Raw genomic sequence first — 43203 nt, 5'->3', positions numbered from 1 at the left:
GTTAGATAACAGAAATAGCTAAAAATTACTATTATCGGAAGTCCCGCAATAATACCACCTTCAACCACCCATAGTAATATTTCATTGTGGGGGTGTGTAACTTTAACCCCATAATTTATACCACCCCTTTCCGCTGCTTTTGTAGCCGAGTAATCTATGATCTTCCTGTGAAAGCTGCCATAACCATGGCCTAAAAGTGGTTTTTGTAAAAATAGTTCAAAACTATCTTGGTAGATGTACATTCTAATTTTAGGTGAGCTAATAATCTCTTTTTTTGTAACATAATCATTACCAGCGCTATAGGGGATGGTTTTAGCAAGCATTAAGCTTGTACCTACGAGTGCTATTAATAGGGTTAGTTTTTTTAGCTTTCTTTTTTTTATGAGTAACAAAAGATAGTACAGAGCAATAATAGCACCAGCTAAAAGGCTTGTTCTTGACTGGGTTAAAAATAGTACCCAGGAATTAATTAATGTACAGGCAAGCAGTAGATTGATGATCAATTTATTTTTTACAGAACCTAATAAATATAAAGAAACTGCAATGCCAGTGGCTGTATAGCTTGCCAGAACATTGACTTGTTGAAAAATACCTGTAGGACGACCGTACTCAATTTTAATTGCGAAGTAACTGTCGCTAGTCATTAAGTAATTTTGATAAAGTGCAAAGCAAGAGCTTATGAAAGTTGATGCACAAACCAGCAGTAGTAACTGCTTCAATTGAGCTTTATTCGGATTTAGTTGGGTCAATGCAAAGTAAAGTAGTATACCGATAAGTATTGTAAAAAATCGTGGGAATGATTTGTAGAGCTGAGTCTCATTGCTACAAAGTAAAGGGCTAGATAGTATAATTAAAAGTATGCACGCTGCTTTAAGGAAGTTATCTGTACTAAACTCAGAATTTTTGCATGCTAACTGCGCTAACACAAAAATGATCAATCCTAGTGACAAAAGAGCGAGTGAATTAAACGGCAGCGAATAACCAAAACCACCAGAGTTAGGCAAGTAGAAAAGTACACTTAGAATAAAAAGAGGTGTAAAAAGAACTGTTAAATTATTATTTTTAGTCAATTTTAAAACCAGAAAAAAGAGCGCTGAATGCGCTCTAAATTGTTTTCTTAACAGCTTGTTGGTTTATGTTCATCATCAGCATCAGATGAACATGTCCAGGCGCCATCAACTGAGCGAGTAAGGGTAACTGTCCTGCCACTAACTGCTGGCCCTCCCGCAACAGTCCCTACAATAGTTCCAGAGCCATCATCCGGTTCAGATTCAATAACAGCACCAGAGCAGGCTTTTGTATTTATTCCCATCTGCTCTTCAGTCATAGTTTCTGAAGCAGTGCCTTCGTTCATTTTAATTTCAAAAGCGGTTTTTCCTGGTGCGATTTCAGCTAAACAAGCTGTTACTTGAGATTTTGCCGTATAGTTTTGATAAGCTGGCAACGCTACGGCTGCTAGAATACCGATGATTGCTACTACACTCATTAATTCAATTAGGGTGAAACCCTGTTGTTTCTGTTGTGTCATTTTTGTCATGTTCCTCTCCTAAAGGATAGTGTGTTGTAAATGAGTAATTAAAACACCGGCTTGTTGTTTAATTATTATATTTACGGTTTTACTTACTGTTTGAATCAAAAAACCATTCCAATAACCTATTTACTGCTAACAGTGAGTAGGTAGTTAGACTTACTCTAGCACTAAAACGTAAATTTTAAAGCATGTTTTGTTGTTTTAAAGTTAATTTTTAGAGTTCTGCGAGTATTATGGTTGCTTTGTAAACGCGTTACTAAAGTGCCTTTTTTAGATCTTCTAGGCTCTAGGCAAGCAACTTTAGTATAGCTTACTTTACTTGCTTATTATGTTGATCCATAAGTAGCCTGAATTTGCGCTGAATTTAAATTTAAAGCCAAAGTTCGTAACTTGTGCTTTATAAACGAACTTGTTTTAAAATATTGATAGTTCTGTGTTTTTATTTAAATAAAGCTAAATTAGTACCATTTTTTCAAATGGTACTTTTAGCGTGTTTAACGCTTTTTTAGTTTCAATGTCAATACTTTAGGGTTGGGTTGGTTAAGTTTGATTGCTGGATAATCATTGAAATCGCATGGATAGGTCAATGGAATGTAAGTTTTTTGTAAGTGCGCCGCTTGAAATAAAATCAACGCCGGCTTGTGAATAAGTGCGTAGTGTTTCAATGGTCATGTTGCCCGATACTTCTAGTTTAGCGCGTTTATCGGTAAGTGTGACTGCTTGTTTTATTTGTGCTGGGGTAAAGTTATCGAGCATGATGATGTCTGCGCCGGCATTAATGGCTTGCTCAAGCTCTGTTAGTGACTCTACTTCTACTTCAACCGCTTTTGTTGGATGGTTTTGCTTTGCTTTTGCAATGGCGTTATCAATTCCGCCGCAGGCTGAAATATGGTTTTCTTTAATTAAAAACGCGTCAAACAAACCGATACGATGGTTTTCGCCGCCGCCGCATTTTACAGCGTATTTTTGTAAGGCACGAAGCCCCGGAATAGTTTTACGTGTATCGAGTAATTGCGTAGTGGTGCCTGCAAGTTCTTTAACGTAGTGTGCTGTTGTGGTTGCGGTACCACTGAGCGTTTGTAAAAAGTTAAGTGCTGTACGTTCTGCGGTTAAAATGGCACGTGCACAGCCGGATGCAGTAAAGAGGGTGTCATTTGCGCTCATTTTATCACCGTCATTTACCAGCACATTTACGGTAACGGTTGGGTCTACTTGCTTAAACACTTCAATGATGACGTCTTTGCCACAAAATACACAATCTTCACGCGTGATCACTTTCGCATTAGCTTGCTGGCTTAGTGGAATAAGTTGCGCGGTGATATCGCCTTGCTCGGCTGTTTGGTAATTTAGATCTTCATCGAGGGCTAACTTAACTAGCTGGCTTAATAACGCAGGTGCAATAGACATACAAAGGCTCGTAATAATTAATCTGTTAGTAAAATTTTACTATGTTTAGTGATGTTGTGCACGCCTGCAAGCGCTATTTAATTTTTCCGTTAGTAATTTATTAGTTAAAACTAGTTCCACCACCGAGGAAACAGAGAACCACAGAGAAAAAATTACTTAAGCAGCTCTTATTGTCTACTCAGTGTAGCGCGAAGCGTCTTTGCGCCCTCGGTGGTAATTAAAATACTTAAGTCAGTTTCACCACCGAGGACACAGAGTTCCACAGAGAAAAATGACTTAAGCAGCTCTTATTGTCTACTCGGTGTAGCGCGAAGCGTCTCTGTGCCCTCGGTGGTAATAATGTTTAAGCAATTTCACCATCGAGGGCACAGAGTCCCACAGAGGAAAAATTAATTAAGCAGCCCTTATTGTCTACTCAGTGTAGCGCGAAGCGCCTCTGTGTCCTCGGTGGTAATTAATATTTAAGCAATTTCACTATCGAGGACACAGAGTTTCTCAGAATAGTCAAAAGTTATTAATCAGCCTCTATGTATAGCGCAGCATCTTTGCTCTTGGTGATAATTAGTGTCTTAAATCATCCTAACATCGAGATCTTATTTGTGGATACAAAAAAGCCACCTTGTTTATAAGGTGGCTCTTGGCTGTTGATTTAAGCTTAACTTATGCTTTGCTGGCTACCCAGTTATCAACAAATTGTTCAAGTACATTTAGGGGGACTGCGCCATTTTTTAGTACGATGTCGTGAAATTCGCGTATATCAAACTTGTCGCCAAGTTTTACTCTTGCGGCTTCGCGTAGTTCTAATATTTTCAACATACCGATTTTATAAGCGGTTGCTTGTGATGGCATAACAATATGACGCTCAACCATTTTAACGGCGTCAGACGTTGCATTTGGCGTGTTGTTTACATAGTAATCAATACCTTGTTGGCGAGTCCATTTCATTTCATGGATGCCGGTATCAACGACTAAGCGACATGCGCGCCATAATTCCATTGAAAGGCGACCAAAGTCAGAGTACGGGTCTTCGTATAAGCCCATTTCTTTTGGTAAAAATTCAGAGTATAAACCCCAACCTTCAATGTAGGCGGTGTAACCACCAAACTTACGGAACTTAGGCACGTCTTCAAGCTCTTGGGCAATGGCAATTTGCATGTGATGGCCCGGAATACCTTCGTGATAAGCCAGTGCTTCCATTTGGTAAGTTGGCATGGCTTCCATATCGTACAGGTTAGCGTAGTAAATTCCTGGGCGCGAGCCATCAGGTGCGGGCTGTTGATAAAATGCTTTACCTGCGGCTTTTTCACGAAATGCTTCTACAGCTTTCACGGTTAGGCCTGCTTTTGGCTTAACAATAAATAGCTCATCTAAACGGGTTTTCATGTTGTCGATAAGAGCTGTTGCTTCGCTAAGGTAGCGCTGTTTACCTTCTTTGGTATTTGGGTAATAAAATTGCTTATCCGTTTTCATGAACTGCATAAAGGCGTTTAAATCACCTTTAAAGCCTACTTCCTCTTTAATTTCGCGCATTTCGTCATGAATACGTGATACTTCAGTAAGGCCAATAGTATGAATTTCCTTAGCTGTTAAATCGGTCGTAGTCGTGCGTTTTAAAGCATTATTATAAAATGCTTCACCATCAGGCAGTTTCCACGCACCATCGCGGTTGTCTGCGCGTTTTTCTAGTTGGGCTAAGTAATTAATTAGTTTAGAGTAAGACGGTTTAACTGCGGATTTTAAGGCTTTTTCAGCATCATTTAAAAGCGCTTCTTTATCTGCTTGTGCGATATCTAAGTCAGTAACTTTACGCTTAAAGTCAGCAAGTAGGGTCGAGTCTTCACCTTGTTCAAACGGGGCACCATGAATAATGTTTTTGCTTGAATCAATCACGTGAGGAAATACAAACTTAGGGGCAATGATGCCTTTGTCGGCGCGGGTGTCTAAATCGGTGATCAATTGGTCAATAACGGTCGTGACGCCATTTAAACGTGAAATATAGGCTTTAGCATCGCTTACATCACTAATTTGATGCTGGTTAATTAAAAATGCCGGGATCATTGAATGAACACCAAACATTTGGTTTACCGGGTAGTTGTGAAAACGCCATTTAAAGTCAGCAATACTGTTTTCAAGAGCTTGTTTTTTGAGGTCGTAGCTTACTTTTGTTGCTTCATCTAGCTGGTTGCGATTGATTGCGTTTAAGGCTGCAAGGTCATCTTTTGCTTGTTGATGATCTTTTAAAGTGCGAGCTTCGCTGCCATCATCCCATTTTCCGTAATCTTTTTTGATGCCCATGTAGGTTTGATAAACAGGGCTGCTCATTACATCGCGATTAAAGGTGTCTTCAAAAAACGCATTAGCTTTGTCTATTTCGCTTTGTACGGGTGTGGCTTGTACGCTTGGTGCTGGTTTTGGTTGCTGTTGCATTTGCTGGCAACCGCCTAAAAGTGCCACGCTGACTGCTGCGGCGATAAAGGTAAGTTTACGCATGTTTTTCCCTTGTTGTTAGAAACTGTTAGTTTATTATTATCGGTGTTTAACGCTTAGCTAAACAAATAATTCTAGCAGGTCATTTAAAAAGCGGTGACCTTTTTGGCTTACCTGCCAATGTGTGTATTGATCTTTTATCAAGCCTTTATTAATGGCTTGATTTAAGGCACTTGTTTGGCTTTGCAAGCTAAGCCCGGTCAGTGCGGTTAAGTCGCTTTTTGGGCAATCTTCAAAAAGCCGCAAGCGATTCATAAAAAATTCAAACGGTAAGTCGTCTGCAAGTACTGGCCATGTTTTAAATAAGTATGGTTTGGTTAAGTCCATATAACCGCGCGGGTGCTTTACTTTTACAGTACGGTTTATAATACCGGTTTTAGCGTCTGTAACTTTACCATGCGCGCCACAGCCAATGCCTAAATAATCGCCAAAGCGCCAATAATTCAAGTTATGTTGGCATTGAAATCCTGGTTTTGCATAGCCTGATATTTCATACTGCTGATAACCGGCTTCACTCAATAGTACTTGGCCTTGTTCTTGAATATCCCACAGAACGTCGTCTTTTGGTAACGTTGGTGGTTTTGAAGCAAACTGGGTGTTGGGCTCAATGGTTAGTTGATACCAGGAAATATGTGCAGGATTAAGAGCAATAATTTGCCTTAAATCGCTTAATGCATCAGCAATTGATTGACCCGGTAAGCCATGCATTAAATCAAGGTTAAAGCTTTTTAGCCCCGCTTTATGCGCTTGTTCGGCGGCATGTTTCGCTTCATCAGCGCCATGAATACGGCCAAGGGCTTTAAGCTTGTCGTTTTGCATGCTTTGCACACCAATTGAAATACGATTAATACCCGCAGCTACATATTCTTTAAAGCGACCGGTTTCCACGGTGCCTGGGTTTGCCTCAAGGGTTATTTCGCAGCTTTCACTCAAGCCAATTAGTGAATCTACCGCGTTTAGTAATTTCACATAGGCGTTGCCTGATAATAAGCTTGGTGTGCCGCCACCTATAAAAATAGAATGTACTTTACGGCCTTGTACTAAGTGTAGGTCGGCTTTTAAGTCATTAATTAAATGTTCAACATATTCTACTTCGGGTATTTCACCTTTTTGGCCGTGGCTATTAAAGTCGCAGTAAGGGCATTTTTGCACGCACCAAGGTACGTGTATGTATAAGCTTAATAACGGTAAGTTCACAGGCCGCCTTTAAGCTTAAGCTCATTTAATAACGCTTTTAATGCTTGGCCGCGATGACTCATGGTATTTTTTTGATCTTTTGTAAGTTCACTGCTGGTACAAGCAAGTTCTGGCACGTAAAAAACAGGGTCATAACCAAAGCCACCTAAACCTGTTTGGCTTTGGGTTATTTCACCTTCCCAACTCGCACTACAAATCAGTGGAGTCGGATCGTCTGAGTGGCGCATTAGTACGAGCACACACCAAAAACGTGCTTTACGATTCGTGTTATTACCAAGCTCGATTAATAATTTATCTATATTATCTTGATCAGAGGCGTTAGCCCCTGCGTACCGTGCGGAGTAAACACCGGGTGCGCCGTTTAAGGCGTCTACTTCAAGGCCTGAGTCATCAGCAATGGCAGCAAGGCCGGTCGCTTTTGCAGCGTGACGAGCTTTAATAATGGCGTTTTCTACAAACGTGGTGCCGGTTTCGGCCACATCACTTACGTTAAAATCACTTTGAGGCATTACGTTGATATCAAGTGCGCTGAGCATTTCTGCAAGCTCTTTTACTTTGCCTTGATTACCGGTGGCTAATACTAACTTTTTGTTCATTGTTGCTTCTTAATCTACGTAGAATTTTTGCTGAAATTGCAGTTTTTGTACGGTGTTACCTTGTTGAATGCTGATATCAAAACGGTAAATTTCTTCGTTATTAAATTTAACTTGGGCTAAATAATAAATCGAGTCACCTTCTTTAACTTCTTTAAACTCAAGCTGTTGAGAGTTACCTAGTAAATTTTTAGCCGTTCCGCTTAGTACTGCGCTTTGCGCGGTTTTATCTGCATTGTTTTTTAAAATTGAAATGTTCACAATGCCTTTATAATTGCTGCGTTCAAGGTTGTAGGTTTTGGCTATTTTCGGCTGGATAAAAGTAGAAGGAAAAGCAATGTAATGTACTTGCCATGGGCCAAGTTCTTTGTATTGGCCGCCGTTTACATCTTCACTTTGGGCGCTAAAGGTAATACCAGCAAGGGCGAAAAATAATATACTCGCGAGGTTTTTCATAATTTTACTCATTAAAAGTAATAAATGAGAGAGCTAAAGTAACTCACTCATTTAATGTGATTGGTATAAAGAGGCCAACAGGCCTCTTTATAGGTAGATATTAACCAATAAAGTCTAAAAATAGCATTTGTAAAAATTGCAGGGCGATGATCAACACCACAATTGACAAATCTAGGCCACCTAATGGCGGTATAACTTTACGAATAGGGCGCAGCATTGGTTCAGTTAATTGATGGAAGACCGCTTCAATAGGGTTGTAACCTTGGCTTATCCAACTTAGCAATGCGCGGATAATTAACACCCAAAACATTAAGTTAAGGGCTTCTTTAATAACAGTTGCAAAGGCGCTAATAAAGGCTGTTGATGCAGCCCAGCCACCATAAAATAACAACATCAGTGTTGATACTTTTGCTATTGCAACAATGAACGCCAATAACAATGAAGCTAAATCAATCCCACCTAAACCGGGAATAATTTTACGTAGTGGATTAACAGCAAACGAAGTGGCTTTTACTACAAACTGGCTAAGTGGGTTGTAGAAATCGGCTCTAGCTGTTTGCAGCCAAAAGCGCAATAACACCACCATTAAAAACAGATCAAATACGATCCCAATTAAAAATTGCATGGCATTCATTATGTTACCTTAATAAACAAGACCTAGATAAGAATATCTAGGTAAATTAACACCTTAAAGCACTTTAAGCTTAAGCGAAAGGCCATTAATTAGGCCTTTACAAAAAACCTTACAATTCTTTTTCCATTGCCTCTGCGCGAGCAATACAGGCATCCATTGCATCAGCAACTGTCGCTGTGAGACCTTCTGATTTTAAATGCTCAACTGCTGCATGCGTAGTGCCCCCTTTTGAGGTTACGTTACTACGCAATTGTGAAATACTGATATCGGGTTGTGATAATGCCATTTCAGCAGCGCCAAGGGCTGTTTGTTGTACTAAGCGGCGGGCATCTTCATCATTAAAGCCAAGTGCTTTGGCTTTTTCTTCAATGGCTTCCATAAATAAGAAAAAGTAAGCAGGTGATGAGCCGGTTACTGCCGTTACGTTGTTGATTTCTGATTCTTTATCAACCCATATTGCAATACCTGTACATTCAAATACTTGCTGTACAAAATCATGCTCGTCTTGAGTTTCGCCAGCGCCAAATAAGCCCGATACACCACGGCCTAATAATGAAGGTGTGTTTGGCATACAGCGAACCATTTTAACGTCTTGACCTAGCATTTCGCGTAAGCGTTTTACAGTTAAACCTGCAGCCACTGAAATAAATAGCTTGTCGCTAAAGTCGACGCCTGAATCTTGAAACGATTGGCATAGGTCGCCCATCATTTGTGGCTTTACAGACAACACAATCACGTCAGCATCTTTTAGTGCTTGGTTGTTATCAGCGGTTGTTTGCACGCCAAAGTCGTCTGCTGCTTTTGCGAGCTTTTCTTGATTGCGGTTGGTTGCAATAATGTTTTTTGCTGCAAAGCCATTTTTTACCATGCCACCAATAATGGCATAGCTCATATTACCTGTGCCTATGAATGCAATTGTTTTATCTGTCATATCTTAGTTATCACCTTAGCTTCGTTGGCCAAAAATATCCGTGCCGATGCGAACCATGGTCGAGCCTGCTGCAATAGCGGCTTCTACATCGCCACTCATCCCCATCGACAAGGTGTCTATATGAGGATATTGGGACTTAAGTCTATCAAAGCAAGAGCGTAATTGCTCAAAATATTGTAACTGTTGTTTATCGTCATCGCTTTTTGCAGGAATAGCCATTACCCCGCGCAGTAGTAAATTAGGGCATTGGTTAATATATTCAGCTAGTGCTTCAACTTCATCAGGGTGGCAGCCTGACTTTGCTTCTTCTAAGCTGATGTTAATTTGAATTAATACATTTAATGCAGGTTTATCTGCTGGACGCTGTTGATTTAAGCGTTTGGCTATTTTTTCGCGCTCAACACTTTGCACCCAGGCAAAGTTTTCAGCAACAAGTGCGGTTTTATTTGATTGAATTGGACCAATAAAGTGCCAAACAATGTCGCTATAACAGGCTAATTGCGATACTTTATTAACCGCTTCTTGAACGTAAGATTCGCCAAAGGCGCGTTGCCCATGCTGATAGGCTGCTAGTATATTTTCAGTGGGTTTAGTTTTTGATACCGCTAATAGTGTTACTGCGTTTTCATCGCGGTGACATTTTTTAGCCGCAAGGGCAATTCTTGCATAGGCGGATTTAAGTCGTTCTGCTATTGTAACCATATAATTATCAGTTGGTTGTGGAGTCATAAATGGATATTACCGAATTATTAGCCTTTAGTGTGCAGCATAATGCATCAGATTTACATTTATCATCGGGGGTTTCTCCGATGATCCGTGTTGATGGCGATGTGCGTCGTATTAATATTCCAGCACTTGAAGACAAAGATGTAAATAGTCTGGTTTACGATATTATGAACGATAATCAGCGTAAGGACTATGAACAAAATCTTGAAGTAGATTTTTCGTTTGAGGTTCCGAACCTTGCGCGCTTTCGTGTTAACGCATTTAATTCAAATCGCGGCCCTGCAGCAGTGTTTCGTACTATTCCAAGTAAAGTACTGACTTTAGATGATTTAGGTGCTCCCGAGATATTTAAAACTATTTCAGATACGCCACGTGGCTTAGTGCTGGTAACTGGGCCTACCGGCTCAGGTAAATCAACGACGCTTGCGGCGATGGTAGATTATATTAATCAAAATAAACATCACCATATTCTAACCATTGAAGATCCTATCGAATTCGTGCACGACAATAAACTAAGTTTAATTAATCAGCGTGAAGTTCACCGCGATACGCATAGTTTTTCTAATGCGTTACGAAGTGCACTGCGTGAAGACCCTGATGTTATATTAGTGGGCGAGTTACGTGACCTTGAAACTATTCGCTTAGCGATGACCGCGGCTGAAACCGGCCATTTAGTGTTTGGTACGCTACATACTACATCGGCACCAAAAACCATTGACCGTATTATCGATGTATTCCCAGGTGAAGAAAAAGACATGGTGCGCTCTATGTTGTCTGAGTCATTGCGTGCCGTTATTTCGCAAACCTTACTTAAAAAAGTGGGGGGCGGACGAGTGGCCGCTCATGAAATTATGATTGGTGTTCCTGCTATTCGTAATCTTATTCGTGAAGACAAAATTGCTCAAATGTATTCATCTATTCAAACGGGGGCATCGCACGGTATGCAGACTATGGATCAGTGTTTAATAAACTTAGTTAACCAAGGCCGAGTAAGTAACGCTGAAGCGCGTGCTAAAGCGCAAGATAAAAATAATTTTGGCGCTTAAGTTCGCTGTTAAGGAATAAAAATGTCTATGTCTCTAAATTTCTTTTTAAAGATCATGATTGAAAAAGAAGGCTCTGATTTATTTGTATCAAGCCAGCTACCAGTAAGTGTAAAAATTAATGGTGAGCTAACTACGTTAGGCGATGAAAAGCTTACCGACGAGCAAGCGCTGGAGTTGGTTGAGTCAGCGATGAGTGAAAAGCAAAAAACAGAGTTTCATAATAGTAAAGAATGTAACTTTGCGATTGCTAATGACGAAGGCCGCTTTAGGATCTCAGCATTTTGGCAGCGTGACCGAGCCGGCATGGTTATTCGCCGCATTGTGACGCAAATTCCAGATATTAGCGAGCTGGGTTTACCGTCTACACTGACTGATGTGATTATGTCAAAGCGTGGTTTGGTATTGTTTGTTGGTGGAACGGGTACGGGTAAGTCGACTTCACTAGCTGCATTGATTGGTTACCGTAACCGTAACCAGCGCGGCCATATTTTAACCATTGAAGATCCGATTGAATTTGTGCATGAACATCGCAAAAGTATTATTACTCAGCGCGAAGTAGGGTTGGACACTGAAAGCTTTGAATCGGCGCTTAAAAGCTCATTACGCCAAGCCCCAGATGTAATTTTAATTGGTGAAATTCGCTCACAAGAAACCATGGAATACGCGCTTAGTTTTGCCGAAACTGGGCATTTATGTGTGGCTACATTGCACGCTAATAATGCCAACCAAGCAATTGACCGCATTATGCATTTAGTGCCTAAAGAAAAGCACGATAAGCTTAAATACGATTTAGCATTGAATTTACGCGCTATTATCGCGCAGCAACTAGTGCCAACACCAGATGGTAATAGCCGTGTTGCCGCTATTGAAGTATTGCTTAACTCGCCCATGATTGCAGAGCTTATTAAGCAAGGCGATGTCGGAAGTATTAAAGAGGTAATGGCTAAGTCAAAAGAAGTGGGTATGCAAACCTTTGACCAGGCATTGTTTGAGCTGTATCAGCAGCAGCGTATTAACTACGCTGATGCATTACATCATGCTGACTCGCCAAATGACTTACGTTTAATGATTAAGTTACGTAACAACGAGCAGCAAGGCGCTGGTTTTTTACAAGGCGTGACCATTGATGGCTTAGACAAAAAAGAATAACTAACTCAAGATATGAACGAAATATAAAATATGCGCGAAACCCGTTCGAGCCTACGAGGTTTTGCGCACCTTTCAGATATGTATGTTCATGGTGGATTATTCACCATAGGCCTGTTCAAAAAAGCTCTCGAGAATAATTACTGCAGACATATTATCAACATTACCCTTACCTAAGTTTTTATAACCGCCTTGCTCGAATAATCGTGCTTTAGCGTCTGCTGTGGTGAGACGTTCATCTTGGGTTTCAATCGGTAACCCGGTGTAATTATGTAAACGATTAGCAAATTTTTTGGCTTTAAACGTTACTTCTTGCGTGGTGCCATCCATATTTAAAGGTAAGCCAATCACCAGCAAGTCGGGCTGCCAGTCATCAACATGCTTTTTGATATTATCCCAGTTCGGGATGCCATCGTTGGCTTTTATTGCTGTTAGGCTGCGCGCACTGCCGGTTAGTTCTTGGCCAATAGCAATTCCAATACTTTTGGTACCAAAATCAAAGCCCATTACAGTGCGCTCGCCGACTGGTTTGCGGTTACTTTTACTCATTTATACATTCTTCTTAGGCATGGCCTGCTTCACTGCTTAATTGGCTTACATTAAAGCCGAGCATTGATACGGCCTTTTCCCAGCGCTGCTCTACTGGGGTATTAAAAATAATCTCGGGATCGGCTTTAATAATCAACCAGCTGTTCTCTAGTAGCTCTTGTTCTAGTTGGCCTTGTTCCCAGCCAGAATAACCTAGTGTAATAATAAATTGCTCTGGTGCTTCTGAAGTCGTTAGGCTTGCGAGTACATCTTTTGATGTAGTGATCATGATGTCTGTGCTTAATGGCTGGCTTGCGGAAAAGCCGGGCTTTGGCGAATGTAAAACAAACCCGCGGTCAGTTTTTACAGGCCCGCCAGCATAAACAGCCACCTGCGCGGCTTGTTTAGTTTTGTCGTTATCAATTTCAATTTTATCTAATAACTCTCCCACATTGATATTAATTGGCTGATTGATAACAAGACCCATTGCACCGTCTTCATTGTGCTCACATATATACGTGACGGCATTTTTATAAAAAGGGTCTTGCATTGAAGGCATAGCGATTAAAAAATGATTTTCTAATGACTGCATAGCGTTACCCTTATAATTGATTATTTATATATACTCAAACCATCTCAGGAAGTTTGAGTATAACAGTACAAGTATGGCGCAATTTAAATTTAAAGTTAGCTTTTATGTTGTAATCGTTTTTCGATAGCATCAAATAAACGCCCAGTAATTGAAATGTCATAGGCTGCTTCAATTTCTTTAACGCAAGTTGGTGCAGTAACGTTAATCTCAGTTAATTTGTCACCAATAATATCTAAACCAACAAAAACGAGTCCTTTTTCTTTTAGTGTTGGTGCGACTGCTTCGGCAATTTTACGATCGGAGTCGCTAATTGGGCGTGCTTCACCACGACCCCCAACGGCTAAATTACCTCGTGTTTCACCATTTTGTGGAATACGTGCTAAGCAATATGGGATCACTTCGCCATCGATTACCAGTACGCGTTTGTCACCTTGTTTGATTTCAGGAATATAGTTTTGTGCCATGGCAAAACGGCTGCCATGTTCAGTGAGGGTTTCACAAATAACACCAATATTGGCATCGTTCTCTTTTACTCTGAAAATAGACGCGCCACCCATGCCATCTAAGGGCTTTAGAATAATATCTTTGTGCTCAGCTAAAAAAGCGCGAATCTGATGCTTACAGCGCGTTACCAGCGTATCTGGAGTATGCTCACTAAACCAAGCGGTAAACAACTTTTCGTTGGCATCACGTAAGCTTTGTGGCTTATTAATGATTAATGTACCCGCAAGTTCTGCTCGTTCTAAAATATAAGTCGCGTAAATATACTCGGTATCGAACGGCGGATCTTTACGCATTAAAATCACGTCTAAATCAGCAAGTGCGATAGTGGTTTTTTCTTCAAGTTCATACCAGTGGTCAACATCATCAAATACAGTTGCTTTGGCAGCTGTGGCGTAGCTTTTACCTTGGCGCAGGGATAAGTCGTCCATTTCGATGTAGTAAATTTCATAACCACGGCTTTGCGCTTGCATCATCATTGCAAACCCTGTGTCTTTTTTGATATTGAATCCACTGATTGGATCTGAAATTATACCTAACTTAATTGCCATGTCGTTGCCTTACTAAATACGTTAATATAGATATGAGGGTTGCTTTAACAAATTTCAATTCGCTAAATCACCAAATTGTAATTGCAATGCACTTAAGACTGTTAAAGCTGCGGTTTCTGTTCGCAGTACGCGCGGCCCAATACGTATATCTACAAAGTTTTGCTGCTTAGTTTGGCTTATTTCAGTATCGGTCAAGCCGCCCTCTGGGCCAACTAAAAAGCGCACCCCTGCGTTAGGTACTTTAATGGTTTTAATACTGTGCTCAGCGCGCGGGTGTAGTGTAAGTTTAATTTCTTCACTCGGTTGCTTAAGCCAATCATTTATATCAACTGGTGGGTGAATAATTGTAATGCTATTGCGGCCTGATTGCTCTGCAGCTGCAATAGCTATTTTTTGCCATTGTAAATGTTTTTTAGCAAGCCTTTCTGGGCTCAACTTTACACCGCAGCGCTGGCTGAATATAGGGGTGATTTCACTCACTCCCAATTCCACTGACTTTTGAATGGTAAAGTCCATTTTATCGCCCCGAGAAATACCTTGACCCAAATGGATACTAATCGGTGATTCAACGTTTTTGTCATCAAATTTAAGGGGCATGACTGAAACAGACTTTTTGCCAACATTGACTAACTCACATAAGTATTCGCCGCCTTGGCCGTTAAATAGCGATACTTTTTCGCCTACTTTCATGCGTAGTACGCGGCCAATGTGGCCTGCGGCATCGTCGTCTAAATTAAACTCTGTAGCTAGGGTGATTTCACCTGCTTGATAAATGTGAGGAATGCGCATGGCTATCTTAAATAAGTGGTTAATAAGCTTATGGTAAGTAAGCCAAGCGCTAGGCGCAAGCTAGTTATTAAGCTTTTCGAACATGGCGTCTAAATTCTGTGGAGTCTCAGCGATGTCGCTTTGACATGAAAGATGATTGCTTTGTGCGTCATCAGGGGCAGCTTCAAATGAAAACCCATCGTCCTTCTCAGTGATCAAAAAACGCACAGTATGCAGTGAGTTAAAAATAAATCGCTGTTTTTCATCACAAAGTAAGTAATCTGTCTTGTTGATTAATACACCGGCTACATTGTGGTGCTCGTGTACATAAGTAGCCAGCTCGGAAACGCTTATTTCATTTTCAAACTCGCAGTAGCAATAGTCTTTAATAAGTTCATCAAACATTAGTTTTACTAAGCTGCGTGTATTGGCGCCTGCAACAACTAAGGCGCTTGTTGTTTTGCCGCAAAAATAATACTCAGAAAATCGACGAGTAAACTCCGTGTCATAGTCAACTAGTAAATAATTATTTATTTCAAACGGCATAAGCCCTCATGCGCTCTGGCATTAATTTAGACTGTTGATTGTATTGATGTTTTTAAGTTAACACGATCATGTGTTACAAAGAAAACATCCTAATAAGTAAATAGCCTATTGCACCGAAAACAGCAAACTCTATACAGGCAATACCTATATTATCTTGGTGATCAATTTCTAGCGATGTATTTATGTTAGGTAACGAAATTAATTTAATAATACCCGTTAAAGCATAAAGCAATATCCACATCACGCCGCAATGTAAGGTAATAGTGAATAGATTTTCAACCATTTTATCATTATGAAACTCAGCACTAGATAAACCAGCATAAATAGCCAGCGCTAAGCCAATTGATTTACCTGCATAACGAATACCAATAGAGGTGTTTTCTAAATTAAAGTTGCTTTGTAATGACGCTCCTTGATTGCTTTTAGCAAAACGCTCTTCGCGTATTTTACTGTCGATGGCAAAAATACTTTGCAGTAAGAAAAAGCTCACTCCTGCAATTAATAAGTTGCTAAAACCTTGAGTATGCGACCAGCTATAAACACCTAATACCACTATACAGTTCGCTATTAACATACTTGAATCGACCAATGCAGCACAAACATTTTGTTTTAAAATAGCGGCTTCTTCATTAAAACGACGCAATATCCATTTGCGATGAATGAGGTGTCCAATTTTAATAAACCCAAATAGTAAGCCAATTAATACAACAACCTTCAATGGGTTAGATTGTGCAGAACTTAAGCTGATTTCATCGAATAAAAATGCCATAGTAGCAGTTACAATAATAATTTCGCTTGCAAAACTAATCCCCAAAGCAAAGTTGTCGTGCTCGGCGAGCTCTTCTTTTAAAGCTTGTTTTGCTTTAGTGTGAGCGATAATTCGCAAACAAATAATGGCTAAGCAAATAACCGTAAAACTAATAGCAATAGTCATTAAACTAGTGTTAGATAAAGATAAATAAGACATTATGAACCTTAAATGGTTATTTTATGTAAATCATTCTAGTACGGTTATTGATGAGATAAAAGAGAGTATTTGATGAACCCCATAACAGAGCCTTTAAGTGAGATGCCAAGCCATCTTTATGAGCTTGGAAAAGAACGAGCTTTAACGCTTGATACAGATAAGCCCTGTACTAACATCATTATTAAATTATTAGCCTTAAGCGACTTTGCATGGCGCAGCTTGCAATCTCAACCAGCATTAATCGCAGAGCTGGTGGATGAAGACTTTATTGCACAGCGCGAAGTAACTTGCCCATTTGAAGGGCTTGAACTTTCTGAAATAAGCGAGTCGCAATGTCATCAATTATTACGCTCCTATCGTGAAAAATTTTGGCTTAAAGTCGCGTTTTTAGACTTATGTTGCCATAACGATATTGCCGATAGTATTAATTACATCTCAGCACTCGCTGACCAACTTATCGATAGCGCTAATCGTTGGGCGCATACTCAAGTGGCTTTAGTTAATGGCCAGCCCTTTGATGAACAACAACGGCCATTGCCTTTATTTGTACTTGGAATGGGTAAGTTGGGTGGGCGAGAGCTTAATTATTCATCTGATATTGATTTAATTTTTGCCTATCCGCGCAGCGTTAAAACTCAAGGAGGGCGACGTGCTATAGAAGCGCAAGTGTTTTATACCAAGGTCGCGCAAAAGTTAATTTCAGCACTTAACCAAGTAACTGCAGACGGACAGGTTTTTCGTGTTGATATGCGTTTACGCCCATTTGGCGAAAGCGGCCCGTTAGTCATGAGTTTTAGTGCTCTTGAAGATTACTACCAAGAACAAGGCCGAGAGTGGGAGCGCTACGCTATGCTCAAAGGGCGCTTAATTGGTGAGCAGTCAGATTACAGCCAAGAGTTTTATCAATTACTTAAGCCATTTGTATACCGTCGCTATATTGATTTTTCGGTGATTGAATCACTAAGAAAAATGAAACAAATGATTGCCCAAGAAGTTCGTCGTAAACGTTTAACTAATAATATTAAGCTGGGGGCGGGGGGCATTCGTGAGGTGGAGTTTATTGTACAAGCATTGCAAATGGTGCGTGGTGGTCGTGAGGCTAACTTACAAACTCAGTCATTATTAACTGCACTCACTGAATTGACTCATAATCAAGTTATTGAAGAAGACGAAGCACAAGAACTTAAAGACAACTATTTAACACTTCGTCGAATTGAGCAGTATTTACAAATATTCGATGATCAACAAACGCAAACACTCCCCGATGATGAGTTGGGACAGTATCGCTTAAATTATTTACTTAATAAAACCGATTTTAATCAAAGTTTGGCCTTTATTGAACAAGTTATGGCTGGCATACATGGTGAGTTTGAGCAAGTAATTGGTGATGACAGTGAGCCTGTAGATCCGTGTGAAACTGCTTTTATTAATGTTTGGGATCACAGTGATGTGGATTTCTTAGATGATCCCAATAATGACTGGCAGCAGCCTTTGGATGAGTTTAAGGCGCGTTTAACCACAACTAAAATTGGTGCTCGTGGCCGTGAAACTCTTGATAAACTAATGCCCGTGTTACTTAAGCAGCTTGCTACAAGTAATGCCACCGGAGCGGTATTTAGCATGGTTTGCCAAATATTGCGTAAAATTATCTCACGAACTGCCTACTTAGAGCTGCTTTACGAAAACCCCGGTACACTTAAACAGCTGGTATCGTTATGTTGTCATAGTAAATGGATTGGGGAGCATATTTCTCGTTATCCTATTTTACTTGATGAGCTAATTGATCCGGCAGTGCTTTATAAACCGACGCCACTTAGCGCCTATAAAGATGAAATTAGGCAATACTTTTTACGCATTGATAGTGACGATCTTGAGCTGCAAATGGAAGCTCTAAGGCAATTTAAGCAAACTCACCAGCTACGTATTGCAGCAGCAGATGCCACACAAGTACTTGATGTAATGAAAGTAAGCGATCACTTAACAGCGCTTGCTGAGGCTGTTGTTGAGCAAACCGTTAATATTGCGTGGCAACAAATGGTTAATCGATTTGGTATGCCACAAGGTACGGACGATGAAAATAAAGGTTTTGCAGTTATTGCCTACGGTAAAACTGGTGGCTTTGAAGTGGGGTATAATTCAGACTTAGATTTAGTGTTTGTGCATAACCATGATGGCTCAAGTCAAACTGGCGGCAAAAAGTCGATAGACTCACGGCAATTTTATTTAAAGCTAGCACAGCGCTTAATGCATTTATTTAATACCCGTACCACGTCGGGTATTCTATATGAACTGGACACTCGATTACGCCCAGAAGGTGCGTCAGGGCTGCTTGCCATTAATATTGATAGTTTTAATCATTATCAGCAAACTCAGGCTTGGACATGGGAACATCAAGCCATTGTGCGTTCTAGAATGATTTTAGGTGAGGCGCAATTGCAGCAGCGCTTTAATGAAATTCGCCAAGGTGTTTTATGTCAGTTTCGAGAAGAGCAAACTCTTAAAGACGATGTAGTAAAAATGCGCGAGAAAATGCGCAGTCATTTAGCGAAAGGCGATACGCTTCTATTTGACTTAAAACAAGACCGCGGCGGCATGACTGATATTGAATTTATTACTCAGTATCTGGTTCTTAAAAATGCTAATACTTACAGTGAGCTTACCCAACACCCAGATAACGTGCGTATTTTATCTGATGCAGCAAGGCTAAACTGTATCAGCACGGCCATGAAAAATGACTTGATCAGCGCTTATATCGAGTACCGTTCGCGTTATCATATTATGAGTTTGGATCAAAAGGGCAGGTGTGCACTAAAAGTTGAGCTGGTTGAGCATATTGAGGCTGTGTGTGCTATTTGGCGGCATGTGTTTACGCTGGATTAAGCTATATTGAGCTAACCAGGTAGCTTTTGACAGTTTTCGCGGATATATTCTGAGGGCAGTTTGGTGATCACCGCTGCTCTTTGTTTATAACAAAAAAGGTATACACTTCATTTATAAAGACATCGTTTATAGTACGGCTAACTTGGTAAAGTATTGAGCTGAATGTGCTATCGACCCTAAAGTGATCTTTTACGACCTAGTCTTTACTTAAATACCAATAAAGGCGATAAGCCTTCTGCAGCTGCGTTTTTTGAGTTTTCATATCCAGTTTAAATCGCCAAATAAAAAGTAAACTGTTGCTGTAATTAAAATAATGGCTAATGGTAAGTGCTTAACTTAAAACCACATAACTCATACTCTCTTATGTATATTAATTAATAACAGCATATGTTTTGATCTTGTCACTTATAATAAGAAGTGGCGTTTTCATCAGGGCGAGTTTTAAAACGCCTGTGTAGCCACATGTATTGCTCTGGAGCCGCGTTTACAGCGTCTTCAATACGTTGATTAACCCGAGTTACATCCGTTAAATCATCTCCACTTGGGAAGTTTTCAAGCGCTGGTAATACCTCGAGGTGATATTTTCCTTGTGCATCACGGCGGCTCGTTAAACTGACTGTTTCGCAGTTTTTACTGGCTGAAAAAAGCAGTGTACCTGTGGTGGTTGCTGTGTCAGTAACAGCAAAAAAAGGCGCAAATTCACAGCGTTTTCGGCCATAATCTTGATCGGGTAAGTAATAGCATACTTTTTTATCTTTAAGGGCCTTTAATAAGCCTTTTACATCACGTTTGCCAATTAAATACTCGTTTGAACGTAAGCGTCCATTGGTTGTGAAGTACTCCATTAGTGGGTTGTTATGGGGGCGATAAAAACCAATGCCTTGGCATTTTAAACCCATTATACGGCTTGCCATTTCAAGGTGTAAAATATGCGGCACCAGTAACAGCACACCTTTACCTGATTGTTGTATTTGTGCAAAGTGTTCTAAGCCTTTTATTGAGCCATACACCTTTTTAACCCGCCAGTTAGGCCACCACCAAGCCATACCTGTTTCCATCATCGCTATACCGGTATTTTCCATATTTTTTAATACTAGGGCTTGCTGTTCTTGTTTTGGCATATCAGGAAAGCACAAGCTAATATTTACCTCTGCAATATGACGGCGGCGTTTCATAAAACGATAGATTAGGCGACCAAGGTACTTGCCCATTTGCAGTTGCAGCTTATGAGGCAGCCAAGAAATAATATATAAAAAGAATACGCCAACCCAAGTTAACCAATAACGAGGGCCTAGAAAAGCGATTTTGAAAGGGGAATGATTGACCACAAAAAATCTCAATGTATAAAAAATACAAGTTTAACTGGATGTCATAAAAAATACAAAAAAGCCAGCACTAAGCTGGCTTTAAAAATAAACAGTAAGAGTTAATTAAATCTCTTTTAAGCCTTGATTTATAGCAACTAAATCATCAGGTGTTAAAGTACCAGCGGCTTGCTTTAAACGCAAAGTAGAAAGCACATAACGATAGCGTACATTGGCTAGGTTACTTTTTGCATTAAATAGGTTTTGGGTGCTAACTAATACATCAACGATGGTACGTGTACCAACTTCAAAGCCTGCTTCGGTTGCTTTTAAGGCACTTTCAGCTGAAACCACTGCTTGTTGCAATGCATGATAAGTTGCAATGTCAGAAACAACTAGGTTATATGACGTGATAACAGAGCGTATTACGCCGCGAAGCGTTGATTCTAAATCTTCACTAGCAGCTACATAAAATGCACGAGCTTGGTTAGTTGCTGCAGTTGTTGCTCCGCCTGAATAAATTGGTACGCTGAAATTAACTCCTACGCTTGCTTGGTCGCTTCGCGGTTGGTTGTTAATTGTGACGTTATTAATTTCACTGTCAGTAAGGGCGTCGCCGTAACTTGCGTCTAGGGTTAGCTTTGGGTAGTGGCCAGATTGCGCTAAATCAATTTGATCTTTAGCTATATCTACCGTCACTTTTGATACTTGTAAACTTAGGTTTTGTTGTTCAGCAACCTTAATAAAGTCAGTTGAGTCTTTAGCAGGTGTTACGGTTGAAAAAGTATCAGTGTTTAAAATATCTATCTTTGCATGGTATTTACCGGTAATTTCACGAAGTTGCTCACGTGCGGTTTCGACACCATTTTTTGCCACAATTTCTTGTGCTACTGAGTTATCGTATTGAGCTTGTGCTTCGTGCACATCGGTAATCGCGGTTAGGCCTACCGCGTAACGTTGTTTAGTTTGTTCTAATTGACGTTCAATAGCGCGTTTTTCAGATTGTACAAACTCAAGATTATCAATGGCATTTAATACGTTAAAGTAGCCATCTGCAACACGAACTATTAAGTCTTGCTTAGCAAAGTCATATTGCGCGGTGGCTTGTAGCGCTTGTTTGTCTGCAATGTTTAAAGAATTCCACGCACCTAAATCAAACAGAGTTTGAGATAACGATAAACCACGAGTAAACTGATCGTAGCTGCTATTTACTTCGGTAAGAGTGGTGGCGTCAGCAAAGCTCTGATACGACGTTGAGTCACTTTTAGTGTAACCCATAGTAAGGCCAATTTGTGGTAATAGGGCGCTCATGGCGCTGTCGCTATTATATGCTTGGGCGTCTGCTTGCGCTTTTGCTTTTAAAACAGTGGGATCGTTCGCTGTGGCTATTTCATAAACCTGTAATAAATCTTCTGCGTTAGAGGTCGTCGCAGTTAATGCACATGACAAGCCAACTAGCGCCGCAATAATGTTCTTTTTCATCTTTCGTTCAGTCCTTAGACAGTTTTGCATACTAAAGACATGTTACCCTGTTTTACTTAATAACCAAAAAAATAATTACGTAAAACGGCGTGAACAAGTGTAACAGAATATAATATGAGGTTTAGTTAATCATGAACAACAAGTTAATTGCTCAATTTCAACAGCAAGATGTACAGTTAGCGCCCGTTGAAAACCTGTATAATGGTTTTTTTAAAATAGATTTATACCAATTTAAACACGCTTTATTTGCGGGGGGTCAGTCAGAGGTTATTAAGCGCGAAATTCTTGAGCGCGGCGATGCGGTTGCAGTTTTACCTTATGACCCAATATTGGATAGTGTCTTGTTAATTGAGCAAGTTCGTATCGGTGCTATTAAAAGTAATAAATCGCCTTGGCTGCTAGAATGTATCGCGGGAATGACTGACGGTAGTTTAGATTACCCCGCAGTTGTAAAGCGCGAAGCCTTTGAAGAGGCAGGGCTTGAACTTGATGAGTTGGAATTTATGTTGTCGTATTTATCAAGTCCTGGTGGAACGACGGAGCGTTTACATTTGTATTTAGCAACCACCGATTTAAGTCAGCATCAAAGTGGCGTGTTTGGCCTTGAAAATGAAGGTGAGGACATAAAAACGCATATTATGAGTGTTGATAATGTACTTGCAAGATTGCAAAGTGGCGAAATAGATAACGCTGCTACGGTTATTTCTTTGCAATGGCTGGCACTAAACCGACAGCGACTAGCAAAGTAAACTTTTAACTAACCTGAACTTTAATTAAGAGATTTACTAACAGGTTAACTATAATTTATTGGTGGTAATGTGGCCGTATCTACAGTGCAACAACGTTATATTCAAAGTTTACCTAAATACCTTACTTTGTGTGAGTATAACTATCTACGCGCCTTAAAATTATTGCCTAAGCAGCATGAGGTAGGCTGTAGCCGAAAAGTACTGTTGGGCAGCAATCAGTTTCAGGTGACAATTGAATCAACCGCAAAATACACCATGGATATCGCGATTACTCAGCAGTCAGGGATGTTACAAGGTATAGCGCCTTTATTCTTAACAGTACGTTTATACCACGATGCGAAAGTTGCTGAAATTATTCACCATGATTACCATCAACGCATTAAGCCCTCTTATGCTTACCCAAATCCGAATATGCATCAAAAAGATGAAAAATATCAACTCAATGCTTTTTTACATGATTGGTTAACAGCGTGCCTTGAAAATGGTCGGGCCGAACTTAATTGGGATGTAAAAAATGGCTTGGTTTGATAAAGTTTTTGAGTTTGATAAATCATCATTACGATTAGCCCATATTACCGACTGTCATTTATTCGCTGAGCAAAAAGAGTGCTATTTTGGCGTTAATACGGCTGTTAATTTTAGCCGCTGCTTAGCTGATATAGCTAAAAAAAATGTTGATGCCATTATTTTTGGTGGCGACTTAACACAAGATCATAGTTTTAACTCTTACTTAGTGTTTGCAGAGCTTATTGCAAAGGCGAACTTAAATTGCCCGGTATTTTGGTTGCCAGGCAATCATGATGAAATTGATTATTTAAATAAAATAAGTCGTGGGCAAATTAAATGTGCTAAGCGGCTTAGGTCTCAGGGAGCGGAGCTATTACTTGTTAACTCTAAAAGTTCAACACCTGCCGGTTGGGTTAATCAAAAACATCTTGACGAAATTGCAAATACTTTGACGAGTTATAAACAACCAACCCTTGTTTTTTGTCACCATAACCCACTGCCAATTAGTGGCTATTTAGATAAGCATATGCTTGAAAATGGCCCGCAATTGCTTAATGTTTTGGTTAATGCTGGGCAAGTTAAAGCGTTGTTTCATGGTCATGTGCATCATCAGTATCAATTTGATTACCGTGGCTTAGCTGTTTACGCGACACCTGCCAGCTCTATACAGTTTACAAAAAATACAACTCAGTGGCAGCAATCTGACTTAGGGCCAAGTTATCGGCTTATTAATTTATTTGCACCATTAAATAGTACACAACTTGATATAACTACGGATGTGATATGGCTCGACGAGTAATTTACTTACATGGCTTCAATAGCAGTGAAAAGTCATATAAAGCTGTGCGCCTTAGTGAGTATATGGCAAACTATGATGTTGATTACTGTGTGCCGCGCTTAAGCCATGAACCCTTGCGAGCAATTTTACAAATTGAGCAATTACTCACACCTGATACAGTATTGGTTGGCAGCTCTTTAGGTGGTTTTTACGCTACTTATTTGTCACAACGGTATCAATTACGCTGTGTTGTTATTAATCCTGCTGTACAGCCTTATTTGCTATTGAGTTCGCTGCTCGGGTCGAACTATAATCCTTATCAGCAGTATACGTACGAATTAAACAATAATCATGTTAACGCATTAAAAGCGTTATCGATTGCGCATTTACCTCATCCTTCGCTATTGTATTTGTTACAGCAAACAGGGGATGAAGTGTTACCGTATCAGCGCGCAGTTAATTATTATTCACAATGTAAGCAACAGATAGAATTTGGTGGCGATCATAGTTTTATTGGCTTTGAACGCACCTTTGCAAGTATTGTAGACTTTCTTAAAATCACGTAAAACATAGCTAAGCACTTAAAAAGATAAAAATTATGAGTCAGCAAAATTATAACGCCGAAGCCATTGAAGTCCTAAATGGGCTTGAACCTGTTAAACGCCGCCCCGGTATGTACACCGATACCGTGCGCCCAAACCATTTAGGTCAAGAGGTGATCGATAACAGTGTCGATGAAGCTATGGCAGGTCATGCGACAAAAATTGATGTTATTTTGCATGAAGATAATTCGCTAGAAGTCAGTGATGATGGCCGTGGCATGCCGATTGACATTCACCCTGAAGAAGGTATTCCTGGGGTTGAGCTGATTTTTACTAAATTGCACGCAGGTGGTAAGTTTTCTAATAAAAGCTATCAATTCTCAGGTGGTTTGCATGGTGTGGGGATTTCTGTTGTAAATGCCTTATCTAATCGTGTTGAAGTAACTGTACGACGTGATGCACAGCAGTTTCGAATGGCTTTTGAACAGGGTGATAAAGTTGAAGATTTAAACGTTATTGGCAGTGTGGGTAAACGCAACACCGGAACCACAGTACGTTTTTGGCCTAATGTAAGCTATTTTGACTCGCCTAATTTTTCACTGACTAAATTGCATCATTTATTAAAAGCCAAAGCTGTTTTATGTCCGGGCTTGAGAATTAAATTTACCAATAAACAAACTAAAGAAACTAAAGAATGGTATTACGAAACTGGCCTTAAAGATTATCTAAATGAAGCTATAAAAGGCTTTGAAGTATTACCCAAAGACCCGTTTGTCGGTGAGTTTTCAAGTGCTATTGAAGGCGCTGATTGGGCGGTGGTCTGGCTGCCAGAAGGTGGCGAATCAATTGCAGAAAGCTACGTAAATTTAATTCCTACTGCGCAAGGCGGCACCCACGTAAATGGCCTACGCCAAGGCTTACTTGAAGCCATGCGCGAATTCTGTGAATTCAGAAATTTATTACCGCGTGGCGTAAAGCTTACCCCTGATGATATTTGGGAGCGTTGTAGCTATGTGTTGTCAGTTAAAATGCAAGATCCTCAATTTGCTGGGCAAACAAAAGAAAAGCTGTCTTCACGCTCATGCTCTGCGTTTGTCTCAGGTGTGGTAAAAGATTCGTTTAGTTTATGGTTAAACGAGCATACCGAAACTGCCGAGTTACTTTCTGAATTATGTATTTCAAATGCACAAAAGCGCCTTCGGGCGGCAAAAAAGGTGGTGCGTAAACGTGTGACATCAGGCCCCGCTCTGCCGGGTAAGTTGACCGATTGCAGCGCTGCAGATAACGACCGCACTGAACTGTTTTTAGTAGAAGGTGATTCAGCGGGTGGTTCAGCTAAACAGGCTCGCGACCGAGAGTTTCAAGCTATAATGCCACTGCGCGGTAAAATACTTAATACTTGGGAGGTTGAGTCAGGGCAAATATTGGCATCCCAAGAGGTGCATGATATTTCAGTTGCCTTAGGTATTGACCCTGAATCTAGCGATTTATCAGGACTGCGCTATAACAAAATTTGTATTTTGGCCGATGCGGATTCGGATGGACTGCATATTGCAACGTTGCTTTGCGCCTTGTTTGTGCGGCACTTTACCGCACTTATTAAGGAAGGGCATGTGTATGTTGCAATGCCGCCGTTATTTAGAATTGATATTGGTAAAGAAGTTTATTATGCGCTTGATGAAGACGAAAAAGACGGTATTTTAGCGCGCATTGAAGCTGAGAAAAAACGCGGAAAATTAAACGTTCAGCGCTTTAAAGGTTTGGGTGAAATGAACCCGTTACAATTACGTGAAACGACCATGGACCCTAATACTCGCCGTTTAGTGCAGCTCACACTTGAAGAAGAAGAGCAAACCATGGAAATGATGGATATGTTGCTAGCGAAAAAACGTTCGTCAGATCGTCGCCAGTGGCTTGAAGATCACGGTAATAAAGCGCAAGTTTAATTTAGACGTTATGGCTATGATTAGTTAGGTTGATATACATGTTTATTTTTAATACAGCTGTGTAAAATCAGTATAATGAGCAATAGCGTAAAAAGCAGCTTGTTGTTCATTACCATTTTAAATAAAGCCCACAATTATTTAAATTTGAGCCAAGTAGTGTACAACAAAATTTAAGATATTAGGATTAGGCGTCGTTTCTTTTTCGTAGTTAACACGCGCTGCCCGAAGAGCTCTTCTAAGAGGCGATTCACTCGCCTTTAAATGGAAGAAGTTTTAATCCTAAAAGGGTCATCAACCCCTACTAATAAGAGTAATAAAAATTTATAGAGCTCTTTAATAGAAATCCGGCAAAGCACCTTATGCTGCAAAGGAACATGGACTCAATAGGATAGAGACAGATGATTAAATTACTAAGCTCCTTTTTAATGCTGGGGTTGATAAGTACTCCAGTACTGGCTAAAGATATTTTAAGTAAATTAACAGTCAGTGATGGTTTTCAGGTCAGTTTATTTGCCAAAAATGTGGAAAATGCTCGGCAAATTGCGGTGTCTAAAAAAGGTATTGTGTATGTTGGCTCGCGTAAAGCCGGTAATGTTTATGCACTAATCGATCATAACAGTGACGGTGTTGCCGATAAAAAAATGGTGGTTGCCAGTGATTTAAACATGCCCTCAGGTATTGCCATAAAAGATGGCGACTTGTATGTTGCTGAGGTTGAACGTGTTATTCGCTTTAAAGATATAGATAAACATTTAAAAGCGCCAAAATTTGAAGTGGTTTATGATGCCTTACCAATTGAGCGCCACCATGGGTGGAAATTTATTCGTTTTTCGCCAACTGGCGAGTTAATTATTCCTGTTGGCGTGCCTTGTAATATTTGCGCTGAAGATGAACGTTTTGGTCGTATTTTTGCGCTTGATACCAATACCAAGCAGTTAAAGACGTTAGCAAAAGGTATTCGAAACTCTGTTGGCTTTGACTATCACCCAAGTACGCAAACGCTATGGTTTAGCGATAATGGTCGCGACATGATGGGTGATGACATGCCGCCGGATGAGCTAAACCGTTTAAGCCAGGAAGGCGAGCATTTTGGTTTTCCGTATGTACATGCTGGCGCAATTATTGACCCTGAGTTTGGTAAAGGCAAAAAAATAGCTGATTACAGTTCTCCGGCGTTAGCGCTTGGCGCGCATGTAGCGCCATTGGGTATCCATTTTTATCGTGGTAAACAGTTCCCAAGCAGTTACTCTGGGCAACTTTTTGTGGCTGAACATGGGTCGTGGAACCGCACTAAAAAAGCAGGATATAAAGTGGCTGTAGCCACAATTGAGCAAGGACGTGTGGTAAAATACACACCGTTTATAACGGGCTTTATGCAAAATGAAGAAACATTTGGTCGGCCAGTCGCTTTTGCTGAGATGGCTGATGGCAGTTTATTAGTCTCTGATGATTATGCCAATGTGATCTACCGTGTTAGCTATAAAAAAATTAGGTAGGCTTTAAATGAGTGATACAGATACCTTGCTAATGCAAGGAATTGAGCAACAAACAATGGGGCGTTTTACCGAAGACGCCTATTTGAACTATTCCATGTATGTGATCATGGACCGTGCATTACCCCATGTTGGTGATGGGCTTAAGCCCGTTCAGCGTCGTATTATTTATGCAATGAGCGAGCTGGGTTTATCGGCAGCGGCTAAGTATAAAAAATCAGCCCGTACCGTGGGTGATGTACTAGGTAAGTACCATCCACATGGTGACAGCGCTTGTTATGAAGCCATGGTATTAATGGCGCAACCATTCTCTTACCGTTATCCATTAGTTGATGGGCAAGGTAACTGGGGAGCTGCAGACGATCCTAAATCATTTGCTGCAATGCGTTACACTGAAGCGCGTTTATCTAAGTTTTCTGAAGTATTACTTAAAGAGCTTGGTCAGGGCACCGTTGATTGGACGCCAAACTTTGACGGCACGATGAATGAACCGCTAGTTTTACCTTCGCGGTTACCCCATATTTTACTCAATGGTGTGACAGGTATAGCGGTAGGTATGGCAACCGATATTCCACCACATAATGTGCGTGAAGTAGCCAGTGCTTGTTGCTTATTACTAGATAAGCCAAAAACAGAAATAGACGAGCTATTAGAGCTGGTACATGCACCTGATTACCCCACTGAAGCAGAAATAATTACTCCAAAAGCGGATATTCGTAAGATTTATCAAACCGGTCGTGGTTCGATAAAAATGCGTGCGATTTATACCGAAGAACAAGGTGATATTGTTATTACTGCGCTGCCACATCAATGTTCAGGCAGCAAAGTACTAGAACAAATTGCCGCGCAAATGAATGCTAAAAAATTACCAATGGTGGCTGATTTACGTGATGAGTCAGATCACGAAAACCCAACTCGAATAGTGATTATACCGCGTTCAAACCGTATTAAAGCTGAGCCACTTATGGCGCACTTATTTGCCACGACAGATCTTGAAAAAAACTACCGTGTTAATTTAAACATGTTAGGGCTAGATGGTCGCCCGCAAGTAAAAGACTTACGTAGCATTTTAGTTGAATGGCTCACTTTTCGTCGTGAAACCGTACGCCGTCGGCTGCAATACCGTTTAGATAAAGTCTTAGCGCGGTTACATATTTTAGAAGGTTTATTAGCCGCCTTTTTAAATATTGACGAAGTGATAGAGATCATTCGTACTGAAGATAAGCCAAAGCCAGTGCTAATAGAACGCTTTGCTATATCTGATCTACAAGCTGAGGCGATATTAGAGTTAAAACTTCGTCATTTAGCGAAGTTAGAAGAGTTTAAAATTCGTGGTGAGCAAGATGAACTGGCTAAAGAGCGTGATAAGTTAGAAAAAACGTTGGGTTCAGACCGTCGTATGTCGACATTACTGAAAAAAGAAATTCAAGAAGCCGCTGAACTTTATGGTGATGACCGTCGCTCTCCTGTGGTTGAACGTATAGAAGCCAAAGCTCTGAGTGAAAAGGATTTAATTCCATCAGAGTCTGTAACTGTGGTGCTTTCTGAGAAAGGCTGGGCACGTGTAGGTAAAGGTCATGATCTTGACGCACAAAGCTTAAGCTATAAATCGGGTGATGAATTTAAAGCCTCAGCTCGAGGAAAAAGTAATCAGCCTGCTGTGTTCTTAGACTCAGCAGGGCGCGCTTTTGCCACTGATGCGCATAGTTTACCATCGGCTCGAAGCCAAGGTGAGCCCATGACTGGGCGCTTTAATTTAACCTCTGGTGCTAACTTTGAGCATGTGGTGATGGCCGAAGATAATCAAGTATTGTTAATGGCCTCTGATGCCGGTTATGGCTTTATTACTGACTTTAAAGATTTAGTCAGTAAAAATAAAAATGGTAAAACACTGGTAAGTGTCCCTAAAGGCGGCGAGTTATTAACACCTATTAGAGTAAGTGATGTGGCAAGCGATTATTGCATGGCGATTTCTAACGAAGGGCGCATGTTACTGTTTCCACTACGTGATTTACCTAAATTGAGTAAAGGTAAAGGCAATAAGATTATCTCTATTCCTGGCGCTAAAGTGTTGGCTCGTGAAGAGTTTGTCAAAGTGCTTGCTGTAGTGCCACAAGGTAGCAGCGTTACTTTGCATGCAGGTAAGCGCAAACTAACCTTAAAACCAAGTGATTTAGAACACTATCATGGTGAACGTGGTCGCCGGGGTAATAAACTACCCCGTGGTTTACAACGAGTCGATGAAGCTGAGGTTGAGTTTACACTTGTTGATGATGAAATTGAGCAAAGCGATATTGAATAAATTTGCTTCGCAATAACGATGACTGACAACGAAACAGACCTGCATTTGCAGGTCTTTTTTATTTATATCAATTAAAAATAAAACTGCTAATTATCTGAAATATATTGGAAATGATATTTTAAGCGTACAAGTGTGCGCTTAACTCTCGTGATGCGCTTTAAATAACGCTATAATACGCACTGTGTTTGTTGAGGAGAATTTTGTTGTTAGCTTTTTTTCGTATTATAATCATGGCATTATTTATTATTTTAAGTTGTATAGTGGGACTTATACTATGCTTGGCCAAGCCTTTTCATAGTAATAATGTGCATATTGTTTCAGGTTGGTTTGGACAAATGGCACGCTTATTAGGGGTTAAACTTGAACTAAGTTATGCACAAGGATCTGAAAATAATGGGCCCGCTGTTTATGTGGCCAACCACCAAAACAACTATGATATTTTTACACTACCTGCCATGGTGCCTAAAAACTGCGTTAGCTTAGGTAAAAAAAGTCTAAAATGGATCCCATTTTTTGGTCAGCTATATTGGTTGTCGGGAAATATTTTGATTGACCGTAAAAATAGCTCCAAAGCGGCGGGAACAATTTCAAAATCAGCGAATAAAATTAAGCAAAAAGGTTTGTCGGTATGGATGTTTCCTGAAGGTACTCGCAGCTATGGTCGAGGATTATTACCTTTTAAAACAGGGGCTTTTCGTACAGCTTTAAATGCCAGTGTGCCTATTGTGCCTGTTTGTATGAGCACGACACATAAAACCATAAAGCTAAATCGCTGGGACAATGGTACAATTTACCTTGAAATGTTAGCGCCAATAAATTTAGATAAACAACAGAGTGCTCGCGAACATGCGACTCGCGTTCATCAGATAATGGCTGCTAAAATAACAGAATTAGATGCTCAAGTGAGAAACAAATAATGGAAAATTGGCGCGAAATTAGTGAAGACATTGTCACCTCATTGCTTGAAGATGGCTCAGATCCTGAAATACTTTATGAGGTTGAGCATCACTTTGTATGTGAAGACTTTGCTAAACTAGAGCAAGCAGCATTAGCTGCTTTTAAATTAGGTTATGATGTTGAAGAGCCCGCTGAGCTTGAATTAGAAGACGGTGAGAAAGTATGGAGCTTTGATATTGTAGTTGAAGCTGAGCTCAATGTTGAAGTTATAATGGAAGACGTTGATAAGCTTGAGGCTTTAGCAAAGCAATGTGATGTTGAATATGACGGCTGGGGCACTTACTTTCAAGAATAAGTGACCAATGGCTTGAAGGTAGAGTTAGCGAGTTAGACTGCGCAAATATTGACATATTTTGAGTGATTTCAATCTTCAAAACTCGCTAACTCGCGCTATTTTATAAATAGCCAATTTGATTTTAAGTAGTAACGAGGTCGTATTTGGGTTGATCGTTGATAATAAAAGTCATCATTTCAAAAAACCGTAAAACAATTTATGCTTATTACTTTACCCATTTCTGAACTTCAGCCAAGATAAAGATTAAAACTCGCGGTTTAGTGCGTGATAAATTTATTATTCAGTGATTAATATCTGAAGGGGCAGAGGTGCTGTTAATTGATTTTACTCAAAGAGATATTGCGGTACCTAGAAAGTATCAACCCACAACCCATCAAAAGTAGCTGCTCTAAAACCAACCCCTAAAGCATCGCAAAAAAGAAAACTAAAAAAGAGAGCAATGTTGAGCAAGAATTTGCAAAAGCCAGTGTTAACTTTGATCAGCACACACGTAAGTTACAGTCACTTTATAGCGATTTAACCTTGGGCTTAAAGATTAATGTGTCGTTACTCGATGATATTGCGAGGGATATAGTTGCATCGGTGTTTCGTAACCATAAGAGATATGATCTAATTACTGTGTTTGCTAAATACCTGGGCTATAAAGCACAAACAGTGCACGAGCTGGCTATGGGCGCATTATTACACGACTTATGCCAGCCTAAGCTACCGCTAGATATTTTTTATAACGTGAAATACAACCATTATATTACTGCAAAGGATGTGGATTTAAGTGAAGGTAACAATGAACTTAAAATCATTGCCAGCATTAAATCCCTTGATCACCAAATTAATTTGGCTCGTTTGTTGAAAGAGCACTTGCTGATTTAGTGGATGACTTATCACAGCGACGTTTAGCAGATTGCCTAGCTGATAATAATGCACCACTAAAGCAGCTTGCCATTAACACCAACCATAATATACTCCCTTTTTCTGAATGAAGCGCAGCAGAGCATAATAGTAATGCAATTAATGCGCTTAGTATCGCACCTAACCAGTAATGATTTACAGGGTTGTCGCATTGACCTGCTTGCGTACAGGCGCAGTAGTTTGCTTTACAAAAACAAAACACACTGGCACCACAAAAAATGAGTGCAGCTAAAATAAATCCAATAATAATCATAATAACTCTTGAAAAGCTGCGATAGCGTGAGTTTAAAATGAGTAACCATCACTGTCAATCTAAATGATAATTAATTGCAATTTGATTTTTGCTTTTGCTTGTCGGATGAGTTTTAAAAAACTGTTACCTAGCTGTTAAAAAATGGGTTTTTTACGGTTTTTTAACTAAAGTTTACAGTTTTTTGATTTGTTTTAAGGTACTGTACGAAAGTTTTTAATTATCAAAATAACACACAACCAAATTAAATTTGGATAAGGAAACAACAGATGAAACTCACTAAAACACTTATTGCAGCATCACTTGCTGTTATGTCGGCTGATAGCTTTGCTGCCGCTTTCCAACTTGCAGAGCATAGTGCATCAGGTTTAGGCCGTGCTTATGCTGGTGAAGCAGCTGTAGCTGATGATGCGTCAGTTATTGCACGTAATCCTGCGCTTATGTCGTTATTCAAAGACAAGCAAATTTCTGTAGCGGGTATTGCTGTAATTCCAGATGTGAGTCTTGAAGGCGAAAGTGCGGCTTATGGTTTAGATGAAAGTGTACTTGATGATGATAGCATTGCGCCAAGTGCCTTTATTCCTGCAGGTTACTTCACTATGCCAGTGAATGAAAAAGTATCATTTGGTTTTGGTGCATTTTCTAACTTTGGCCTTGCCACTGAGTTTAACGATGATTACGCAGCTGGCCAAATTGCTGGTGAAACTGAAATTGTTACTGTAAACATGAACGCAAGTGTTGCTTATAAAGTATCTGAGCAGTTCAGTTTTGGTATTGGTTTAAATGCAATTTATGCAGAAGCGAAGATTATTCGTAAGTTTGGCGTAGTACCTCCTGTAAACCCTGCTATTGCATCTATTCCTGCAAGTGCTGATGCTGTTCACCTTGAAGGTGATGACATGGGTTACGGCTTAAACGTTGGTTTAATGTACCAATTAGATGAAAATAGCCGCTTTGGTTTTAATTACCGTACAGAAACAGATATTACTTTTGAAGGTGAGTACTCGAATGAACTACCTTCATTTATTCCTGGTGGGTTAAACGGTCAAGTTGAATTACCTGGCTCAGTTGAAATTACACTACCAGCAATTGCTGAGTTCTCAGGTTCTCACCAGTTAGATGAAAAGCTAGGCGTTCACTACAGCGTATTATGGACAGGTTGGAGCAGCTTTGACTCATTAGAAGCACAAGTTACTGCACCTACAGGTGGCAAGTTCAGTGCGTTTGAAAAAACAGAAGATTTCTCTGATGCAATGCGTTACTCAATCGGTACTGATTACCAGTACAGTGAAAATTTAATGCTTCGTGCTGGTTTTGCGTTTGATGAATCACCAGTATCACAACAGCATTTATCAATTTCTATCCCTGATACAGACCGTTTTTGGTTCTCGTTTGGTGGTAACTATGCGATTGATCAAAACTCAAACGTTGATTTAGGTGTGAGCGTATTACGTGGTAAAACACAAAACTTTACTGAAAAAGTAGAAAGTGAAACGCTACCACAGCAATGGTCTTTTGAATCAAAAGGTCATGCAGTATTATTAGGTGCTCAGTACAACTACACATTCTAATTCTGCCTAGAGCCTAGAGCCTAGAGCCTAGAGCCTAGAGCCTAGACACAAAAAAGCCGCTTACAGCAAAATGAAGTAAGCGGCTTTTTTTTATACTTATAAATTAACTGTTTACGAATGGCGTAAGCCATCCGTAACAGCTTAATTATAAGCTTTCTATTTTAACTTTTTGCTCTAATAGTTTAGCTTTGGCATCGCTAAACTCAGCAAGTTTATCATTCTCTTTAGCGAGTACGGCTTCAGGTGCATTGTTAACAAACTTTTCGTTAGCAAGTTTGTTTTGTACTTGTGCCAGGCCTTTCTCTGCCTTTTCAAGTTGTTTAGCTATACGAGCAAGCTCAGCTTCAACATCAATAAGGCCTGCCATTGGGATCATGATCTCAAGGTTGCCAACGTATGACGTTGCACAAGCAGGAGCGTCGTCTTTATTATCAAGCAAAGTAAATTCTTCAATTTTAGCAAGTGAGGCTAAGAATGCTTCGTTTTCTTTAATACGACGCACGTCATCGCTTGATGCGTTAGCTAACAAGACTGATAAAGGTTTGCTTGGGCTGATATCCATTTCACCACGAATATTACGAATCGCGATAATAAACTGTTTAACCCACTCTAAATCGTCCATCGCTTTTGCGTCAACGCTTGCTGCATTATAAACAGGGAATGCTTGTACCATGATACTGGTATTTGCAGTTTCAATGCCTGCAAGTGGCGCAACGCGCTGCCAAATCGTTTCAGTGATGTATGGCATCATTGGGTGCATCAAACGCAGTAAGCTCTCAAGTACAGTTATTAGCGTATGACGTGTACCACGTTGCTGTGCTTCATTGCCTTTGAATAAAATAGGCTTAGTTAGCTCTAAGTACCAATCGCAGAACTGGTTCCAAGTAAATTCATAAAGCGTGTTAGCTGCTAAATCAAAACGGTAGTTATCTAAGTGCTCAGTGTAGGTTTTAACTGTTGACTCAAATTGCCCTAAAACCCAACGATCAGCAAGTGAGTACTGTTTTTCGGCTTCGTTAAAGCCGCAGTCTTGTTCTTCAGTATTCATAAGTACGTAACGGCTGGCGTTCCATAACTTATTACAGAAGTTACGGTAACCTTCAAGGCGATTCATATCCCAGTTGATGTCACGACCGGTTGACGCCATTGCTGCTAAAGTAAAACGTAATGCATCAGTACCGTGGGCTTCAATGCCATTATCAAACGTTTTACGGGTGTCTTTTTCAATTTTTTTAGCGACCTTTGCTTGCATTAAGTTACTGGTACGCTTGGTTACTAAGCTTTCAAGGCCGATACCGTCAATCATATCGATAGGGTCGAGTACATTACCTTTTGATTTAGACATTTTATCGCCATTTTCATCGCGAATAAGCCCCGTTACATAGACGGTTTTAAACGGTACTTGTGGCTTGCCGTCATCATCTTTAATGAAGTGCATGGTCATCATGATCATACGCGCCACCCAGAAGAATATAATATCAAAACCTGTTACCAACACGTCAGATGGATGGAAGGTTTTTAAGTCTTCAGTATTGGCTGGCCAACCTTGGGTTGAGAAGGTCCAAAGTGCAGATGAGAACCAAGTGTCAAGTACGTCTTCGTCTTGGCTAAGTGCAACATCGTCGGCGATATTATTTTCACGGCGTACTTCGGCCTCATCACGGCCAACAAATACATTGCCTTCGTTGTCATACCAAGCTGGAATACGATGCCCCCACCAAAGCTGACGCGAAATACACCAATCTTGTACGTCGTTCATCCATGAAAAGTACATGTTTTCGTATTGCTGTGGCACAAATTGAATATCGCCATTTTTAACAGCGTCTTTTGCAGGCTCGGCCAGCGGTGCAACACGTACATACCATTGATCAGTTAGTAGTGGTTCAATGACTACGCCAGAACGATCGCCGTAAGGAACGGTTAGGCCGTGATCTTCAATTTTTTCAAGTAGGTCAAGCTCTTCAAATTCAGCCACAATCGCTTTACGCGCAGCAAAACGGTCAAGGTTATGCAGGCGCTCAGGTATTGGCGCATCAAATTTAAGCTCTTTACCATCAAAGGTGAAGGTTTCACCTTGACTTAATATGGCCGCATCTTTATTAAAGATGTTGATCATCGGCATTTGATGACGTTTACCTACTTCGTTATCGTTAAAATCATGTGCAGGTGTGATTTTTACGCAACCTGTGCCTTTGTCTTTATCGGCATGTTCATCAGCGACAATTTTAATACGGCGATTAACAATCGGCAGTAAAATATCTTTACCAATTAAGTCTTCATAGCGTTCATCATCTGGATTTACTGCAACACCTGAATCACCTAGCATAGTTTCTGGGCGGGTGGTGGCTACAACAATATAGTCTTTACCATCTTGCGTTTTAACACCATCAGCTAACGGGTAACGTAAGTGCCACATATGGCCTTGTCTGTCTTTGTTTTCAACTTCAAGGTCTGAAATTGCAGTGTGTAGTTTTGGATCCCAGTTTACGAGGCGTTTGCCACGGTAGATTAAGTTTTCTTTGTGAAGGCGAACAAATACTTCTTTAACGGCGTCAGATAAACCATCGTCCATGGTAAAGCGTTCACGCTCCCAATCAACCGACGCACCAAGGCGACGAAGTTGTTTAGTAATAGTTCCGCCAGAGTGGTTTTTCCAGTCCCAAATCTTATCGATGAAGGCATCACGGCCCAAGTCATGGCGTGTTTTACCTTCTTCGGCAGCCAGTTTGCGCTCAACCAACATTTGCGTAGCAATACCCGCATGATCAGTACCTACTTGCCATAATGTGTTGTTGCCTTGCATACGTTTAAAACGCGTTAAGGTATCCATAATGGTATCTTGGAAGGCGTGGCCCATGTGTAAGCTACCGGTGACATTTGGCGGTGGAATCATAATTGAATATGCGTCGCCTTTGCCTGAAGGTTTAAAGTAGCCTTTTTCTTCCCAGTCTTGATAAAGCGATTGTTCGATATCTTGCGGATTGTAGGTTTTATCCATTACACAGAACCTTAAATAAATACTTAAATGAATTAGTGAGCTATTTCCCTTTGGGTATTTTAGCTATTAATATCTTTGGTGGTGATATTGGCACCTAGTTGGCGCAGCTTTTTAAAACGCTCACGGGCGGCTTGCTTAGCTGTGGCTTCAACGGGCACAAAATCAAAAACTTGGTTAAACCGACGAATAAAATCCGGAAGGTGTGCGGCCAAATTTATTAAAACTTTACGATTGCCAACCGGTGGGGTGGTGCCTATTTCAACGGGCGCACCACCTTTTGGGCCTTCACCTTGTAGGTTGTGAGGCACAAAACTGTCGGGGTTGAATGACCAAATCGTTTCATCAATAGCATGAGCAATATCGGTGTTATCAACAAAAATAAAAACACGCTGACCCTGGCGATACTGTTCACTTGCAATTTGTGTAGCTAAGCGAACGTGGTCATCAGCTTTTGCTAGCGACTTATCTTGTTGCTTAAGAACAAAAAATTGGGCGTTGATGCTCATTGTATTGGGGCTTCCCATTGCATTGAATATGAAACTAATTAGTACTCATAAATTAGAGCAGCGATTTTGCCACAGAACGGGGTGTGCTTCAATTAATACGCTCATTAAAGCGCTAATAATAAAGGCGCCAAGAGGCGCCAAGAGGCGCCTTTATTCAGGTTCTTAGCCGTTAGTCTTGGCTTGTTTCGCTTATTCCAGCCCGATTAAGTAGGTACTGGGTTAACATTGGAACCGGCCGGCCAGTTGCGCCTTTATTTTTACCACTGCGCCATGCTGTGCCTGCAATATCTAAATGCGCCCAGTTGTATTTTTTAGTGAACTTAGACAAGAAACACGCAGCGGTAATCGTCCCTGCAGAACGACCTCCTAAATTGGTGAAGTCTGCAAATGGGCTTTCAAGTTGATCCTGATAATCATCCCAAAGTGGTAATTGCCAAGCGCGATCACCACTTTGCTCAGACGCTTTTAATAAGTCGTGGGCAAGTGGATTATGGTTTGACAACAGGCCAGTTGCATGAGCACCTAAAGCAACAATACAAGCACCGGTTAAGGTAGCAACATCAACCACAGTTTCAGGCTCAAAACGCTCAACATAGGTTAGCGCATCACATAATACTAAACGGCCTTCGGCGTCGGTATTGAGCACTTCAACGGTTTGTCCTGACATGGTGGTTAAAATATCACCCGGACGATATGCATTTGAACTTGGCATATTTTCACAGCCTGCTAAAACACCAATAACGTTGATAGGTAATTGCATTTGCACTAGCGCACGCATTGCACCAATAACGCCAGCCGCACCGCCCATGTCGTATTTCATTTCGTCCATGGCTTCGCCAGGTTTTAAAGAAATCCCACCAGAGTCGAAGGTTAAGCCTTTACCAACCAGCACTATAGGGGCTTGATCTTTCGTAGCACCTTGGTAATTAATAACTGACATAACTGATTCGTTATCGCTACCACGGCCCACAGCTAAGTATGAATTCATACCTAACTCAGCCATTTTTTCTTCACCAATTAGGTCAACTGTTACGTTGGCAAATTGAGTGGCAAGTTCTTGTGCTTGTTCACCTAGAAAAACTGGATTACAGATATTTGGTGGCATGTTCGCCACGTCTTTGCATAATTTGCTACCGGCAGCAATTGCAAGACCATGCTCAACAGCACTTTCACCAATGGTAAGTTCACGGCGTGTAGGTACATTAAACACAATTTTACGAAGCGGACGACGCGGATCGCTCTTTTTACTTTTTAATTGATTAAAGGTGTATAAGCAGTCTTGTGTTGTTTCAACAGCTTGGCGTACTTTCCAGTAGGTGTCGCGGCTTTTAACATGTTGCTCGGTTAAAAAGCATACCGCTTCCATTGACCCTGTTTCATTAAGGGTATCAATGGTTTTTGAGATAATTTGCTTATATTGCTTGTCGTCTAGTTCACGCTCTTTACCACAACCAACTAATAGTACGCGTTCGCTCAGTACGTTAGGTACATGATGCAATAGTAATACCTGCCCTGGTTTACCTTCTAGGTCGCCACGGCGTAATAAATTTGAGATATAACCATCGCTAATCTTATCTAGTTGTTCACCAATGGGGGATAAACGACGTGGCTCATAAACGCCAACTACAATACATGCGCTACGTTGCTTTTCGGGACTACCACTTTTTACGCTAAATTCCATTGTCACTCCTGATTTTGAGTCATATAACCTATTTAATAGGGGTAAGAAATTCGACTTTCGAAGCCTTTCTTACATTTTAGTTTATTAACTCTAATATTAGCCTATAAAGACAGGCTTATTATGTCTTTTTGAACTTTATACTTTTGTAGCCATCAATACCACTAAAGCAACATTATATCCTGCTGCTAGGTATGATATTTAATGTCGATGACATATAATAAAACGACTAAAACGTTAAGTTTACTTAAAATTTCCTACAATTGCAGTAAAACACTATGTTTAACAGGGGCGAGCATTGCTAATTTTCCGTTATTTGACCACTGAAGTATTAAAATCGCAGGTCGCCGTATTTATTACTTTGATGACTATTTTTGTGTCACAGAAGTTTGTTGTTATTTTAAGTGACGCCTCCGATGGCGGTGTTCCTGCCCAGTTAGTGTTGTCGATGATCGCACTAAAACTGCCGCAGTTAGCTTCTTTAATTTTACCTTTGAGTATATTTTTAGGGATCATCCTTGCCTACAGCCGCATTTATGCTGACAGTGAAATGACGGTTCTTAAAGCGTGTGGGGTGAGCGAATGGTATGTTGTACGTGTGACGTTAATATCCAGTGTTGTCTTGGCTATTTTTGCCGGTGTATTGACCCTATATGTTGCACCTTGGGCTAGCGAGCAAGAGTACCAGCTAAAAGAAAAAGCTAAAGCTGATGCTGGGCTATCTGCACTTAGAGCGGGGCGGTTTCAGCAAACAGGTAACGAAAAAGCCGTGGTGTTTATTCATAATATTGAAAATGGCGGAAAAGAATTACATAAAGTATTTGTAGCACAACTTCCTGATAGCGAAAAAGATAACCTTGCGCGTTTAGTTTATGCAGAGCGCGGTGTGATGGTTGAACAAGAAAGTGGCGAGCAACAACTTATTTTAAGTGATGGCAAGCGGTATGAAACTGACGGCTTAACGCCCAAACTTAACTTAACTGAGTTCGACGGCTACAGTGTGCAAATTCAAGACAAAGAAATAGAGCACCAACGGCGAAAGCTTGAAGCTGTGCCAACAGCTGATTTATTCTCGATGAAAACCCCAGAAGCAATTGCCCAGTGGCAGTGGCGCATTGCTATTCCGTTATCTATTCCATTACTGACATTATTAGCCGTGCCACTAAGTGTGGTTAATCCACGTCAAGGTAAGTTTGCTAAACTAGTGCCTGCGATTAGCTTGTATTTAGGGTACTTTATTTTATTAAATACAGCTAAATTTGCGGTTGAAGGCGGAAAAATCCCGCCTTCCATAGGGTTATGGTGGATTCATTTAAGTGCATTATTTATTGGTGGTTTATTGATTATTAAAGGCCGACCTTTAGGCGTTTGGCTAAAAGCGGTGATCACAAAGCGGGAGTTAAGCGCATGATGAAAACGCTTGATTGGTATTTAGGCCGCAGCATAATTCAAACCACGGGTTTTGCATTAATGGTATTGGTTGGCATAAGTACCCTTATTAAATTTATAGAGCAGTTAAACTCTGTCGGCCGAGGGAGTTATGATATTACCACTGCTTTGCTGTACACCGTATACAGTATGCCGGGCGATTTAGTGGTGTTTTTCCCGATGGCCGCATTAATTGGTGGCTTAACAGGGCTCGGCGCATTGGCTTCTAATAGTGAACTGGTAGTGATGCAGGCGGCGGGTATGTCACGCTTGCAAATTATTATTTCAGTAATGAAAACCGCAATATTTATGGCTATTTGTATGATGGCGCTTGGCGAGTGGGGAGCACCAGAGGCGCAACTCAAAGCCAAGGAGATGCGTAATCACGCGATACACGGTAGTGATGTATTTAATGCTCAACAAGGCGTATGGGCTAAAGATGGCAATAACTTCATAAATATAGAAGATGTAGATCAAAGTGGTAACCTACATGGTGTACATTTATATCATTTTGATAAATCATTGCAACTCACACAAATTACTAAAGCCAATGAAGCGATTCATCAAGATAGGGGCTGGCAACTACGCGACGTTAATAAGGTGATTATTAACGAGCAAGAAATTACCACTGAGCAACAAAAAGAATTATTTTACCCATCACAATTAACCGCCGAAAAGCTCGGTGTAGTGTCGGTTAAGCCAGAGTCACTGTCGTTCACTGGACTTTGGTCATACCTTGGTTATTTAAAGCAAAATGAACAAAATACCAGTACCTATGAACTCGCATTATGGCGAAAAATAATGCAGCCTGTGTCAATTGCGGTAATGTTATTAGTGGCTCTGTCGTTTATATTTGGGCCACTTAGAACCGTGACTATGGGCGCACGTATTGTGATGGGGGTCGTGACAGGAATTGCTTTTCATTTAACCAATGAAATATTTGGCCCTGTGGTTATGGTGTATCAAATACCGGCCATTATTGGTGCTGTATTACCAAGTCTGATTTTTATTGGCTTTGCGACGTACTTACTGAACAAGCGTATTTAAGTATTAGCGCGAGGTAATTGTCGGGATTCGTTGATTAACCCGGTGATGATTTAATCCGCGCGCAATTTACGCTACTTGTTGTTAAAAGTGCTTAATTAATTAAGTGATTGATAAATGCGTTTGTTTTCTTCTTTGCTTAAGGCAACGACTTCCGTTTTAGCAATGTAATCTTGTAGTGCCTGTTTATTCTTTAAATCTACTAATACAAGTAAGTTACCTAAACCAAGTAAAGAGCCAAGCGAGCGAATAACCGCTTGTGGCCAGCTTATTAAATTACCTTCAAGGGTTTGTACTTTTAAGCGCCATGCTCTCATACCAATAGTTTGGCCACTTTTAGTCCAAAAATAAGCAAAAAACAACACGCTAACAACCACTAGTAGAGCGCTGCGAACACCGTACAATATTGGTGAGTTTTGAATTAGTGCAGAGACATCTTCAGCGCCATTTAAACTCATTAAATCGGCAGAAATAAAACCTTGTATAGCCACCAAAAAAAGCACCGTAGTTAACATTGCAAAGGCAATAACCACTAAAAAATCGTAAACTAAAGATGCAAAACGGCGCCAAAAACCAGCCCGTGGAAATTCATCAGACATAAACAAACTCACAAAGTTAATATGCGTGCTAGTTTAGCAAATAAGGTAACAAATGCTAGCTCTGGTAAGTGACGCCATATCAGAGAATGTTAATCGTTGCTTAATTGTTAAGCGGTTGAGAGTGATTTAGTAAAAAACGCTTGCTGGTGACCTCATTGTTTGTATAATACTTTTCATAGAGACAAAAGCATAAATAAGCGTTTGCTCTAAAGTGGTTTTTCTTTATCTTCTCGTGTTAGAAGGTTAAAGAAAAATGATGCCAGCGTGATGAAATTGGTATACATGGGGGATTCAAAATCCCCTGCCGAAAGGCGTGCCGGTTCGAGTCCGGCCGCTGGTACCACTTCTTATAACCTCAGCTAGTTTTAGCTGAGGTTT

General features: G+C 40.5%; 39 protein-coding genes, 1 tRNA gene and 1 pseudogene. 17 read left to right on the top strand and 24 right to left on the bottom strand.

Annotation, left to right across the window (positions count from 1 at the left end; genetic code table 11):
• From ACT3RM_RS04615 to ACT3RM_RS04570, 10 genes are all read right to left on the bottom strand, one after another.
• A partial coding sequence (locus ACT3RM_RS04615) for an O-antigen ligase family protein (protein WP_444511340.1) occupies positions 1-1070 on the bottom strand: 1070 nt, incomplete at its 3' end.
• A 47-nt stretch (positions 1071-1117) separates the two neighbouring features.
• Positions 1118-1537, bottom strand: a complete 420-nt coding sequence (locus ACT3RM_RS04610; protein ID WP_441833829.1) for a pilin — start codon at positions 1535-1537, stop codon at positions 1118-1120.
• A 555-nt stretch (positions 1538-2092) separates the two neighbouring features.
• The gene (gene nadC / locus ACT3RM_RS04605; RefSeq protein WP_441833830.1) at positions 2093-2938 is read right to left on the bottom strand and encodes a carboxylating nicotinate-nucleotide diphosphorylase; all 846 of its coding nucleotides are present in this window, start codon (positions 2936-2938) and stop codon (positions 2093-2095) included.
• 660 nt (positions 2939-3598) lie between these two features.
• Entirely contained in the window at positions 3599-5428 is a 1830-nt protein-coding gene (locus ACT3RM_RS04600; RefSeq protein ID WP_441833831.1) for a DUF885 domain-containing protein, read from the bottom strand.
• Between the two features lie 57 nt (positions 5429-5485).
• Positions 5486-6622, bottom strand: a complete 1137-nt coding sequence (gene hemW, locus ACT3RM_RS04595) for a radical SAM family heme chaperone HemW (RefSeq protein ID WP_441833832.1) — start codon at positions 6620-6622, stop codon at positions 5486-5488.
• Positions 6619-7218, bottom strand: coding sequence for an XTP/dITP diphosphatase (locus tag ACT3RM_RS04590; protein WP_441833833.1), 600 nt, complete (start codon positions 7216-7218; stop codon positions 6619-6621). The genes hemW and ACT3RM_RS04590 overlap by 4 nt, the downstream gene beginning before the upstream one ends.
• Positions 7219-7227: 9 nt before the next feature.
• A complete protein-coding gene (locus ACT3RM_RS04585) occupies positions 7228-7671 on the bottom strand; it encodes a DUF4426 domain-containing protein (RefSeq protein ID WP_441833834.1) in 444 nt (147 codons plus the stop codon).
• A gap of 100 nt (positions 7672-7771) precedes the next feature.
• Positions 7772-8305: a YggT family protein gene (locus ACT3RM_RS04580; RefSeq protein ID WP_441833835.1), complete on the bottom strand. Its 534-nt coding sequence runs from the start codon at positions 8303-8305 to the stop codon at positions 7772-7774.
• Positions 8306-8414: 109 nt separating this feature from the next.
• On the bottom strand, positions 8415-9236 hold the full coding sequence (gene proC, locus ACT3RM_RS04575) for a pyrroline-5-carboxylate reductase (protein ID WP_441833836.1): 822 nt from the start codon (positions 9234-9236) through the stop codon (positions 8415-8417).
• Between the two features lie 15 nt (positions 9237-9251).
• Positions 9252-9965, bottom strand: a complete 714-nt coding sequence (locus ACT3RM_RS04570; protein ID WP_441833837.1) for a YggS family pyridoxal phosphate-dependent enzyme — start codon at positions 9963-9965, stop codon at positions 9252-9254.
• Between the two features lie 2 nt (positions 9966-9967).
• Between ACT3RM_RS04570 and ACT3RM_RS04565 the strand changes: the two genes are divergently transcribed.
• Positions 9968-11008 carry a type IV pilus twitching motility protein PilT gene (locus ACT3RM_RS04565; protein WP_441833838.1) on the top strand — a complete coding sequence of 347 codons (1041 nt, stop codon included), beginning with the start codon at positions 9968-9970 and terminating at the stop codon, positions 11006-11008.
• Positions 11009-11029: 21 nt separating this feature from the next.
• Positions 11030-12157, top strand: a complete 1128-nt coding sequence (locus tag ACT3RM_RS04560; RefSeq protein ID WP_441833839.1) for a PilT/PilU family type 4a pilus ATPase — start codon at positions 11030-11032, stop codon at positions 12155-12157.
• 96 nt (positions 12158-12253) lie between these two features.
• On the opposite strand, the gene ruvX is transcribed toward ACT3RM_RS04560, so the two are convergent.
• The 6 genes from ruvX to ACT3RM_RS04530 form a co-directional block, all read right to left on the bottom strand.
• Complete coding sequence (ruvX, locus tag ACT3RM_RS04555; protein ID WP_441833840.1) at positions 12254-12703, bottom strand: Holliday junction resolvase RuvX; 450 nt, start codon at positions 12701-12703, stop codon at positions 12254-12256.
• 13 nt (positions 12704-12716) lie between these two features.
• Positions 12717-13274 carry a YqgE/AlgH family protein gene (locus ACT3RM_RS04550; protein ID WP_441833841.1) on the bottom strand — a complete coding sequence of 186 codons (558 nt, stop codon included), beginning with the start codon at positions 13272-13274 and terminating at the stop codon, positions 12717-12719.
• Between the two features lie 95 nt (positions 13275-13369).
• Complete coding sequence (gshB, locus tag ACT3RM_RS04545; protein WP_441833842.1) at positions 13370-14326, bottom strand: glutathione synthase; 957 nt, start codon at positions 14324-14326, stop codon at positions 13370-13372.
• 54 nt (positions 14327-14380) lie between these two features.
• On the bottom strand, positions 14381-15115 hold the full coding sequence (gene rsmE, locus ACT3RM_RS04540; RefSeq protein ID WP_441993008.1) for a 16S rRNA (uracil(1498)-N(3))-methyltransferase: 735 nt from the start codon (positions 15113-15115) through the stop codon (positions 14381-14383).
• Between the two features lie 60 nt (positions 15116-15175).
• On the bottom strand, positions 15176-15640 hold the full coding sequence (locus ACT3RM_RS04535) for a hypothetical protein (protein ID WP_441833844.1): 465 nt from the start codon (positions 15638-15640) through the stop codon (positions 15176-15178).
• 73 nt (positions 15641-15713) lie between these two features.
• Entirely contained in the window at positions 15714-16607 is an 894-nt protein-coding gene (locus ACT3RM_RS04530) for a DUF350 domain-containing protein (RefSeq protein WP_441833845.1), read from the bottom strand.
• A 72-nt stretch (positions 16608-16679) separates the two neighbouring features.
• Between ACT3RM_RS04530 and glnE the strand changes: the two genes are divergently transcribed.
• Entirely contained in the window at positions 16680-19487 is a 2808-nt protein-coding gene (glnE, locus tag ACT3RM_RS04525; RefSeq protein WP_441993168.1) for a bifunctional [glutamate--ammonia ligase]-adenylyl-L-tyrosine phosphorylase/[glutamate--ammonia-ligase] adenylyltransferase, read from the top strand.
• An 11-nt stretch (positions 19488-19498) separates the two neighbouring features.
• On the opposite strand, the pseudogene ACT3RM_RS04520 reads toward glnE, so the two are convergent.
• From ACT3RM_RS04520 to tolC, 3 genes and pseudogenes are all read right to left on the bottom strand, one after another.
• A pseudogene (locus ACT3RM_RS04520) lies at positions 19499-19710 on the bottom strand (TcpQ domain-containing protein); the annotation flags it as partial.
• A gap of 178 nt (positions 19711-19888) precedes the next feature.
• Positions 19889-20815 (bottom strand): LpxL/LpxP family Kdo(2)-lipid IV(A) lauroyl/palmitoleoyl acyltransferase, encoded by a 927-nt coding sequence (gene lpxL, locus ACT3RM_RS04515; protein ID WP_441833847.1) that lies wholly within the window; start codon positions 20813-20815, stop codon positions 19889-19891.
• A gap of 102 nt (positions 20816-20917) precedes the next feature.
• Positions 20918-22273 (bottom strand): outer membrane channel protein TolC, encoded by a 1356-nt coding sequence (gene tolC, locus ACT3RM_RS04510; RefSeq protein WP_441833848.1) that lies wholly within the window; start codon positions 22271-22273, stop codon positions 20918-20920.
• 131 nt (positions 22274-22404) lie between these two features.
• Here tolC and ACT3RM_RS04505 point away from each other — a divergent pair, with 131 nt between their 5' ends.
• The 10 genes from ACT3RM_RS04505 to ACT3RM_RS04460 all read left to right on the top strand — a co-directional run bounded on the left by ACT3RM_RS04505 (position 22405) and on the right by ACT3RM_RS04460 (position 32712).
• On the top strand, positions 22405-23022 hold the full coding sequence (locus ACT3RM_RS04505) for an NUDIX domain-containing protein (protein WP_441833849.1): 618 nt from the start codon (positions 22405-22407) through the stop codon (positions 23020-23022).
• Between the two features lie 69 nt (positions 23023-23091).
• A complete protein-coding gene (locus ACT3RM_RS04500; RefSeq protein ID WP_441833850.1) occupies positions 23092-23550 on the top strand; it encodes a DUF1249 domain-containing protein in 459 nt (152 codons plus the stop codon).
• A complete protein-coding gene (locus ACT3RM_RS04495; RefSeq protein WP_441993170.1) occupies positions 23537-24328 on the top strand; it encodes a metallophosphoesterase in 792 nt (263 codons plus the stop codon). Before ACT3RM_RS04500 ends, ACT3RM_RS04495 begins: the two co-directional genes overlap by 14 nt.
• Positions 24313-24873 carry a YqiA/YcfP family alpha/beta fold hydrolase gene (locus tag ACT3RM_RS04490; protein WP_441994568.1) on the top strand — a complete coding sequence of 187 codons (561 nt, stop codon included), beginning with the start codon at positions 24313-24315 and terminating at the stop codon, positions 24871-24873. Before ACT3RM_RS04495 ends, ACT3RM_RS04490 begins: the two co-directional genes overlap by 16 nt.
• A 32-nt stretch (positions 24874-24905) precedes the next feature.
• Positions 24906-26795 carry a DNA topoisomerase IV subunit B gene (parE, locus tag ACT3RM_RS04485; protein ID WP_441993050.1) on the top strand — a complete coding sequence of 630 codons (1890 nt, stop codon included), beginning with the start codon at positions 24906-24908 and terminating at the stop codon, positions 26793-26795.
• A 398-nt stretch (positions 26796-27193) separates the two neighbouring features.
• On the top strand, positions 27194-28291 hold the full coding sequence (locus ACT3RM_RS04480) for a PQQ-dependent sugar dehydrogenase (protein WP_441993051.1): 1098 nt from the start codon (positions 27194-27196) through the stop codon (positions 28289-28291).
• A gap of 7 nt (positions 28292-28298) precedes the next feature.
• Entirely contained in the window at positions 28299-30590 is a 2292-nt protein-coding gene (parC, locus tag ACT3RM_RS04475; RefSeq protein WP_441833855.1) for a DNA topoisomerase IV subunit A, read from the top strand.
• 203 nt (positions 30591-30793) lie between these two features.
• On the top strand, positions 30794-31507 hold the full coding sequence (locus tag ACT3RM_RS04470; RefSeq protein ID WP_441833856.1) for a 1-acylglycerol-3-phosphate O-acyltransferase: 714 nt from the start codon (positions 30794-30796) through the stop codon (positions 31505-31507).
• Positions 31507-31842: a ribonuclease E inhibitor RraB gene (rraB, locus tag ACT3RM_RS04465; RefSeq protein ID WP_441833857.1), complete on the top strand. Its 336-nt coding sequence runs from the start codon at positions 31507-31509 to the stop codon at positions 31840-31842. The genes ACT3RM_RS04470 and rraB overlap by 1 nt, the downstream gene beginning before the upstream one ends.
• A 540-nt stretch (positions 31843-32382) precedes the next feature.
• Positions 32383-32712 carry a hypothetical protein gene (locus tag ACT3RM_RS04460; protein ID WP_441833858.1) on the top strand — a complete coding sequence of 110 codons (330 nt, stop codon included), beginning with the start codon at positions 32383-32385 and terminating at the stop codon, positions 32710-32712.
• On the opposite strand, the gene ACT3RM_RS04455 is transcribed toward ACT3RM_RS04460, so the two are convergent.
• Positions 32672-33001 (bottom strand): hypothetical protein, encoded by a 330-nt coding sequence (locus tag ACT3RM_RS04455; RefSeq protein WP_441833859.1) that lies wholly within the window; start codon positions 32999-33001, stop codon positions 32672-32674. The two genes, ACT3RM_RS04460 and ACT3RM_RS04455, sit on opposite strands and share 41 nt — an antisense overlap.
• A 269-nt stretch (positions 33002-33270) precedes the next feature.
• Here ACT3RM_RS04455 and ACT3RM_RS04450 point away from each other — a divergent pair, with 269 nt between their 5' ends.
• Positions 33271-34572, top strand: coding sequence for an outer membrane protein transport protein (locus ACT3RM_RS04450; protein WP_441993052.1), 1302 nt, complete (start codon positions 33271-33273; stop codon positions 34570-34572).
• 145 nt (positions 34573-34717) lie between these two features.
• On the opposite strand, the gene ACT3RM_RS04445 is transcribed toward ACT3RM_RS04450, so the two are convergent.
• The 3 genes from ACT3RM_RS04445 to pepA all read right to left on the bottom strand — a co-directional run bounded on the left by ACT3RM_RS04445 (position 34718) and on the right by pepA (position 39757).
• Positions 34718-37570, bottom strand: a complete 2853-nt coding sequence (locus ACT3RM_RS04445) for a valine--tRNA ligase (RefSeq protein WP_441994567.1) — start codon at positions 37568-37570, stop codon at positions 34718-34720.
• 59 nt (positions 37571-37629) lie between these two features.
• Entirely contained in the window at positions 37630-38076 is a 447-nt protein-coding gene (locus ACT3RM_RS04440) for a DNA polymerase III subunit chi (protein ID WP_441835991.1), read from the bottom strand.
• Between the two features lie 169 nt (positions 38077-38245).
• Positions 38246-39757 (bottom strand): leucyl aminopeptidase, encoded by a 1512-nt coding sequence (gene pepA, locus ACT3RM_RS04435; RefSeq protein ID WP_441835992.1) that lies wholly within the window; start codon positions 39755-39757, stop codon positions 38246-38248.
• Between the two features lie 295 nt (positions 39758-40052).
• On the opposite strand from pepA, the gene lptF reads away from it, so the two are divergent.
• Both lptF and lptG read left to right on the top strand, forming a co-directional pair.
• Entirely contained in the window at positions 40053-41165 is a 1113-nt protein-coding gene (gene lptF / locus ACT3RM_RS04430; RefSeq protein ID WP_441835993.1) for an LPS export ABC transporter permease LptF, read from the top strand.
• Positions 41162-42229 carry an LPS export ABC transporter permease LptG gene (gene lptG, locus ACT3RM_RS04425; protein WP_441835994.1) on the top strand — a complete coding sequence of 356 codons (1068 nt, stop codon included), beginning with the start codon at positions 41162-41164 and terminating at the stop codon, positions 42227-42229. Before lptF ends, lptG begins: the two co-directional genes overlap by 4 nt.
• A 95-nt stretch (positions 42230-42324) precedes the next feature.
• Here lptG and ACT3RM_RS04420 read toward each other — a convergent pair whose 3' ends face one another.
• Positions 42325-42825, bottom strand: coding sequence for an RDD family protein (locus ACT3RM_RS04420; protein WP_441835995.1), 501 nt, complete (start codon positions 42823-42825; stop codon positions 42325-42327).
• A gap of 258 nt (positions 42826-43083) precedes the next feature.
• Between ACT3RM_RS04420 and ACT3RM_RS04415 the strand changes: the two genes are divergently transcribed.
• Positions 43084-43168, top strand: a tRNA-Leu gene (locus ACT3RM_RS04415).
• The last annotated feature ends 35 nt before the right edge of the window (positions 43169-43203 follow it).

The organism is Pseudoalteromonas sp. AOP7-A1-14, from assembly GCF_052376275.1.
GTDB lineage: Bacteria > Pseudomonadota > Gammaproteobacteria > Enterobacterales > Alteromonadaceae > Pseudoalteromonas.
The sequence above is the reverse complement of the archived record's forward strand: the minus strand, read 5'-3'. Positions and strand labels throughout refer to the sequence as shown.

Excerpts from the sequence above, each read along its gene's own strand:
- ACT3RM_RS04610 (WP_441833829.1), bottom strand. The coding sequence starts at position 1,537 with ATGACAAAAATGACACAACAGAAACAACAGGGTTTCACCCTAATTGAA.
- nadC (WP_441833830.1), bottom strand. The coding sequence starts at position 2,938 with ATGTCTATTGCACCTGCGTTATTAAGCCAGCTAGTTAAGTTAGCCCTC.
- ACT3RM_RS04600 (WP_441833831.1), bottom strand. The coding sequence starts at position 5,428 with ATGCGTAAACTTACCTTTATCGCCGCAGCAGTCAGCGTGGCACTTTTA.
- ACT3RM_RS04590 (WP_441833833.1), bottom strand. The coding sequence starts at position 7,218 with ATGAACAAAAAGTTAGTATTAGCCACCGGTAATCAAGGCAAAGTAAAA.
- ACT3RM_RS04585 (WP_441833834.1), bottom strand. The coding sequence starts at position 7,671 with ATGAAAAACCTCGCGAGTATATTATTTTTCGCCCTTGCTGGTATTACC.
- ACT3RM_RS04580 (WP_441833835.1), bottom strand. The coding sequence starts at position 8,305 with ATGAATGCCATGCAATTTTTAATTGGGATCGTATTTGATCTGTTTTTA.
- proC (WP_441833836.1), bottom strand. The coding sequence starts at position 9,236 with ATGACAGATAAAACAATTGCATTCATAGGCACAGGTAATATGAGCTAT.
- ACT3RM_RS04570 (WP_441833837.1), bottom strand. The coding sequence starts at position 9,965 with ATGACTCCACAACCAACTGATAATTATATGGTTACAATAGCAGAACGA.
- ACT3RM_RS04565 (WP_441833838.1), top strand. The coding sequence starts at position 9,968 with ATGGATATTACCGAATTATTAGCCTTTAGTGTGCAGCATAATGCATCA.
- ACT3RM_RS04560 (WP_441833839.1), top strand. The coding sequence starts at position 11,030 with ATGTCTATGTCTCTAAATTTCTTTTTAAAGATCATGATTGAAAAAGAA.
- ruvX (WP_441833840.1), bottom strand. The coding sequence starts at position 12,703 with ATGAGTAAAAGTAACCGCAAACCAGTCGGCGAGCGCACTGTAATGGGC.
- ACT3RM_RS04550 (WP_441833841.1), bottom strand. The coding sequence starts at position 13,274 with ATGCAGTCATTAGAAAATCATTTTTTAATCGCTATGCCTTCAATGCAA.
- gshB (WP_441833842.1), bottom strand. The coding sequence starts at position 14,326 with ATGGCAATTAAGTTAGGTATAATTTCAGATCCAATCAGTGGATTCAAT.
- rsmE (WP_441993008.1), bottom strand. The coding sequence starts at position 15,115 with ATGCGCATTCCTCACATTTATCAAGCAGGTGAAATCACCCTAGCTACA.
- ACT3RM_RS04535 (WP_441833844.1), bottom strand. The coding sequence starts at position 15,640 with ATGCCGTTTGAAATAAATAATTATTTACTAGTTGACTATGACACGGAG.
- ACT3RM_RS04530 (WP_441833845.1), bottom strand. The coding sequence starts at position 16,607 with ATGTCTTATTTATCTTTATCTAACACTAGTTTAATGACTATTGCTATT.
- glnE (WP_441993168.1), top strand. The coding sequence starts at position 16,680 with ATGAACCCCATAACAGAGCCTTTAAGTGAGATGCCAAGCCATCTTTAT.
- tolC (WP_441833848.1), bottom strand. The coding sequence starts at position 22,273 with ATGAAAAAGAACATTATTGCGGCGCTAGTTGGCTTGTCATGTGCATTA.
- ACT3RM_RS04505 (WP_441833849.1), top strand. The coding sequence starts at position 22,405 with ATGAACAACAAGTTAATTGCTCAATTTCAACAGCAAGATGTACAGTTA.
- ACT3RM_RS04495 (WP_441993170.1), top strand. The coding sequence starts at position 23,537 with ATGGCTTGGTTTGATAAAGTTTTTGAGTTTGATAAATCATCATTACGA.
- ACT3RM_RS04490 (WP_441994568.1), top strand. The coding sequence starts at position 24,313 with ATGGCTCGACGAGTAATTTACTTACATGGCTTCAATAGCAGTGAAAAG.
- parE (WP_441993050.1), top strand. The coding sequence starts at position 24,906 with ATGAGTCAGCAAAATTATAACGCCGAAGCCATTGAAGTCCTAAATGGG.
- ACT3RM_RS04480 (WP_441993051.1), top strand. The coding sequence starts at position 27,194 with ATGATTAAATTACTAAGCTCCTTTTTAATGCTGGGGTTGATAAGTACT.
- parC (WP_441833855.1), top strand. The coding sequence starts at position 28,299 with ATGAGTGATACAGATACCTTGCTAATGCAAGGAATTGAGCAACAAACA.
- rraB (WP_441833857.1), top strand. The coding sequence starts at position 31,507 with ATGGAAAATTGGCGCGAAATTAGTGAAGACATTGTCACCTCATTGCTT.
- ACT3RM_RS04450 (WP_441993052.1), top strand. The coding sequence starts at position 33,271 with ATGAAACTCACTAAAACACTTATTGCAGCATCACTTGCTGTTATGTCG.
- ACT3RM_RS04445 (WP_441994567.1), bottom strand. The coding sequence starts at position 37,570 with ATGGATAAAACCTACAATCCGCAAGATATCGAACAATCGCTTTATCAA.
- ACT3RM_RS04440 (WP_441835991.1), bottom strand. The coding sequence starts at position 38,076 with ATGAGCATCAACGCCCAATTTTTTGTTCTTAAGCAACAAGATAAGTCG.
- pepA (WP_441835992.1), bottom strand. The coding sequence starts at position 39,757 with ATGGAATTTAGCGTAAAAAGTGGTAGTCCCGAAAAGCAACGTAGCGCA.
- lptG (WP_441835994.1), top strand. The coding sequence starts at position 41,162 with ATGATGAAAACGCTTGATTGGTATTTAGGCCGCAGCATAATTCAAACC.
- ACT3RM_RS04420 (WP_441835995.1), bottom strand. The coding sequence starts at position 42,825 with ATGTCTGATGAATTTCCACGGGCTGGTTTTTGGCGCCGTTTTGCATCT.